This is a genomic window from Sphingobium ummariense RL-3, assembly GCF_000447205.1.
Lineage (GTDB): Bacteria > Pseudomonadota > Alphaproteobacteria > Sphingomonadales > Sphingomonadaceae > Sphingobium > Sphingobium ummariense.
The window spans coordinates 56,458-100,852 of the sequence record NZ_AUWY01000057.1 but is presented as its reverse complement, the minus strand read 5'-3'; the positions used below and the strand labels follow the sequence as shown (position 1 = coordinate 100,852).

Sequence of the window (44,395 nt, the reverse complement as noted above, 5' to 3'; positions counted from 1 at the left end):
CGCAAGCCGATGGAGGCCATGATGCCGCGGGAGGACGCGCATCGCATGGCCCGCACCCTGTCCTGGCCGCACCTGCTGGCGCTGGGCGTCGGCGCGATCGTGGGCACCGGCATCCTGACGCTGATCGGCGTGGGCGCCGACCGTGCGGGGCCGGCGGTGCTGCTCTCCTTCGCCATCGCCGGCGCGATCTGCGCCTGCGCGGCGCTCGCCTATGCGGAGCTGTCGACGATGATGCCGGCGGCGGGCAGCGCCTACAGCTATTCCTATGTCGTGCTGGGCGAAGGCATCGCCTGGGTCGTGGGCTGGAGCCTGATCCTGGAATACTCGCTGGTGGTGTCGACCGTGGCGGTCGGCTGGTCGGGCTATGCCGGGCCGCTGCTGACGCCGCTCGGCTTTCCCGAGGCGTTGACGCGGGGGCCGGAACTGGGTGGCCTGATCAACCTGCCCGCCATCTTCATCATCGCCGTGGTCGCCGGGCTGCTGATGTTCGGGACGCATGAGAGCGCACGGCTCAACACCATCCTCGTCCTCATCAAGATCGTGACGCTCAGCCTGTTCGTCGCCTATGCCCTGCCCGCCTTCGACGCGCAGCATCTGGAACCCTTCATGCCCTTTGGCTTCGCCAAGCATATGGGGCCGGACGGGGTGGAGCGCGGGGTGATGGCGGCGGCGGCGATCATCTTCTTCGCTTTCTACGGCTTCGACGCGATCTCCACCGCGGCGGAGGAGGCGAAGAACCCGGACCGCGACCTCGCCATCGGCATCGTCGGGTCGCTGGTCGTCTGCACGCTCATCTACGTCCTCGTCGCGGCGGCAGCTGTGGGCGCCATGCCCTTCACCCGCTTCGCCGACAGCCCGGAGCCGCTGGCCCTGATCCTGCGGGAAATGAACGAGGGCGGCGTCGCGCGGATCGTGGCCATCGCCGCCGTGATTGCGCTGCCGACCGTGCTGCTGGGCTTCCTCTACGGCCAGAGCCGCATCTTCCTGGTGATGGCGCGAGACGGATTCCTGCCGCAATCGCTGGCGCGGATCTCCCGGCGCGGCACGCCCGCGCGGATCACGGCGGTGACGGCGGTGCTGGTGGCGATCATCGCGGGCGTCCTGCCGATCGACGAGATCGCCGCGCTGGCCAATGCCGGCACGCTGATCGCCTTCACCGCGGTGGGCGTCTGCCTGCTGGTGCTGCGCCGCCGCGCGCCCGACATGAAGCGCCCGTTCCGCACGCCCGCCGCCTGGGCGGTGGGGATCGGCGCGGTGGCGGGATGCGCCTATCTGTTCGTCAGCCTGCCGATGAAAACGATCCTCGCCTGCCTGGTCTGGAACGCGATCGGGCTGGCGGTCTATGCCTTCTATGGCCGGCATCGCGCCACGGTCGCCGCATAGGCGCCCCGCCACTGGTCTTTTGCCGGCCCATCCCCTAAATGCGCGCCCATCATGGGACGCTTTTCGAAGATGCATGGCCTGGGCAACGACTTCGTCGTGATCGACGCGCGCGCGGACGCGGTCGGGATGACGGAGGCGCGGGCGCAGGCGATCGCGGACCGGCATGCCGGGATCGGCTGCGACCAGCTGATCCTGATCGGCGAGTCCGACAAGGCCGATGTGTCGATGCGCATCTTCAACGCCGACGGCAGCGAGGTGGAGGCGTGCGGCAACGCGACGCGCTGCGTGCCGCTGTTCGTCGGGCGCGACGTGACGATCGAGACGAAGGCGGGGCTGCTCGACGCGAAGGCGGTCGACGGCGGCGCCAGCGTCGATATGGGCGCGCCCCGCTTCGAATGGGACGCGATCCCGCTCGCCTATGCCATGGACACGCCGGCCATGCCGGTGAGCTGGGAAGACCTGCCCGCGCCCGCCGCCGTCAATGTCGGCAACCCGCATGTCATCTTCTTCCTGGACGATCTGGACGGCGTGGACTTCGAGCGCCTCGGCCCCCTGATCGAGCATGATCCGCTCTTCCCCCGGCGCGTGAACGTCAATTTCGCGCAGGTCGTGGGCGATAATCATATCCGCCTGGTCGTGTGGGAGCGCGGCGCCGGGCTGACCCGTGCCTGCGGCACCGGGGCCTGCGCCACCGCCGTCGCCGCGATCCGCCGCCGGATGATGGCGGGGCCGGTGACGGTCAGCCTGCCGGGCGGCGACCTGCTGATCGACTGGGCGCCGGGCGGGACGATCCGCATGACCGGGCCCGCCACCCATGTCTTCGACGGCGAGGCCGACTGGTCGCGCTTCTAGGATGAGCGGACCCGACATCATTACCATGGGCTGCCGCCTCAACATCGCGGAAAGCGAGGCGATCCGCGGCATGGCGGCGGGGCAGGACGACCTCATCGTCATCAACAGCTGCGCCGTCACTTCCGAAGCCGTGCGTCAGACCCGTCAGGCGATCCGCCGGGCGCGGCGCGAGCGACCCGACGCGCGGATCATCGTCACGGGATGCGCGGCGCAGACCGAGCCGGAAACCTTCACCGGGATGGCGGAGGTCGACGGCGTGATCGGCAACCGGGAGAAGATGGAGGCGGAGTCCTATGCCTCGTTGTTGCGGCAACGGCCGGACTCGGATGTCTCCGCGTCCTCCGCGGCTCCGCGCGAACTGAACGGTCTGCACGCGGAGGCGCAAAGGACGCGGAGAGAAAGAAGCGGGATCCCGGCTTTCGCCGGGATGACGGGCGAGAGAGTCCGCGTTTCCGACATCATGGCGGTGCGCGAAACCGCGCCGCACATGGCGTCCGCCTTCGCCGAACATGCGCGCGCATTCCTGGAGGTGCAGAATGGCTGCGACCATCGCTGCACCTTCTGCATCATCCCCTATGGGCGGGGGAACAGCCGGTCGGTGCCCGCGGGCGCGGTGATCGACAAGGCGCGGGAGCTGGTCGCGGCGGGCTACCAAGAGATCGTGCTGACGGGCGTCGACGTCACCAGCTACGGCCCCGACCTGCCGGGCAGCCCGTCGCTCGGCCTGCTGGTGGAGCGCATCCTGAAGGCCGTGCCGGCGCTGCCGCGCCTGCGCCTGTCGTCGATCGACAGCGTGGAGATCGACGCGCGGCTGTTCGACCTGATCGTGCACGAGCCGCGCGTCATGCCGCACCTGCACCTGTCGCTGCAGGCGGGCGACGACCTGATCCTGAAACGCATGAAGCGGCGCCATGCCCGCGCCGACGCGATCCGCATCGTCGAGCGGCTGAAGGCGGCCCGGCCGGACATCAGCATCGGCGCCGACATCATCGCCGGCTTCCCGACCGAGGACGAGGCGATGTTCGGCAACAGCCTGAGGCTGGTCGAGGAATGCGCGATCGTGCACGGCCATGTCTTCCCCTATTCGCCGCGCGCGGGAACGCCGGCGGCGCGGATGCCGCAGGTCGACCGGGCGACGGTCAAGGCGCGCGCGGCACGGCTGCGCGCGGCGTGCGCGGCGCAGCGGCAGGCGTGGCTCGAAGGGCTGGTCGGCACCGAGCAGTCCGTGCTGGTCGAGCGCAGCGGCACCGCCGGCCATGCGGAGAATTTCGCCCCGGTGCGCTTCCCGACGCCCCGGCCGCCCTCCTCCATCGTCCGCGCGACCATCACGGCGCTTGAGAATGGCGTCCTGATCGCGCAAGAGGCGGCATGATGACGGTTTCGAACAATGGCTGAAACATCCTGGCGCGATCGGCTGTTCGGCGGGCTCAAGCGCACGTCCGACCGGCTGGGCGAGAATCTCACCGGCCTCTTCACCAAGGCGGCGCTCGACGAGCAGACGCTCGACGAGATCGAGGAAGCGCTGATCGTCAGCGACCTCGGCCCCGCCATGGCCGGGCGCGTGCGCGAGCGGCTCGCGCAGGGACGCTATAATCGCGAGCTGACCGAGGAGTATCTGCGCGAGATCATCGCCGAGGAGATCGAGAAGGTGCTGGCGCCGGTCGCCCGGCCGCTGGAGATCGAGGCCTTTCCGCGGCCGCAGGTGATCCTGGTGATCGGCGTCAACGGATCCGGCAAGACCACCACCATCGCCAAGCTCGCCAACCTGTTCCTGGAGCAGGACTATGGCGTGATGCTGGCGGCGGGCGACACGTTCCGCGCGGCGGCGATCGGGCAGCTCAGGGTCTGGGCCGAACGGCTGGGCATTCCCATCGTCGCGGGCCGGGAAGGCGGCGACGCGGCGGGCATCGTGTTCGACGCGGTGAAGCAGGCAACCGAGACCGGCATCGACGTGCTGATCGTCGATACCGCCGGCCGCCTGCAGAACAAGACCGAGCTGATGGACGAGCTCGCCAAGATCCGCCGCGTGCTGGGCCGATTGAACCCGGCCGCGCCGCACGACGTTGTGCTGGTGCTGGATGCCACCACGGGACAGAATGCGTTGAGCCAGATCGAGGTTTTCAAGGACGTCGCGCAGGTGACGGGGCTGGTGATGACCAAGCTGGACGGCACGGCGCGCGGCGGCGTGCTGGTCGCGGCGGCGGAGAAATTTCGCCTGCCGATCCATGCCATCGGCGTGGGCGAGAAGATCGAGGACCTGCGTCCCTTCGACGCGGGCGATATGGCGCGGGCGATTGCCGGCACGGCCTATGCGCGTTAGGTCCCTGCTGGTCGTCCCGGCGAAGGCTGGGATCTTCCTTCTTTCCCCCTTCCGCGGCCTCAAGGCCAATGGGATGCCAGCTTTTGCTGGCATGACGAGGTAAAATCCAATGGCTGATACCAAGGTGGCGCCCAAGCCCGCCCACAACGGCACGCTCAGCCTGGCGCTGGACTTCGGGCCGCTGCTCGTCTTTTTCCTGACCTACAAGGGCGCGGGATGGGTCTGGGGGCCGGGCAATCCGATCACCGCCATGGTGCTGAGCACCGCCGCCTTCATGGCCGCGATCGTGGTCGCCGTGATCGTGTCGAAGGTGAAGCTGGGCCGCGTGTCGCCCATGCTGTGGCTCTCGGCCATGCTGATCCTGTTCTTCGGCGGGCTGACCATCTATTTCCGTGATCAGAGCTTCATCCAGCTGAAGCCCACCATCATCTACGCCTTTTTCGCCCTGATGCTGTTCGCCGGGCTGCTGCGCAGGAAGCCGCTGCTCAAATATCTGCTCCAGGCCGCCTATGACGGGCTGACCGAGGAAGGCTGGATGAAGCTGTCGCGCAACTGGGCGCTGTTCTTCGTCGCCATGGCGGTGGCGAACGAGGTGATGCGCCGGACAATGAGCTTCGATGCCTGGCTGGCGGTCAAGGTGTGGGGCGTGACGATCGTGTCGGTGGTCTTTGCCGCCGCCAACGTGCCGATGCTGATGCGCCACGGCCTGTCGCTGGGCGAGAAGCTGGACAGCGACGAGATCGGCGAGACCACCCCGCCGCAGGGCTGAGGCCCCGGCCTCAAAGCGGCCGGGATTCGCCGCCCTGGTAGATCCAGAGGTCACGCTCGCCGATCCCGAGCGCCACGCCGGCATCGCGCCATGCCGCCATATGGTCGGTCGCGAAATGCGCGTCGAGCGCCGCCTGGCTCTCCCAGCGCTCCGCGACATGGATGAGGCCGGGGTCAAGCACATCCTCCGCGAAGGCATAGGCGTGGCAGCCTTCCTCCGCGCGGCTCGCCTCTATCATCACCCGCATGGGCGCGCGGGCGGCAGGCATGTTTTCGGGCGGGAGGCGGAAGGTTCCGGCGATCAGCAGCATGGGCGGTGAGATAGCCGCATCCCGCAAGGAAGGGAAGCGGGCGCGAGCCTGGGGATGGGGCGGTTCGCCCGTCCGTTTCGGGTGGTAGCTGCCATTCCCCCGTCATCCCGGGCTTGACCCGGAATCCCGCTTTCCTCTTCTGCCGACCTGCAAACAAGAAGCGGGACCCCGGCTCAGGGCCGGGGTGAGGGTAAATCCGATGTCCGCTCCCGGCCGAAGCCGGCCCCTTCAGCTGCAGCTGCCGGCAAACTGTCTTCGAGGAAATCAATCCGCCCAAAGGCCAGCCATTCTAGAAGCTCCATCCGCCGCTGTCCCACGGATATTTCCGTGGCCCTGACAGCAAAAATCGTCTGTCCCCGATCCCTTTCCCTGCTAGGGAGCGCGATGGAGCCATCGGCCGCGCCATCCGTTGGGCGGCCGTCCACTTGAGAAACCGAGGAGTTTTGCCATGGCCTTTGTTCTTCCCGACCTACCCTATGCCAAGGACGCCTTTGGCGACATCCTGTCGGCCGAAACCTTCGACTTCCACCATGGCAAGCACCACAATGCCTATGTCGTGAAGGCGAACGAGCTGGTCGCCGCCGATCCCGCGCTGCAGGGCAAGTCGCTGGTCGAGCTGATCAAGAGCAGCAAGGGCGGGCTGTTCAACCAGGTCGGCCAGATCTGGAACCACACCTTCTACTGGAACTCGCTCTCGCCCACGAAGACCGAGCCGACTGGGCAGCTGCTCGACCTGATCACCGAAGCCTTCGGGTCGGTCGACGCCTTGGTCGACAAGCTGAAGGCGGAGGCCGTCGGCCATTTCGCCAGCGGCTGGGCCGCGCTGATCCTGAAGGACGGCAAGCTGGAAGTCACCAGCTACCATGACGCCGACACGCCGGTCGCGCATGAAGGCCATGTCCCGCTGCTGATCGTCGATGTGTGGGAGCATGCCTATTATATCGACTATCGCAACGCGCGACCCAACTATGCCGACCGCGTGCTCAAGGAAGCGATCAACTGGGACTTCGCCGCCCTGAACCTGGACGGCGAAGGCGTCAGCCGCGCCGACCAGCCGGGCTGATTCCCTGTACCGCCCGTCGCAATGCGGCGGGCGGAATTTCCGATCCGGCGCCGTCGCAGCATTCCGTTAACCGCCCCTGAGCTATCGTTCCCCCTGGACCCAAAAGGGACAGGGGATAGCCATGAATGTGGATGCGCTGCGACGGCAGCATCAGGATATTCGCGTGATCGCCCGGTCGCTGGGTGAAGCGGTTTCGGACAACAGCCAGCCGCGAGGCGTCGGGGCGCTGCGGTGGCGGTTGGCCCGCGCGCTGATGGAGCATCTGGCGCTGGAGGACGGCATCCTCTACCCCACGATGCAGCGCCTGCCCGAGGAACGGCATCGCGCCACCGCACTGCGGCTGCAGGCGGAAATCGGATCGACGGCCCAGACCTTCACCACCTATATGACGCAATGGACCGACGATCGCATCGCGCGGGAATGGCCGGTCTTCTGCACAGAGACCCGCGCCCTGCTCGATGCGCTCGCCCGGCGGATCGAGCAGGAGGAGCGCATCCTCTATCCGATCGCGGACACGGCCGCGCGCGGAACGCCCGCCGCCCGCGCCGGCTGAGAGCGGTCAGGGCGTTAGACCCAGGTTTTCCGCAAGGCCGTCAAGAGCAGCGCCGGGCCGCACGAGCAGCCAGTCGCGGCTCTGCGCGCCGTTGACCACGGTCACGGCGCCCCTGGGGCAGATACCCAGGCAGCCGACCTCGACGATCCCCGCCGCGGCCTTGCGGCCCTTCTTCAGCGCCAGATGCTTGCGCAGCGCCTTGGCCAGGCGCTGGTCGCCCTTCGGGCCGAAGCCGCCGTCGACCTTCTTCGAGCATTTGCGGCAGACGAGGACGGCATTCTGCCAGTTGGACCGGACATGATCCTTCACTCGGCCATGCTCCGGGGCTTCCAGGTCCGCCGTTCCTCGGCCGCGCGCAGCACTTCATAGGCCGCCTGGATCGCCTGGAAGCGGACCGCGGCCTCGCTGTCGCCGGGCTTTACGTCCGGATGGTTCTCCTTGGCGAGACGGCGCCAGCTGCGCTTCACCGCCTCGAAATCGGCATCGTCCTCAAGCTCCAGCGCCTTGAGCGCATGCAGCTCGTCGCGCGAGCGGCTGCCGTCGCCGGGGCCACCCCAGCCATGATAGGCACTCGACTGATAGCCGTTCGCCTCGCGGCGTTCGGCGCGTTCGCGCTGCTCCCGCTCTTCCTGGTCGAGGCCCTGGAAATAGTCCCAGTTGCGGTTGTATTCGCCGGCATGCTCGGCGCAGAAATACCAGCGTTCGCGGCTGTTGGGGGACTTGGGCGCGGGGCAGTCGCCCGGCCGGTCGCAGCCATGCCGGTCGCACAGCCGCACCGCCTGCGCCTCGCGTCCCGAGCCATAGCCGCGCCAGCGCGGAAAGCCCCAGTCATTGGATCGACCCGTTCGTGCCATCGGACAAAGGTAGGGAAGCGGTGGAAGGAACGCCAGTTTCGTTTTGCCGAAAAATGACCAGCCTGCCGGCCGATCACTGTCAATCGGGCATTTTGAACCTGATCATCTCGGCGCTGCCGCCACAGCCCAGCCCGCCATCCGGCCGATAGCTCTGCGCATATTTTGCGCGAGCGACGATCTTCTGGCCATTGGCACCGAAGATCATCGGCGGATAAGTGATGATCGCACGCTGATTGAGCGTGTGCCCATCGGCGGCGATATCGAACTGCACCCGGGTCCAGCCTTCAACGCCCACATTGACCATGTCGGTGGGATAGTCGTTGCCGAAGGTCCGCGCGGACTCCAGGCTGGGCTTCGCGTCGACGATCGAACATTGTTGGTCGGTCAGGCCGGTCGCCAGGAAATCGGCGCGCGCACCGGTCAAATCCTGCGCCGCTGCCTTGGCCGAGGCGCGGCGGGTGAGCGCCGCGACGCGAAGAGGATGATCCTTGCCCAGCGCCGGGTCGGCGATGACGCGGTCTAGCACGGCCTGGGATTGCGGCTTCTGCTTCGCGGGCAGGCGGTCATAGTTCATCAGCAACACTGTCGCACGGGCAACGGGATCGCTGGCATAAGGGCCTTCTTCAACCAAATAGTCCCATTGCGTCCTGTGAATAAGCCAGTCCACCCAGAGCCGGGCGAGCGGCGGAGCCGACTGCGAGGCGAGGATGGATAGCAGCGGCGGGCCGTACTTCTCTGCCTGTTCCTTGGTCGAAAGCGGGCTTTCCAGAATATCGGCCAGCACTTCTGCTTCGGCTACCGGTTGTCCGTTCGGCATGGCCCGCAGCCGCGCCAACTCCCCCTCCAGCGCCACGCGCCGTCGCGCTTCACTCTCGCCCTGCGGCTCGAAATGCGGTGCACCCTGCTGATCGAGCCACTGCCGGAAGGCCCTTTGTGGACCGAAGACGGGAGACGGGCCGCCTTCGCCGGTCGAGCAGCGTAATTCCAGCCGCGTGACGAAGCGGAAAAGCGCCGGGATCTTCGCCAGATCCTCCGGCCGCCAGGACCAGCGCATCACGGCGCGGGCAAAAACGAGGGCCATGCCGCCCGGACGGGAGCCGTAGACCGGCCGCGCATAGCTGACCGCGCCATTGTCGGCGATGCCGAATTCGACCACGGCGACGTCTTCGGGGCGAATACCATCTTCGCCACAGATCGGCAGGCCCATATCCGCACCCGCCGTGAAGTCCTGGGTCGGCATACGGCCGGCGCCGGTGTAGACCAGGTAATTGCGCGCCCTGTCCCGGTTTCCAGCCAGCATCGCCGCGATTGCGGCATCGGACCGTGCCACCAGATCGTCGTAATTGACTGTCATCGTCAATCCGCCTTCCGCCGACACAGTGCGGGCAAAAGCGGCCTGTGCCTCGGCAAAGCGCCCGAGGTTGAGCAGCGCGCGGCCACGCACGGCGGTTGCCTGTGCCTTGACCGCCTTGCTCTTATCCGGTTGCGCCAGGATCATCCTGTCGGCCTCTTCCAGCTTGGTCAGCGCCTGGGCGGGATCGACGAACACGCCCGCCTGGGCCTCCCGCAAGAGGCTGCCGACCTTCGCCGCTGGATCGGTGGTCAGAACGGCGGCGCGCGCGAAATAGAGCCGCGCCGCGTCGTAATCGAGGTCGGCCTGCGCAAGACGCCCCAGGGCGTCCAGCGCGTCGGCGCGATCCGCGTCGAGGCTGCTGTCCCCCTCGGGCAGGGCCACGACCGCTTGCGCCAGGAGAGGACGCGCCTCTTCCCAACGGGACATCAGCGTCAGCATGATCGCGCGACGCAGCCGGACGATCGCTAGGCTGCGCGGATTCTTCACCCGCTGCTCAAGTGTCGTCAGCAGCGCCAGCGCCCGGGCGTGATCGCCCTTGACCGCTGCCTCCGAGGCAGAATCGAACATCTGCTGGACGGTCAGGGGCGCTGTTGCAGGAGCCGCCGCGTCCTGCGCCATGGCGGCCATGGGCAACGACAGCAGGATCGCCATCGCACCCAGCCCGTGCATCGTCATTTCAATTACCCCCGACGCGACTCTTCCCTGCAGAGCCAGCCTTATCGCCCGCAGGGCGGCATTGCCAGAGGGCCTGTAAGCCGGGTTCTGTGCTCCCCCGAAGGAGAGCGACGGCCATTCCTCTAGGCCGTGCATTGCTGCGCGGCTCAAGCAACCAACCCGGGCGGTCTCGGCCGAAACATGCCTAGCGGACTTGCGTCCGCGCGCCGCCCCTATTCGGTCTTGCTCCCGGTGGGGTTTACCGTGCCGTCCGCCGTTGCCGGGGACGCGGTGCGCTCTTACCGCACCCTTTCAATTTCGCCTGGCCGAAACCGTGGCGACCTGCTTTCTGTTGCACTGTCCCTGGGGTCGCCCCCGCCGGCCGTTAGCCGGCACCGTCATTTCGTGGAGCCCGGACTTTCCTCGCCGTGGAAGTTACCCGCCACGCCGCGGCCGCCCGGCCCTCTGGCGGAGCGCTCTCTAGGGGAAACGGGCCGGATATGCCAGCCCCGAGAAAAGTCTAATCGTCCCCGCGCGGCTTGGGCAACAGCAGGGCGAGCAGGATGGCCCGGCATTCGCCGTCGATGACGCCGTCGATCAGTTCGGGACGGAAGCGGCGCTGGAAGGCGACCACCGCCGCCTGCGGGTCGGCGATGTCGTAGCCGAAGCGCTCCAGCGCCAGCATGAAGCCGCCGTCGGTCCAGTGCGGGTCCATGAGATTCCTGGTCGGGCGCGGCAGGGCAAGACGAAGGCGCGCCAGCTGGCCCCAGGGAAAGAGCTCGCCGGGATCCTGCTTGCGCGCGGGCGCGACGTCGCTATGCCCGACGATGTTGCCGCGGGTGATGCGATGGCGCTGGACGATGTCGTGCACCAGCGGGATGAGCGCGCCCATCTGCGTTTCCGGGAAAGGACGATAGCCCCATTCATGGCCGGGGTTGACGATCTCTATGCCGATGCTGGCGGAGTTCACGTCCTCGATTCCGCGCCAGTGCGAGCGGCCGGCATGCCAGGCGCGCTTGTCCTCCGCCACCATGCGGATGATCTGGCCGTCCTCGGTCACGACATAATGGGCGGAGACCTTCGATTCAGGGTTGGCGAGCCAGTTGATGGCGCTCGCCGCGTCCGGCATGCCGGTATAGTGCAGCACCAGCATGGAAACCGGCAGGCTGCGCTCGTCGAAATTGGGCGACGGCGTTTCGATCATGGGGAAGTCGGTCATCGAGGAAGGCCAGTCACCACAATGCCCTGATCATTACGCCTGACCGCAGGCAGGTCTGCTGCGGGAGAACGACAATGGCCGAGACGGGCGCGGCAATCAAGCGCCGCCGCGCAGGGTGATGGGTCGATCCGCGTATCGGATTTGGGTGGTTAGCGGACCGGCAGTTCATCTTCCCCTGACAGGGGAGGATATTATTTCGCCCATTCGCCGAAAATCGACGCCAGCTACCGCGCGCAGCGCATCGGGCCGCCCGCTCCGGCGGCGAGCGCCCGCTTGCGGCCATAGGCGCCGCGGAAATCCGGATGCGGCACGAAATGTTCGCTCTGGCCGATCACCGTCTCCCCGGCTCCCAGCAGCAGGACCGACTGGTCATGGCTGCGCCCGGCCAGCAGGTCGAGCACGGCATGGCGCCGTTCCTGCGTGAAATAGAGCAGGACGTTGCGGCAGAGGATGAGGTCGTAAGCGCCAGTGGCCGCCCGGGAATCGAACAGATTGTCCTGGCGGAAATCGATCATCCGACGCAGGTCCGGGCTGACGCGCCAGTCATCGCCCGCAGGTTCGAACCAGGTCAGCAGGTCGGCGACCGGCAGACCGCGTTGCACGTCGATCTGCGGGAAGACGCCGGAGCGGGCCTGGTTGATAGCCGCGCGGGAGATGTCGGTGGCAAGGATCTCGATCCGCCAGCCCTGCCACAGCTCCGCCTCGTTACGGAGCTGGATGGCGAGCGAGTAGGCTTCCTGTCCGGTCGAGCAGCCCGCGCTCCAGATGCGCAGCCTGCGTTCGCGCGCACGCTTTTCGCGCAGTTGCGGCAATATCTGCCGACGGATCATGTCGAATATCTGGAGGTCGCGGAAGAAGCTGCTTTCATTGTTGAGCAGCGCGTGGACGACATCCTCGTCCAGCCCGGGGTTGCGCGACCGCAGCAGGCGCGACGCCAGTTCGTCGATATCGCGCAGCCCATGGGTGCGAAGCACCGGTTTCAGGACCGTCTCGATGCGCCAGGCGCGGCTTTCGGAAAGGATCTGACCGGTACGCGCCTCCAGCAGGCCGGACAGGATGCGGGTCGCGCCCTCCGAGGAAACAGGTACCGCAGGCAATGCCATCAGCGGACCGCCTTTCCACGCCGCGCCACGAAGGGGAGGATTGCCGCCGGCTCCAGCAGCGCGCAGCTGAGCCCCGCATTGGCGACGGAGCCGGGCATGCCCCACACGACGCTGCTCGCCTCGTCCTGCGCGACGATCCAGCCGCCAGCGGCGACGATATCGCGGGCGCCGGCCGTGCCGTCGCGGCCCATGCCCGTCAGCACGATACCCGCCGCCCCAGCGCCGAAGACGCGCGCCATGGCGGAGAACATCGGGTCGACCCCAGGCAGGTTGCCGGACGGCGTGCGCTGCGGATCGAGCAGGATCATGACCCGCCCGTGCAGGCCGCGGCGCAGCTGTATGCTCGCGTCGCCAGGAGCGACATAGACGGTGTCGGGCTGGAGCACGTCCCCCGGTTCCGCCACGCAGATACGCAGGTCGGTCATGCGGGCCAGCTGTTGCGCGAAATAGTAGGTGAAGCTGGCCGGGAGATGCTGCGTCAGCAGGATCGGAACGCCAAGCGGCTGATCGAGGCCCTGGAACAGCCGGCTGAGTGCATGGATGCCCCCGGTCGAGGCGCCGACGCCCAGGCAGGCGAGCGGTTGGGCGGCGGGCGCTTGCGGAGTCTGGGGCCGCGGCGCCGCTTCGCCGCGAACGGCGCGGGGGCCGAAGAGACGCGCGAGCCGCTCGATCAGCGCTTGCGGAAACTGCTCGCCGAAGCTGCCGCTTCCCGGCTTGGCGAGGATGTCGCTGGCGCCGAGCGCCAGAGCCTCCACCGCGGCGGCGCTGCCTTCCTCCACATTGCCCGACAGGATGACGACCTTCGCTCGTGGCGCCGCGGCGAGGATGGCGGGCAGCGCGGCGAGGCCGCTCTGGCCGGGCAGCTCGATATCCAGCAAGATGAGGTCGACCTGCTCACCCCGCAGATAGGCGAGCGCATGCTCCGCGCTGTTCGTCTTGTGCAGCACCCGGAAACCGGGATCGCTGTTCAGGATACGCTCGATGACGGTGCGCACCACGACCGAATCGTCCACCACCAGCGTGCGCACCGCGACGGGTTCGCTTCCAGTGCTGGCCATGATCGGCGCGGCGGCGGTCATTGCGTTGCTTTCGGGCGGGAGAGGCGGACAAGGGCGATAGGCGGACGGGTCAGATGACTCCCACGATGGCCAGTTTGCTCTCCAGCGTCTCCCGGTCGAACGGCTTCATGACATATTCGTCCGCCCCCGCCTCGACCGCCGCCTTGATGTGGCTGATGCCGTTCTCGGTGGTGCAGAAGATGATCTTCGGCCGCGCGGTCAGTTTCGTATGGGTGAGCGCCTGCAGGAACTCCATGCCGCTCATCACCGGCATGTTCCAGTCGAGCAGAACCACATCGGGCGCCGCCGCCTCGCACTGGGTCAGGGCATCCTGCCCGTCGACAGCCTCCCTGACCGAAAGCTCGAGCGATTCCAGTATATGGCGCGCGACCTTCCGGATGACCTTGGAGTCGTCGACGACGAGGCAGTTCTTCATGGAAGCGTCCCTTTGTTATGCTTCGTTCGGCAAAGGCTTAACGGGCAATCCCAAGCATTTGGTAAACGCGAAAACTGCTATGCCGCCTGGGCAAGGGGGCCTTCGATGAAGCCGGCGAGCGAAACGAGCAGATAGGGCCGCCCTTCGCGCTCGACGATGCCGCGGGCATAGGGCGCCCAGGCTGGATCAAGCTGGCCGCGCAGCGGCAGGGCGCCGCCGTCCGCCCGGCAGATGTCCGATACGCCGTCCACCATCACCCCGTAGCTGTGCCCGGCGATCTCCGCGATCACGGCGAAGCAGGGCGCTGCGGTCGCCGTGGGGATGCCGCGGATCAGCGCCGCCGCATCGATGATCGTCAGGACGCGGCTGCGCAAGGCGGAAAGGCCGGCGACATGGGCGGCGGCACCGGGAACGGGCGAGATGTCGGCCAGCTTCACCACCGCCTCCACCTCCGCCGTCTCGATCGCGATGGACGTGCCCGCAAGGGTCGCCAGCAGATACAGATGGTCCATGGATTATCCCCTCCCCGCCCGCGAGCCGGAAAGCGCCTGCATCAGCGCATCCTGGTCGTAGCGATAGATGCTGGTGTCGGCCGGGCCGGCCGGCCGCTGCGACGCGCGCAGCTGGACGACGCGGCAGCCAAACATTTCGGCGGCCTGAGCCGTGTCGGCGGCGGAGCAGAGGACGACGTCCCGCGGATCAACTGCATCGGCGGGGAGGCCGAGAATGACGTCATGCCCCGCCTGGCGCAGCAGCGGCGCCAGGATCTCGCGCGTCCAGCCGTCATCGCTGTCGGCAAGCAGGCAACGGCCGCGCGAGCGCTCCGCCACGGGCTCGTCGGGCAGCGCGGCGAACAGGGCGAAGGGATTGATCACCTCCAGATGCTCGCCTTCGATCACGGACACGCCGCTGACCAGGCCCTGCATCGCCACCATGTCGGGGACGGCGGGCATCTGCACGATGTCGAGCACCGCCGCGACGGGGAAGCAGGCCTCCCGCGCGCCATCGCGCAGGCGCAGCGCCGCCACCTTGTCCGGCGTCTGGACGCCCGGATCGCCGACGACGGGCACAAGGCGGCCATCGAGGCGGACAAAAGAACGACCGCCCGAGCAGCCGAAAAGCCGGGCGTCGATATCCTCGACCCGTTCGATCAGGGAGAGCTGCAGCAGGCGCCGCTCGCCCGTCAGCGCCTGGAACCGAAGCGCGGCGACCATCTCCAGCCCTTCCCGCGTCTCGGCATCGCCATCGGCGGCGGCGACGGCATGGTCCTCGATATTGGGCAGCCGCGCCGCGTTGGCGAGACCGGCGGCGTCCAGCAGCAGCATCGGCTTGCCATTGTCGGGCAAGGTCATGCCGGCATAGACGCCGGTCGCCATGATCAGAGGCGAGGCGGGCCGGATCACCAGCTCCTCGTGATTCTCGACCGCCGCCACGCCCATGGCGAAGGGCACGCCGGAGGCCGAACGGACGATCATCACCGCGCGCGGACCGCTCTGCCCGGACTTTTCGATGCCCAGCACGTCCTCCAGGTCGATCATCGAATGGCGGACGGAGCGAATCGTCGCGATCTTGGCGCCACCGATCTCCGCCATGTGCAGCGTGTCGTTGGTATCGTGCAGGATCTCCACCACGGCGGCCCGCGGAATCGCGAAATGGAGGCCGCCGGCGCGGAGGATGAGGCCGGGGATGATGGTCAGCGTCAGCGGCACGCGCAGGGTGATGCGCAGGCCCTGCCCCGGCATGTTATCGAGCGCGATCAACCCGCCGATGCGCTCGATATTGGCGCGGACCACATCCATGCCGACGCCGCGGCCCGACACGGCCGTCACGGCCTTCGCCGTCGTCAGGCCGGGCAGGAAGATGAGCTCGGCGCGTTCCTGCGGATCGAGCCTTGCGGCAGCCTCGGGCGTCAGGCGCCCCGCCGCGATGGCCTTTTCGACCAGCCGGGCGGTGTCGATGCCGGCGCCGTCGTCGCTGATCTCGATGACGATCTGGTTGCCCGACTGGCGGGCCTGCAGCTGAAGTCGCCCCGCTTCCGGCTTGCCGAGCGCGCGGCGCCGGTCGGGCGGTTCGATACCGTGGTCGACCGCGTTGCGGACGATATGGGTGAGCGGGTCGACGACCATCTCCACCATCTCGCGGTCCATCTCCACATCGCCGCCCTCCAGGCTGAGGTCGATCCGCTTGCCGAGGTCTCGGCCAAGATCGCGCACCATGCGCGGGATCGCGGCGAAGAGACGATCGATCCGCTGCATGCGCGTCTTGGAGATGACATCGCGCATGTCGGCGACGCAGCTCGACAGCCGGTCGAAACTGGTGTCGAGTTCGGGATCGGCGGGGCGCTCGCGCAGCTTGCGGGCCAGTTCGTTGCGCGCGAGCACCATGTCCGACACGCCGTTCATCAGCTGGTCGATCAGCGACAGGGGCAGACGGATGGTGCGCGGGCCGGACTGTGGGCCGGCGGAACGGGAGACGGCGACGGCCGCGCTCTCTACCTCGGCTGATGGCTCCGCTTCGGCCACCGGCTCGATGCCGGTCAGCGCGGCGATGAGGAAATCATCATTCTCGCTGGGAAGCGCGGCACCGAGCGCAACGGCCTCCGCCAGCTCGCCGATGCGGTCCATGATGCCCAGCACCGCACTGACGGTCGCGGGATCCGGCTTGCGCTTGCCGGCGCGGATATCGGCCAGCACATCCTCGGCCGCGTGGCTGAGGCGCTCGAAACGCGGCAGGTTCAGGAACCCGCAGCTGCCCTTGACCGTGTGGAAGAAGCGGAAGATCGCGTCCAGCCGATCACTGTCGGCCGGATCAGCCTCCCAGGCGACCACCTCGCCCGCGAGCGCTTCCAGCGTCTCCTGCGTTTCGGATATGAATTCCTGAAGTAGCTCGTCCATTCCCACGGCCCTATGGATGCGCGCGGCACCATGGCGGAAGCGTGGTTAAGACGCCGTTAAAGGGGACGGCAGGCCCGCAACGGGCGCCGCGCGGCAAGAGCGCGGCGCCCGGAATCGGATTGACGGATTACTGGTTCTTTTCCACGGCGTCGCCGGCCTTCTCGCCCGCCTCGCGGGTGGCGTCGGCCTTGTTCTCCAGCGCGTCGGCGGCGTTCTCGGCCGCATTTTCGGCGTTGCCCGACAGGTTGTCGGCCATCGCTTCCATATTGTCCGCCTGGTTGTCGAGTGCGTCCGCCTGATTCTCGTAAGCGTTCTCGACCTTGTTCTCCTGCGCGGAATCGCACGCTGCAAGCGCGACCAGGCTGGCAAGGCCAAGGACTTTGACGAAGGTTTTCACGGCGTTTTCTCCTGTTGCGCCCCCGAGGGCTGACGTCAAACGGCACGGGGCGTGAAGGAGACCCTTGGCCCCATGGCCCCGACGCCGATCAACCGGCCGCCGTGCCGATGGTTCCTTTCGCCGGCTCGTTTCGTCGCATAAACGATTATTTTTTGAGCGAATCCCGGATTTCGCGCAACAGCACAATGTCCTCCGGCGTGGGCGCGGGCGCATCCTTGGCCGGCTCTTCCTTGTGCGTCAGCCTGTTCACGGCCTTGACCAGAAGGAAGATGATGAAGGCAAGGATCACGAAATTGACGAGCACCGTCAGGAACTGGCCCCAGCCGAACATCGCCACGCCGGCGGCCTTCAGGTCCACATAGCTTTCGGGGTTGCCCTTGAAGCCTGCGGGAATCGCCCCCAGCCGGACGAAATAGCGGGAGAAATCGACGCCGCCGAACAGGAAGCCGATGATCGGCATGATGAGGTCGTCGGTCAGCGACTTGGTGATGGTGGCGAAGGCGCCGCCGATGATCACACCAACGGCGAGGTCGATCACATTGCCCCGGTTGATAAACGTCTTGAATTCCGAGATGATTCCCATGGCTGGTCCTCTTCGTTCCCGTTGCGAGCCATTCGACCTGATGAGACGTTGCGCACGGTTCGGCAACCGCCTATTTCCCACGCACGAAACATTGCCGAGGATATCCCATGTCGATCCTGCGTCGTTTCCCTGCCTTCCTGCTGCCCCTGCTGGGCGCGCTGACGCTCAGCGCCTGCGGCATCAATTCCGTCCCCGCCGCCGAGGAGGAGGCCAAGGCCAAATGGGCCGATGTGCAGGCGCAATACCAGCGCCGCGCCAACCTGATCGACAATCTGGTCGCCACGGTGAAGGCCGCGGGCAAGCAGGAGCAGGACACGCTGACCAAGGTCACCGAGGCGCGCGCCAAGGCGACGTCGGTGCAGATCAACGCAGAGGATCTGTCCGATCCCGCCAAGGTCGCGCAATATCAGGCCGCCCAGGCGCAGCTGAGCCAGGGCCTCGGCCGCCTGCTCGCGTCGGTCGAGGCCTATCCCGACCTCAAGACCAACCAGAATTTCCTGGAGCTGCAGTCGCAGTTGGAAGGCACGGAGAATCGCATCGCCATTTCCATCCGCGACTATAACGAGGCGGTACGCGCCTATAACACGCGCATCCGGACCTTCCCCGACGCGATCGGCGCCAAGATCATCCACGGCGCCAAGCCGATGACTCCGTTCCAGGCGACCACGCCGGGCGCGGAGGAAGCGCCGAAGGTCGACTTCGGCAATTGAGCATCCGATCGTGCCCCCTTCCCCGTTCGGGCTGAGCCTGTCGAAGCCCTCCACTGAGCGGAGCGAAGTGGCTTCGCTGTCGCTCAGCCGAGCCCTTCGACTTCGCTCAGGGCGAACGGATCACTTGTTTCCACCCGTCTTTTTTTTCCTCCTTCTGCTCCTCGTCCTCTCCCCGCCGGCGCAGGCGCAGAACTTTCCCAAGTTCGACGACAGCGGCGTGATCGACGCGGCCAACCTGCTGGACCCGGCGCAGGAGCAGGCGCTGAGCCAGAAGCTGATCGCGCAGAAACAGGCGAGCGGGCGGGCGCTGGTGGTAGCGACGATCCCGGACCTGCAGGGCTATGACATTTCCGACTATGGCTATCGGTTGGGCCGGGCCTGGGGGATAGGCGACAAGGCGACCAATGCCGGCGCGCTGCTGATCGTCGCGCCCAACGAGCGGCGGGTGCGAATCGAGGTCGGCTATGGGTTGGAGGGCATATTGACCGACGCCCTCTCCTCCCGGATCATCCGCAACAGCATCACTCCGCGCTTCAAGGCGGGAGACATGGCGGGCGGCATCAACGCCGGCGTCGATGCGATCGACGCGCTGCTGGCGCTGCCTCCCGAGGAAGCCAAGGCTCAGGCGGCAAAAGTCGCGGCCGAGGAACGCAAGGGCGACGACGGGGGCGGCATCATCGCTTTCTGGATCGTGCTGTTCCTGGTCTTCTTCGTCCTCCTGCCGCTGCTGTCGCGTCTCCGCGGCGGCAAGCGCTATCGGCGCGGGCGCGGGCCGGTCGTCATCTGGGGGCCGGGCCTGGGCGGATCGGACTGGGGATCGGGCGGCGGCTCCGGCTGGGGTGGCGGCAGCTGGGGCGGCGGAGGCGGAGGCGGCGGCGGCTTTTCCGGCGGCGGCAGCTTCGGCGGCGGCGGGGCTTCGGGAGGATGGTGATGCGATTGCACCTGACCGAGGCGGACCATGACCGCGTATCCGCCGCCGTGGCCGAGGCGGAGGCGCATACGTCCGGCGAGATCGTCACCATCGTCGCGCGGCGGTCCGACAGCTATCATGACGTGGGGCTCAGTTGGGCCGTGGCGGCGGTGTTCGTGGCGCTGGCCTTCGCGGCGACCTTTCCGGCCCATGTCCGCGGCTTCCTGTCCCTGCTGCTGCGGGACTGGGAACATGAGCTGGCGGATTGGAAGCTGCTGACCGGGCTGCTCGGCATCCTGATCCTCAAATTCCTGGTGGTACGCTACCTGCTGGCGATCATGCCGCTGCGGATGCTGGTGACGCCGGCCGCAACCAAGGCGCGACGGGTACGGCGGCGCGCCATACTGCTGTTCCGGACGGCGGCAGAGGCGCGCACGCGCGGGCGCACGGGCGTGCTGATCTACCTTTCGCTCGACGAGCATCGCGCCGAGATCGTCGCGGACAGCGCGATCAACGCGAAGGTCGCGCCGGAGGTGTGGGGCGAAGCGATGGCCGCGCTGATCGACCGGGTACGCGCGGGGCAGGCCGGCGAGGGGCTGGCCGAGGCCGTGCGGCAGGTCGGCGTAGTGCTGGCGACGCACTTCCCGCGCGATGCGGACGACAGCAACGAACTGCCCGACAGGTTGATCGAATTATGAGCGAACAGGATATGGCCGCCCCCGAGGAGATCATGTGGGAAGGCCGCTTCATCACCGCCAAGCGGCGCGGGCGATGGGAATATGTGGGCCGTGCGCGCGGCATCCACGCCGCCGTCATCCTGGCGGTGGACGACGGGCATGTGCTGCTGGTCGACCAGTTTCGGGTGCCGCTGGGGCGGCGCTGCATCGAGTTGCCCGCGGGCCTCGTCGGCGACGAGACCGAGGGCGAGGATGCGATGATCGCCGCGAAGCGGGAGCTGGAGGAGGAGACCGGATACCTGCCCGGACGGCTGGAGGCGGTCGGCCAGTTCTACAGTTCGCCGGGGATGGTGTCGGAGAGCTTCACGCTGTTTCGCGCGCATGATCTGATGAAAACCGGCGATGGTGGCGGCGTCGGGAATGAGGATATCCGGGTCCATCGCGTGCCGCTGGCGGGGTTTGCGGCGCAAGTCGCCCGGTGGCGGGACGAAGGTTATGCGATGGACGTCAAGCTTCTGCTCCTGCTGGGATCGGGGTTGATCGGGTAGAGATACTCATGAACCGTTCGCCCTGAGCTTGAACGAACGGGGTGCTCGCCCCCTTCAGGGCACCTTGTACCAGGCCGCCACCCGGTCGAGGGCGAAGGTGAGGACGAGCTTTCCGGCGCGGCTCGGCCAGCCCAGCGCCCGCTCGGCTGCCGTCAGACCTTCCCCTGCGCAGGCGACGCGCCACAATATGTCGGCCAGCCCCGGACCCGCCGCGCGGATCGCGCCGTCGAAGCGCGCCCGCGCGGACAGCTGTGCCATCGTCGGATCGCCCCGTCCCGGCGCCGCGCGACGCCCACCCTGCAGCGGCGCGCCATCCCAGCGCATCGTCACGCGCTGGCCAAGGCCCGCCCGTTCCCAGTCCGCGCGCAGCAAGTCGCCGGCCGCATGATGGCGGTCACTCAGATGGCCGCGCGCATGCAGCCAGGCGATCGGCGATTCGCCGAGGTTGACCAGCACCTTCTGCGCCCGTCCCGCCGGATCCTCGATAATCTGTTCCACATGGGTGACGGCCATGCGCATCTCCTTCCTGCCGCGTTAGAGACGGACTTGCCATATCGAACAGATTGTAGGAAAGAAGAAAACCAAATAGGTTCAATGAGGCGGTTGCATGATCACGCGCATCAGGGAGGTTCGGCGGGCGAGGGGGCTGACGCTGGAACAGGTCGGGGCGCTGTGCGATCCGCCGACCACGGCGCAGACCATCGGCCGCTTGGAAACCGGGACGCGCACGGTGTCGATCAAGTGGCTGAACCGGATCGCGACCGCGCTGGGCGTGGCGGCGTCCGACCTGGTGGCACTGCCTGAGCAGAGGACGGTACCGGTCGCCGCGCTGCTGGGTCCGGAAGGGGCACGGGCGCCGACGCGGCCGCTCGACCTTCCCTCGCCCGCCGCCGCGGACGACATGATCGGCGTGCAGGTGACCGCCAGCATCGGCGACTATCGCAGCGGCGATGCGATCTGGTGCCGCCGCATCGCGCCGGCCGATTTCGCCGCCGCGATGAACCGCGACGTGCTGCTGCCGCGTCCCGCCGGGCGCTTCCTGTTCGGGCGGCTGATCGGGCGGGAGGGCGACCGGCTCCAGCTTCTGCCGCTGGGCGTGGGCGGACGGCAGCAGGTGCTGACCGACCCGCCATGGGGGGCGGTGGCCGAACAGCTTATCCGGCGGCTCTAGCCAAAAGGGTGCGGGCGGCTTAACCCATCTCCAACCAAGGCACGGCAGAAAGAGGTCATGGCGCTCAACGTCCTCATGCTCTCCACCCTCTTCCCCGACATCAGCCGGCCCAATTTCGGCGTGTTCGTGGAGCGGCAGGCGCGGGAGCTGGCAAGCCGGCCCGAGGCGGACGTGACGGTGATCGCGCCGCTGGGCGTGCCCCCCTGGCCGCTGTCGCGTGCCGGCCGCTATGCCCCGCTCCTGGCGCTGCCGCGCAAGGAGCGCTGGCAGAACCTGACCGTCTATCGCCCGCTGTTCCGCATCGTCCCGAAGTTCGGCGGCGCCACCAATGTCGGCGCGATGACCAGGGCCATCCTGCCGCTGGTGCGGCGTCTGCATGCCGAGCGGCCGTTCGACGTGATCGACGCCAGCTTCTTCTTTCCGGATGGGCCGGTGGCGCAACGGCTGTCGAAGGCGCTGGGCATTCCCTATTCGATCAAGGCCAGAGGCGCCGACATCCATCATTGGGGAACGCGCAAGGGCACGCGGAAGATGGTGCGCAAGGCGGCGGACGGCGCCGCCGCTCTGCTGGCGGTATCGGGCGCGATGCGGCGCTCCATGGCCGCCATGGGCATCGACGAGGACAAGATCCGCGTGCACTATACCGGGGTCGACCTGGACAGTTTCGAGATCATGGACCGGGCGGAAGCCAAGGCGGTGCTCGGGTTCAGCGGGCCGGTGGTACTGTCGGTCGGCGCGCTGATCCCACGCAAGGGGCAGGACCTGCTGGTGCGCGCGCTGCCGCAGCTGCCCGACGTGACATTGCTGCTGGCGGGACAGGGGCAGCATCGACGGACGCTGGAACGGCTGGCGCTGGAGCTGGGGGTGGAACGACGCATCGGCTTTCTGGGATCGGTGCCGCACCACAAGCTGCCGCGCATCTATGCCGCCGCAGACGTGATGGCGCTTCCGTCGGAATCGGAAGGACTGGCCAACGCCTGGGTGGAATCGCTTGCCTGCGGTACGCCGATCGTCATCAGCGACGTGGGCGGCGCGCGCGAACTGATGGACCGGCCCGAAGCGGGGCGAATCGTCGAGCGCGATCCGGACGCGATCGCCGCGGCGATCCGCGACCTGATCGACCATCCGCCCGATCGGGAAGCGGTGCGGGAAACCGCCCGGCGCTTCACCTGGGCGGCGAATGGCGATGCGCTGCTCGAACATCTGCAGGATATCGTGGCCCGCGGGATATAAGGCCCCGCCGCTCCGGCAGATCGTTTTGAAGCAACGATCCGGCCTTCATTCCCAGCTGGGCACCAGCCGGGCGCGCCCGTCCACAGTGGGGAAGCGACCGCCGTCGAACGGCAGCTCGCCCCAGCGCCACGGGGTAAGCTCCTCATAGGCGGGGTTGGAGATAGGCGCGTGGCGGCGCAGGTCCAGCAGGCGGCCACCCTCATTGTGATAGGCGGTCAGCCGGACATGCTCGCGGTAGATGTCCGCCGGGCGCTCATAGTGAAAGGCATCGCGCCAGCCCATCGCCTGGGCGAGGCGGGTGACGATCCACCAGTGCGGCTTCGCTTCCCCGGCGAGCGGAAAGATACGGCGCTGGCGGCCGATCAGCCGGTCGGCGCTGGTCAGCGTGCCGTCCCGCTCCGCCCAGTCAGCGGACGGAAAGGCGATATCGACGCCATCGAGCGCGGCCATGGCCTGCTGTCCCGTGGACAGCAGGACCAGCGGGGCATGGTGGGCCGCCTCGCGCAGCCAGTGCGTGTCAGCGCCGCCAAGTGACCAGAGCGCCCGGACCTCTCCATCGCGGATCGCCTGAAGCAGCGCCTCCCCCTCCAGCCCCGGCCCCGTCGACATCGCCGGCGCGGCCCAGAAGCGGGCGACCCGCGCCACGACGTCGGGCGAAAAGGGCTGGTGCGCCGCCAGGATGGAGGCCATGCAACCGACCTCCCGCCCGCCCATGGCATTGGCGCTCGTCGCCAGGGCGAAGGGAACGCAGCCGGGCCGGCCGATCCGGCCGGTCGCGACATGAAGGTTGAGGATCGCGGCCGCAAGCGCGTCCGGCTCGTCCAGCGGGTTGAACAGCGTCACGGTCGCGCGGGATGCCGCGAACAGATCGTAGAAAGCACGCAGTTCGGCAGGGGAGAGGCCGCAGGCCCGCGCCACCGACCAGAGGTCGTGCCCCGCCTGCAGCCCGGCCCAAAAACCATCGGGCACGGCGACATGGCGGGCCAGCCAGTCCAGGTCCAGCAGCCCGGCATCCCAGCAATGCCGGAGCAGGCCGGCCAGCAGCCGCGCCTCGCTCCCCCGCGGGGCCGGCAGGCGGATCGCGCCATCGGGAAGGGAACCGCCCGTCCCTATCAGGACCAGGTGCGCCTTCTCGTCCCCCGCCGCCCGGACGCGATCCTCCAGGACCGGATGATCGTCCAGGCCCCGGGCACCGACAACCAGGATCAGGTCGGCGCGATCCACATCCTCCAGCGCGGCCGGGACGACGTCTTCGCCGAAGATGCGGCGGTGCGCCACCATGGCGCCGTCGGTGGACCAGGGCGCGTCGATATGAGCCGAACCGATGAATCCCTTCATCAGCTTGTTGGCGGCATAATAGTCTTCGGTGGTCAAGTCGCCGCCGACATGCAGCGCCACGCTGCCAGGGCCATGACGCCCGATGACATCGCGCAGCCGACGCGCTGCCTGGGCGATCGCACGATCCCAGCCGACAGCCCGGCCATCCACCAGCGGACCGAGCAGGCGCCCCTCCATCCTCCGGGGCCCGGCCAGCGCTTCGCCGACCGGACACAGCAGGCCGCCATTGGCGGGATGCATCCGGTCCCCCTCCACCATGAGCCCGTCCTCGAAAGGCGTCGCCCGAAGGCCGCAACCGACGCTGCACTGTCCGCACAGGGTGCGTATCACTGCCATGTCAGTCGCCAGGCTCCCGTGCCTTGCCGGTGGGAAGGGCGTGACTAGCCGATGCGGCCGGAGGAGGGAAGATGCACCCGCTACGGCCGGAGGCGGGTCATTTCTGGCAGGCGACGATCGCCTCGATCACGGCCAGCGTTTCCTGCGGATCGCGCACGCGAACCGTATCGAGCCCCAGTTCCTTGGCCGGATAGTCGTTGCCGCCGGGAAAGATCGCGTCGCCGATGAACATCATCGCATCGAGCGCGATGCCGCTCGCGTCGCGCAGCTTCTTGAGGCCATAGGCCTTGTCCACGCCCTCCCGCGTGATGTCGATCGAGGTCGCGCCGCCCATGTTGATCGACAGGCCCGGCAGGCGCCGGCGCAGGTCCGCCTGGATGATCTTGCGCTTGGCGAAGTCCGGGTCCCACACCTCCTTGGCGTGGATCGGCGCCTGCTGGCCGAGCGCGGAGAAGGTGATCTGGCTGCCGCGATCCTCGATCCGCTCGCCCCAGGTCTGCTCCGGCACGAAGCCGGTCGCTTCCAGCGCGGCATCGAAGGCGGCGAGGATCGCCTGCTTCTGCGCATCGTCGAACAGTTCGGCATAGACGGGCGCCCAAGCGCCGCCCTGATGCGTGTAGAGCTTGGTACCCGTGGTCGGCATCAGCCAGAGACGCGACCGATCGGCCTGCGCGGGCAGACGGCTCGCCACCTGCTTGTCGAACTGCGGCCAGTCGCCGCCGGAGATCACCGCGACATGCGCGACGCCCAGCAACCGGGTGAGGGCACCCCCCATGGCCTCGCCCAGCGGCTGCTTGCTTTCGGCCAGCGTCCCGTCGAGATCGAACGCGATCAGTTGCTTCATTCCTTGCCCCGGTCCTGTCCTTGATATGCCTCAGCGGCGGAGCGCTAGCCGGTTCGGGTGCGAGGGGCAATGATCTGCTGACCGGCTCATCTCATTCCGGTGCAGCGGCCTGCCGTTCCCGGCATTTGCGCCACCGCCGGTCGCGTCCCGGCACTTTCCAGTCGACAGCGCGAGGATGGCTTGCCATTTAGAGACCCGCAAGGACTGCAGGGGACGCGTTCTGAACGAGGATGAAGAGACAGGGGGCAGTTCCCTGCCGGTGGCGGAGCCGACCGCCAAAGCGCTCCACCAGCGGATCGACCTGCTCGAAGCCAAGCTCGACTTCTGCCTAAGCCTGCTGGACCGTCTGAACCATTTTTCAGAGCTCGTGCTGGCGGAGGTCCATGCCCAGCGGCGCGACGCCGCCCCGGCGAGCGAAAGCGGCCAGCGCTGGTCCCCCGCCGGTTATCCAATCGTGCGCCGCAACGAGCCCGTCCGCTTCACCAACGCCTTCGACAACTCGGCCTTCCTCGCCTCAGGGTGGTTCGAGCCGGAGCCGTGGGGGACATGGGGGCACGATGCGCTTCAGGTTCTTCGCTTCGCCCTGGAAGACTATAAGGGTGGCTATGTCGACGTCCACCTGACGCTGCAATGCTTCATCGCGCCGGGCGCCGACCGGCCAACGATCGACGTCGCCGCCAACGGCTATTTCCTGGGATCCTTCGCGCTCCGAAGCATGCCCCAGGTGGTCCGGCTCCGTCTGCCTCCTTCCTGCATCGGCGAAGGTGACATTTCCCTGCATATGACATTCAGCACGCCCGTGTCGCCCCTAGCGGTCGGCGTGAGCCAGGATCCGCGCATATTCGGTATCGGCCTGTTGATGCTGGACGTGAGCTGACGGATTCACCAAGGGGCTTTTCGATCTACATCACCGAAACGGGGCGACCTTCATCACCCCCTATTACATGTCCATTGCGCCGCAGAGCGTCACGGACGACAGCGGACTCTTCAAATATCTCATTACATTCAATAATGAACTATGTGGTTCGGATAGCTATTGGCATGCTATCGTTCATGCGATGAGTCGATAAGGAAGCCGGTTTCCAGACATTTCCCAAAAGGAGAAGCCGTTTTCCCGTGTCAACGACCACCTTGAACGCCACCATGTATCGATTATGCCCGTCAGCATATTTGCTGATGGCACCATAGCGAAGGAACGCGGACGATCATTCGCCAGACACTCAAAACAGGGGCAAGAGTTGAAATGCGGTCATATCGAACGACGCCGAAGGCGCTGAGCGAAGGGGTCACGCCATGAGCGATGCCCCCTTTCATTCCCGATTCGGTGGCTTGTGGATCGACCGCGCGGACTGGCGGCAGCAGATCACCGCGCGTAACCTGACCGAGGAACAGGCCGCACAGGTCGAATTCTTCGTCGAGAACGGCTTCATCATCCTGGAAGGCGCAGCATCCCGGGATCGGGTCGATGCGTTTCGCAGGCGGATCGCATCCTCCTTCCGCGAAGGCAATGCCGACGTCCTCTATCAGCGGCACGGCTATGGCGACGTTCAGCCGCTGTCGGAACCCGCCGATCCGCTCGGGGTGCGCGTCGTCGACTCCTTCGTGCCGTTCAAGGAGGCGCTGGACCTGTTCTCCGTGCCCAGGCTGCTGCGGTTCTTTCAGCTGATCTTCGATGCCGATCCGCTGCTGTTCCAAAGCCTCAGCTTCGACCAGGGCTCACAACAGGGTCTGCACCAGGACACGGCCTATGTCGTGGTCGACCAGCCGATCGAGCTGGCGGCCTGCTGGATCGCGCTGGAAGATGTCCAGCCCGGGTCCGGCGAGTTGATGTACGTCCCGGGCAGCCACCGATTGCCGGACTGGATCTTCGGCGGCGACCGGAAGCATTGGAACCAGGCCACCGACGGCGACGCGCCGCATGAGGCATGGGCCGCCCACCTGCGGGATTACGCCGCAAAGAGCGAAAAGGGCGTGCAATATTTCCTGCCCAAGAAGGGCGACATTCTGATCTGGCATGCGGATCTGGCTCATGGCGGCGCGCCGGTGCGCGACACCAGCCTGACCAGGCAAAGCCTGGTGGGGCATTTCTGCCCGCAGACCCGCCGCCCCTATTTCTTCTCGACCCATCCCCATCTGGCGACCGTGCGGCATCACGGGCAACTCGCCTATTGCAGCCAGCATTATAATCTGAAGCTGCGGCCCGAGGAAAAGAGCGAAGACGAGAGCGAGGAAGATCGCGGCGCCTTCCTGTCCAGCCTTTCGGCCTTCCGCAAAGCCATGAACAAGTTTGCGTCCTGATTGCAAAAGGGTGGAAAGACAGGGTAGGTCTTAGCCCGGGGCGAGGGAATCAAAACAAACGGTTTGTGGCGGATGGGAGTCGCGCACGATCTTTCCTGCGCGATTATTGAGGGAGCGAAACAAAAACGCATGGCTAATCTGATCATCACTGGGGGCGCGGGCTTCATCGGCGCGAATTTCGTGCGGCACTGGCGGAAGATTTCGCCCGGCGATGGCATCGTGGTGCTTGATGCGCTGACCTATGCCGGCAATCCCGCCAATATCGAGGGCGTCGCCGACGTCACCCTGGTCGAAGGCGACATCTGTGATACGGCGCTCGTTTCCCGCCTGATCGCCGACCACGACATCGATACCATCGTCCACTTCGCGGCGGAAAGCCATGTCGACCGGTCGATCACCGGCCCCGATGCCTTCGTGACCACCAATGTCGTGGGCACCCACAGCCTGCTGAAAGCTGCCAAACATGCCTGGTTGGACAAGGGCAGCGGCCGGCCGCACCGTTTCCACCATGTATCGACGGACGAGGTCTACGGCACGCTAGAGCTGGACGATCCGGCCTTCAGCGAAACCACCCCTTATGCGCCCAATTCTCCCTACTCGGCGTCGAAGGCCGGGTCCGACCATCTGGTGCGCGCCTATCACCACACCTATCAGCGCGGTGACGAAGTCGGTTTTCAGCCGGGTCTGTCAGCGCCTTCAGGGGTAAAAACGATGAGGAGCATGGCCCTTTCTCCGTCGAACTCGGCGACGAGGGCGATGACGAGCGCAACATCGGTCTGAACTACGAACAAGAATGCCTTGGATGCGCCCCTGGCGCCCCTCGGAGTGCCGCAACCGAACAGGGCGCGCATGAGAATGCCAAGATTGAACCCGGCGACGTGGATCAAATAACGCTTGTGAACATTCTCGCGCCCGCGCAGCCACGCGCGGCGCATGCCGCCGCGATCCAGGACGTGGGCAAAGCTACGCTCGACCATCTCACCACGCTTGCGCATCGCCTTGCGTCCGACGGCGGATTTCAGGCGAGACCGATTGGCGTAGACGGCCTTCTGGGCAGCCTCGTCGCCGTGCCAGCGCAGATATCCATTCGGCGGTGCCGGCTCGGCGATGCGCGTCTTCCAGATGTCGCCGTCGAGACCCTTGAGGAGCTCGCGCGAATGATAGCCTTTATCGGTCACAAGATCGCAGGGATCCCCGGACGTCGGCGCCAGGCCAATGTCGGCGAGGTTGCGTGCTGCCGTCTCCAGCGTGGCGTCGAGCGTTGTCGTGTCGCCCTTGTCGGCCGGGTGGATCGGCGCTGCCACGATAACACCCGTGTCGAGATCGACCGCGTGTTCGGGCTTGTAGGCCAGACGCGTCGAGCCGTTCTTCATCCGCGCGACCTTCGCGTCGGGATCGGTCTTGCTCGCCCAGTCCGCATTCGACAGCTTCTTGCCCTTGCGTTTGCGATCGAGCCGGACAAGGTCGTCGATCGTCGGCGTGTCGATGCCGCTCTCTTGCGCCATGCGCACCAGCATCTCGCGGTAGGTCTCGCCATTGTCACGCCGCACGATGGTACGCAGCGCGGCGTTCGCCTCCATGGTCGAGCCATCGACGCCGATCCGCTCGCCTTTCACCAGATCGTGCCCGGCGACGAGGGCCAGTACCCAGCCGAAGATCTGGTCATGTACCTCGTGCGGCAGGCGGCTCCGCGTCTTCGACAACCAGCTATGATCAGGGACCTTGTCGCGGCTCGACAGTCGCAGGAACTCCCGCAGCGACAGCGAATCCGAACAGCGCCAGACAATCCCGCGTTCGCTGTCGATGCCCTCGAAATAGCCGATCAGCAGCATGCGGAAATAGCGGCCCGGCGGCAGCGACGGGGCTCCCATCCGCGGCGCATAATAGGGCTTGCACGTCTTCTCGACAAAGCCATCGAAGCCCGCCTCGGCCAGCAGCTTCTGGAGCTTGTCGTAGAAAACATGCCCCGGTGAACGCGGTATCTCCGCCCACGTCACGATCAAATCGGACTGGACCTCGCTATCACGCCCCATCGCCATCGCCGCTAACCCGCCAGACAATCCCACTGCCGCACTGAATCAGCCACCGCCGACTTCGTCAACGGCCTGCTATGGCCTGGAGACCACCACCAGCAACTGTTCGAACAATTACGGGCCCTACCAGTTTCCGGAGAAGCTGATCCCGCTGTTCACCATCAACGCGCTGTCGGGCAAGAAGCTGCCGATCTATGGCGACGGCATGAACATCCGCGACTGGCTGCATGTCGAGGATCATTGCGTGGGCATCGAGTTGATCCTGCGCCAGGGCCGGATCGGCGAGACCTATAATGTCGGCGGCGGCCAGGAACTGCCGAACCTCAAGGTCATCGAGGAGATCTGCCGCGGCGTCGACGCCGCCTTTGCCGCCAATCCCGATCTGGCGCGCCAGTTCCCGATGGCGCCCGCCGCCCAGGGCCGGCCGACCGCGGAACTGATGACCTATGTCGAGGATCGCAAGGGCCACGACCGCCGCTATGCGATCGACGAGACGAAGATCCGTTCGGAACTCGGCTATGCGCCGGCGCGCGATTTCCCCCAGGGCTTCGCCGAGACGCTGGGCTGGTTCCTGGACAACCAGGACTGGTGGCGTCCGCTGCTCGGGCGCGCAGCCCTGGCGGGTTAAGCCTTAAAGGAAGCCCTTTCACCCGAAAATCGACGGCCTGCCAAGTCTTTGAGGATTCTTGATGAAGCTCTATCTCATCGTCCCGGTTTACCGCAATCTTGAGCTGGTCAAGATCTGCCTCGAATCGCTCTCCGCCCGCCTGTCGGAGATTCGGGACTGCGATCCAAAGGTCATCGTCGTCAATGATTCGCCCGATGACGAGGCGGTGAGCGATTATCTGGCCGACCGCGCCCGGAAAGGACTGATCGACATCTATATCGTCAACGACGAAAATCTCGGTTTCGTGAAGAGCGTCAACAAGGGGCTGGCGATCTGCAAGCGCGATGGCGCCGGCGCGGTCCTGGTCAACAGCGACACCATCACCTACCGCAACACGCTCTCGGAAATGGTCGCCGTGCTGAAGACCGACCCGCAGATCGGCTTCGTCTGCCCGCGATCGAACAACGCCGCCATCGCCACCTTTCCGCAGGCGCCCAACAACCTGTCCGGCATCGCGACCACGCCAGAGGTCTGCTATATCTCCTGGGAGTCGGTCTATCGCTACCTGCCGCGCTATACCTTCGCTCCCACGGCGGTCGGCTTCTACATGCTGATATCGCCACAGGTGGTTGCCAATTTCGGAGCGCTGGATGAGGAATTCGGCGTCGGCTACGAGGAAGAGAACGACCTGGTGATGCGCGCCGGCAAAGTCGGCTTTCGCGCCGCGCTCGCCAACCACGCCTATGCCTATCATGCCGGGTCAGCCTCCTTCATGCTCCACGAGATCGACTTCAAGGGACAGCAATCGGGCAATCTGCAGAAGATGGTGGGGCGCCATCCGGAATTCCTGCCACTGGTCAAGGAATTCGAGCGGTCGCCCGAATACCGGGCCATGACCCAACTCAAAAATCTCGTGCCGACTGCGGACGGCAAGCTGAAGGTCGCGCTCGACCTGCTGACCATGGGACGCCATCACAACGGCACGAACGAGTTGATCATGAACTTCGTGCGCTGGTGCGACAGCCAGCCGCATGACGATTTCGAAATCTCCGTCATCTGTGACAAGTCGGTTGCCGAGTTCCACGGGCTGGACAGGCTCAAGACGATCAGGGCGCGCACCGAAATTGCGCCCGTCTATGCAATCTCGATCTTCTTCGGCCAGCCGTTCGACCTGCATCAGATCAACGTGATGGAACATCTGGCGCCGATCAACATCTACGGCATGCTGGACGTCATCGCGCTGGACTGCAGCCATCTACGCGGCAGCAACAACGTCCATGCCCTCTGGTCCCACGTCGCCCGCAACGCGAACGGACTGTTCTTCATCAGCCAGTTCTCGCACGACACCTTCGCCAACCGCTTCCCCCGCAAATATCGTGCGGAAGCCTATACCCGCCTTCTCCCGACCAAGCCCTCTGCCTACGAGGCGCGCTATGAGGGCATGGACATGGGGCGCGAGCATGTGCTGGTGATGGGTAATCATTTCGCCCACAAGGCCGCAGGCATCACCGGACGGACCATCGCGGAAGCCATTTCGAGCCTGTCCGTGGTGGTCATGGGCGAAGGGGCCGGGGGGGGCCTGCGCAACATCCGCGAGCTGCATTCGGGCGTGGTGCCGGACGAGGAGATGAACGAGATCTTCGCCCGCAGCAGCGCGATCATCCTGCCTTCCTATTATGAAGGCTTCGGCCTGTCGCTGATGCATGCGCTGGCCCTGGGCAAGCCGGTCGTCGCGCGCGACATTCCGGCGACGCGGGAGATCCTTTCGACCTTCAGTTCGGTTGAAGGCGTCTTCCTGTACAGTTCCGACGGGGAGCTTGCGGAAAAGGTACGCGAGGCCGTCGCGTTCGGCCGGTCACACGTCACGGAAGGCGAAACGCAGGATTGGGCTCAGTGGTCGAAGGGGCTGTTCGACTTCGCGACGGACTTCCTCAACCGGCCCGACATCTATGATCTCCTGATGGATCGGATCGAAGACGGCGACGTGCTGCGCAAGCTGCACAATCTGGAAGCCGTACCGGCTGCCCCCACACCGCAGGCGCCGCCTGCGGCCCCCGTATCCCTGGTGCCCGATGTCACGATCAATGTCGCGGAGATACTGGACCTGGATGGCGAGCAGTTTGTCGAAACCTTCTATCAGCAAGTGCTGGGCCGCCGCGCCGATCCGGCCGGGCTGACCCACCATGTGGCGTTGCTGAGCAGCGGCGTTTCCAAGCAGGACATGCTGCGGTCCATCCTCAGTTCGCCCGAGTTCAAGGATCGGCGTATCCGCGCGACACTGCTGGGGGAGGAGTTGCTGTCGCGCAGGAAGAAGACCCTGCTGGGCAAGGGGAAGGCGAAGATCGCCGGCTGACGGCGGCGTCCCCCTTCCCCTCCGGCGCACTCAGCTCCGGCGAATGGTACGAAGCCGAGATGGGAGGCACCGCTGTCTTCCTCCTGCGCGTGGCGCGCGGCCGGACGATAACGGGCACAATAATTGGGGGCGCAGAGGAAGGAGCCGCCCTTGATAACGCGGACGCGGGCGCCCGGTTGTTCGGGATCGAAGCTGGAGTTGCCCGGCGCACGCTCTCCCACCAGGACCGGCGCATGGCTTGGCAGGTGAATGGAGCCCGGCGTCGATCCGCAGGCGGATCGCGAGTGGCTTATTCTGTCGCTATGGTGTCGCGCATCGCTTCAAATCCTAGTTGGAGTGGGGGAACACGATCCTGGCGTCGTCGCCCTGGCTCGTGCGCTTTAGCCGTTGGTAACGCGCAGCAAGCTGCATCCCAATCCAAAGCCGCAGGTCATGCCGACGTCGTCATCCGGCGCAGCGACCAACCGCACCATCGAGGCAATCTCCACGTAAAGATAGAGAAACGCGCGCAAATCGACTTTTCCTTCGGACGCGGCAAGCTCAGCTGTGCCGGCTGATCACCGACGCATCGACACGCGTCACGTCGGTCTGGCCGGTCAGCGCCATGGCGACGGCGATCTCGTGCCGCAGCATCTCCAGCAGCGCGGCAACGCCTGCGCCGCCTCGGGCCGCCATAGCGAAGGCCCAGGGCCGGCCCAGCAGGACGCCGCGCGCGCCCAGACCCAGCGCACGGACAACGTCCGTGCCCGATCGCACGCCGCCGTCCATCAGCACCTCGGCGCGGCCCGCCACTGCCTGCACGACATGCGGCAGGGCTGCGATGGCCGAGGGCGCGCCGTCGAGTTGGCGGCCGCCATGGTTGGATACGATGATCGCATCGGGGGCGATGTCGCAGGCGGCCACCGCGTCCTCCGCCTCCATGATCCCCTTGATGACCAGCCGGCCGCGCCAATGGGCGCGGAGCCAGTCGATGTCCTGCCAGGTGATGGACGGGTCGAAATTGCGCGCCACCCAGGCGGTGAAGTGGGACAGGCCGGCGCCATCCGGCATGGCCGGCGCGAAATTGCCCAGGGTATGCGGTCGGCCGCGCATTCCCACGTCCCAGGCCCAACCCGGATGGCGGATGATTTCCCAGAATCGGTTCACCCTCGCCCGCATGTCCTGCGGCCCGGTAAGACCGGTGCGGACGTCGCGGCGGCGCGGGCTGTGGATGATGAGGTCGACCGTCAGCATCAGCGTGTCGACGCCTAGCGCCGCCGCCCGGTCCAGCAGGTCGACCATGAAGCCGCGGTCGCGGATCATGTAGAGCTGGAGGCAGACCGGCCGGCGGACGTTGCGCGCCACCTCCTCGATGCCGCAGCAGGCCGAGGAGGAAAGGACGAAGGGAACGCCCGCCGCTTCGGCCGCGCGCGCCGCCTGCACCTCGCCACGTCGGGCATAGAGCCCCGCCAGCCCCACCGGAGCCAATGCGACGGGCATGGAGGCCTCCATGCCGAACAGGCTGGTCGCCAGCGTCACCTGAGACACGTCGCACATCACGCGCTGGCGCAGGCGCACCGCCTGGAAACCCGCGACATTGGCGCGCATGGTTTCCTCATCATAGGCGCCCCCGTCGATATACTCGAACAGGAAGCGCGGCAGACGCGCCTTCGCCAGCAGCCGGTAGTCGTCGGCGCAGGCCGGCGCGACCATCATGGCGGTGGCCCGACCCCTCTACCGCGTCAGCGCCGTGCCGAGCGCGCCGGGGCGGCCGTCGATGCGGATTGTCGCCGCCTCGTCCCGCTTCAGGCTCTTGCCGTCGAAGCGATAGACCTCGATCTGCCTGGCCACGGCGCATTGCAGCAGCAATGTGCGCGCGTCCGTGCTGAACAGCGCACCCTGGCACCAGGCACCGCTGGGGGCATCGGCGACCTTGGTGAGCTTCGTGCCCGCGACCCGATAGACCTGGAGCGACCCGTTGGGGTTGTAGCCGGGGCTGCCCGGCGCGCCGCCCGATCCGTTGTGGACCACGGCCGCCAGATAGCGGCCGTCGGCCGATATGGTGACATGCTCCGGCGTATAGCCGACCTCGACCGGCGTCACCGCGCCGGAGGCGAGATTGACGGCCGTGATCGTACCCATGCGTGGGCCCCTGGCCGGCGTGGCGCCTGCCGGATCGGGATTGCCGCCCAGATTGGTGTTGTAGGCGAAGCGGCCGTCGGCGCTGAACGACACGCCATAAGGCTGCACGCCCGGCGCGAAGCCTTCGCCCGTCACCTTCACGTCCGTTCCGGAAATCGTGAAGGGGATCAGCCTGCCCGCGCCCTGCGCGACGATCAGGCCGGTGGCGCCATCCGGCGCAAAGGCGACGTCTGTCGGACGCGCCTTGGCGGCAAGCTGCACCTTGCCGACGGAGGTCAGCCGCTTGCCCTGCACGGCAAAGACGGTGACGCTGTCGTCGCCGGTGCTGGCGACCATCGCCAGCGTGCCCGCGCGGTTGATGGCAACGCCGCTGGCGCCCGGCCCCGCCTGCGCGGTCTGAACAACCGTGGGATGCGCGGGGTCGGCAAGGTCAATCACGGAAACCGTCATCGCCGGCTCCACCTTGCCGTCGGCACTCAGCGACTGCGCCGCGGTCACCAGGGCGAAGCCGCTATCCCGCGCGACCGCCACCGATGCCGGCGGGCCGATCATGCTGGCGGGCGCGGCCACCTGCCCCAGCACGCGCGGCGGATAGCTGCGCAGGTCGATGACCGAAACCGAATCCGCGGTCCGCGTCGACGGATCCTCGCCGGGCCGCACCTGCTTGCCGTCATTGGCGGACAGGACGATCTGGGCGGAAAGCGAAGCAGGCAGTGCCAGCAAAGCCAGCGCCGTCAGGGCAACCGATCTTCTCATGGTGCTATCCTCCCCGTCCGGTCAGACCGGATCCGTCCGCTTGCTGTAGGCGCGGCCCTTGTCGGCAGCGGGCGTGTCGCCGCCGGTACAGATCATGACGCCGTCCTTGATCTGGTCAATCACGTCATCCTCGTTGCAGGCGTTGAGGAAGCGGACGCCGGCCGCCTTGGTCGCCTCCAGCACGCGGGCGCGCGCCGCGACCATGATCGGCTGCTGCTCCATGCGCGGCGCTCCCGGGGCGCGCGGCGACGGCGCGCCCAACAGGTAGAAGGCATGGTCGCCAGGCCCCCATTCGGCAAAGGCAATGCCGGGGACGCGGATCGTCGAATCGACATTGGCGTCCGCGCGCGGATTTTCGATCTTCACGCCGAAGATCAGTTCACCATCGGGATTGAGCGGCCAAGGTTCAGCGATGCGCATATATTCGGCGGCGGGAACACCCCAGATCTGCGCGGCGTAGAACTGGCTGCCATTGCCGCGGGTGCCCTGGGATAGGCCCGGCACCGTCGGCGCGAACGGATAGCGCGCCGCTTCCATCATCAGTCGGGCGGCTTCGGGCGATTCGGCGTTGCAGAGCAGGATGCCATGCACGCCGGCGGCGAGCGCCTGCTGGATCATCCAGCCATTGGCGCGCACCGCATCCGTCGTGCCGGCAATCGGCAGCGTCACGATGACGGCGGGCGTGCGATGGCCGGTACGGGTCGGACCTGCTTCCGCCAGGCCGCGCATGAATTCGCGCAGCTGATGGAAGTCGAGCGCCCCATGCTCCATCTCATAGGTGATGTAGTCGGCCTTCGTGGCGGCGAGCTTCTTGCCCTCCTCATAACCGCCGGCGGGAATCTGCGTGTAATAGACCGGCTGGCCCTTGAGCCACATGTCGATGATGCGGTTGACATGCTTGCCGGTGCGGGTCGCCTTCGCCGGCATGGGGGGCGGCGTCGCGCCCTGCGTAACCGGCGCCGGCGCCTGCGCCAGCAGCGGGACCGAAAGAGAACATAGTGCCATCGTCAGCAGAAACGCTTTCCGCATCACCCTCTCCTGATCATATCCTATAGTATTTGCGCAGGAAGAGTGTCACGCTTTGCCGGTCGCTGCAAGCGCCTTTAGGTCGTAGGCGCCATGATGCGCATCGCGGCTGGTGCGCAAATGTGGCCCGCGAACAACCGGTTAGGGCGAGCGGATCATACGCTGGACGATGGCATCCGCGATGGGCGCATCGAACTGGATACCGAAGCGCTTGGCCCGGACCCAGACGACGCGGGCGCCGCTCACAAACTCCGTCGTCTCGATCATCAGCCAGGCCCCTGCGAGTGGCGGGGCCTCGCAATGGACGAGGGCGCCGCCGACCGACAGGTCCAGGAGATGCGCGCGTTGCGGCGTTCCCCGCATGCGCATGACGATGGGTTCGAACAATTTATGCCGCGTGGCAGCACGGGGCTGCAGCAGGCGGCCGGTCAAAGGCCGTTGCTGTTCGATCACATTTCCCCTCTCTCTCACCGCTATAATGACAAGGGGGTAAGGGGATTTCCCCAAAAATGAAGGTTAGACCGGCCTTAACCCCGATTTTCGGGACGAAAGGCGCAGGGGACGATGCTCGCTGGATCGGGCCGTGCCGCGATGCGGCGAAACCGCGCAAGATAGCCGCCGGCGCTGGGCTTGGGGATCAGTTCTTCCAGGCGGAAGCCGAGGGCCGCGAGTTCGCAGGCGAGCAGGCGCGGCGGCGTGCCGTGCTGCCGGGTCGGTCGATCGGCGTCGACGACGATCAACTCGCCGTCGGGCTTGAGCGCGGGGCTGAGATGCCAGAGGAAGGCATAGGGTTCGGCGATTTCATGATACATGTGGATCATGAGGATACGATCGAAGCTGTTCTCGGGAAGCTTCGGATCCTCCGCCGTGCCCAGCTTCACGCTGACATTGCGCCAGTCCTCCCGCGTGATGCGACGGGACAGCGCCTCGATCACCTCGGGCAGGATGTCCTCGGCCAGGACGCGCCCCTTCTCGCCGACACGGCGAGCCAGGCGGACGGTATAATAGCCCTCGCCCGCGCCGATGTCCGCCACCGTCATGCCGGGGCGGATGCCGGCGCGGTCCATGATATCCTCCGCCTCGTTGACCTGGTCGCGCGATTCCTCGCTGGACCAGCGGGTCGACACGATCGGCGCCACGGGGCGATCGGCGCGGGGAAAGGGCTGCGCCGCTTCCGCGCGGTTGTCGCCGTCATCGGGCATCAACGCGCTGCATGCGCTGAGCAGAGCCAGCGCTCCGGCGAGCGCCGCCCGGATCATCAGTCGACGTCCTCCACGTCGACCTTCTCGCCGGTGACCTTCTGCGAGAGCGCGGCGGCCATGAACGGGTCGAGCGCACCGTCGAGCACGTCGTCGGGCGAGGTGGAGGTGACGCCGGTGCGCAGGTCCTTCACCAGCTGATAGGGCTGAAGGACGTAGGAGCGGATCTGGTGGCCCCAGCCGATTTCCGTCTTCGCCTGATATTCGCCCGACGCCGCCTCCTCGCGCTTGCGCAGCTCCGCCTCGTAGAGACGGGCCTTCAGCATGTTCATCGCCGTCGCGCGGTTCTTGTGCTGCGACCGGTCGTTCTGCGACGCGACGATGATACCGCTGGGTACGTGGGTGATACGGACGGCCGAGTCGGTCGTGTTGACGTGCTGGCCGCCGGCGCCCGAAGCGCGGTATGTGTCGATCTTGAGGTCGCTTTCCTTGACTTCGATGTCGATGTCGTCGTCGATCACCGGATAGACCCAGACCGACGAGAAGCTGGTGTGCCGCCGCGCCGAGCTGTCATAGGGGCTGATGCGGACCAGCCGGTGGACGCCGCTCTCGGTCTTGGCATAGCCATAGGCGTTCTCGCCCTTGAACAGGAAGGTCGCCGACTTGATGCCGGCCTGGTCGCCGGCCTGATAGTCGACCAGTTCCACCTTGTAGCCGCGCCGCTCCGCCCAGCGGCGGTACATGCGGCTCAGCATCTCCGCCCAGTCCTGGCTTTCGGTGCCGCCCGCACCCGCATGGATTTCCAGATAGGTGTCGCTGGCGTCGGCCTCACCCGCCAGCAGAGCCTTGATCTTGTCCTCGTCGGCGCGGTCGGCCAGCGCCTTCAGGGACGCGACCGCCTCGTTCACCATCTCCTCGTCGCCTTCGGCCTCGGCCATCTCGATAAGGTCGGCGGTCTCGGTCTTCTCCCGTTCGATCGCGCGGGTGGCGCCGATCGCATTGTCGAGCCGGGTGCGCTCGCGCATCACCTCCTGCGCCTGCTTGGCATTGTCCCACAGCGTCGGATCTTCGACGCGGGCGTTCAGTTCGTCCAGCCGGCGCAGCGCGCGGTCCCAGTCGAGCGATTGCCGCAGCAGGGCCAGCGCGGCGTCGATGCGGTCGATATATTGCAGCGCTTCGGCGCGCATGGGGAGTCTCCAGAACTGTCTCGTGCGTCTCAACGCATCAAGCGATCGCCCCTATCCGAGGGCAAGGGATTTGGGAAGGATCATTGCGCTCATGCCGGCCGCGCGACATTGCCCCGGGCGGCCCTTTTCCGTTATGGCCGAGCGGGCTTGCGAGGAACACAGGCATGGCAGGAAATCCCGTGGGCAGGACCGTCTCCATCGCACTGGCGCTGTTATGCGTCGGAGCCGCGCCCCGTACGGGGCCGTCCTTCGGCATCTGGTCCAACCCCAAGGGCAGCGTCCACGTCCGCGCGGAGCCGTGCGGCCGGAACATGTGCGGCGTGGTCGTGTGGGCCAGCGACAAGGCGAAGGCGGATGCCGCCCGCGGCGGCACCGACCCGCTGGTGGGCACGACCCTGTTCCGGGATTTCACCCCCGCCGGCCGCAACCGCTGGCGCGGCAAGGTGTTCGTGCCGGACATCGGCAAGACCTTTTCCGGCACCGTGACCCTGCTCGATCCGGACCGGCTGGAGGGCGAGGGATGTCTGCTGGGCGGTATCGGCTGCAAATCGCAGATATGGACGCGGGTGACGCCGTAGACACAAGAGCATCGCGGCCTGCTTGAAGGAGTGCGACCCGTCTGGAAGCGGCAAGGATCGAGTGAAAGAATTTGCCGTCAACTCGGACTCTTCGACAGGCTCGGGAAAGGCCTATCCGGGTCCCACTGCCCTTGACGGTGCGCGGGAGAAGAAAGCAGGATCCCGGACCAAGCCCGGGATGACGGCAGGCAGCTTCTCAGCCAAAATCACCCTTCAATAAATCCCCCCCTGGCCCTCCAGGAAGTCCGCGTCCGTGCGCTGGCGTACCGCGCGGGCGGCGCGCTGGTCGGCGACCTTGGCCTGGGCCTCGGCTTCCTCCTTGCGAATGGTGCGGCGCGGTTCGGTCTCGGGCTTGAAGGCTTCCCAGATCACCGCAGCCTTGGGCTCGTCGGTCGGCCAGGCACCATAGACCCGCTTGCCCGATCGGCGGTCGATCGTGACCATGCGGATGCCGGCCGGTGCGACGAAAGGCGTCTTGGGCATGGTTTCCAAGATCGGCGCCATCGCCGCTTTCCAGATGGGCGCGGCGATACGGCCGCCCTGCGCCCAGCCGCCAAGGCTGCGCGGCTGGTCGTAGCCGATATAGACGCCCGCGACGAGATCGGGCGAGCCGCCCACGAACCAGACGTTGGTCGGCCCGTTGGTCGTGCCGGTCTTGCCGAAGAGGGGGCGCTTGAGGTCCGCGAGCACCGTGGCCGTGCCGCGCTGGATCACGCCCTCGGTGATGTGCACCACCTGATAGGCGGTCATCGGGTTCATGACCTGCTTCCCCTCGAAGCCGAAACGGGGCATGGGCTTGCCGTCCCAGTTCGCCATGTTGCAGCCCTCGCACGGGCGCCAGCGTTCCGGCCAGATCACCTTGCCGCGCCGGTCCTGCACATAGTCCATGACCTTCGAAGGCATCTGCCGACCCTGATTGGCGAGCGTCGCATAGGCGTTCACCATACGCTCCACCGTGGTTTCGCCCGCGCCCAGCGCAAAGGCGAGATAGGGTTGGTAGTCGCCGATCCCCATCGCCTTGATCGTGCGCACGACGCGTTCCATGCCGGTCTGACTGGCGGTACGCACCGTCATCAGGTTGCGCGACTGCTCGACGCCCCAGCGCATCGTCTGCGGCCCCGCGCTGCCGCCCGAGAAGTTGCGGAAGCATTTCTGGCCGAGGCTGGCGGTCTGGTAGACGCACAGCGGCCCGTCGACGATGATCGAGGCGGGCGTCATGCCGTTGTCGAGCGCAGCGGCATAGACGAAGGGCTTGATCGTGGAACCGGGCTGGCGCAGCGCCTGGGTCGCGCGGTTGTAGGAGGACAGGCGGGAATCGAAGCCGCCCTGCATCGCGCGGATGCGGCCCGAATGGGTTTCCTCGACCACCATGCCGCCCGACACCTCGGGAATGTTGCGCAGCGCCCAGCTGGAACCGTTGCGCGCGACGACGATCAGGTCTCCGGGTTTCAGCGCGGCAAAGGCCGGCCCGCCGGTGCGGCGATAGGGCAGCTGCGCTGCAGCGGCGGGCAGGACGCCGGTGGTGCCGTCGGAGAAGCCGATCTGCGCTTCCGAAGAGGTGCGGCCGATGACGGCCGCGACGCGCCATTGCGCATAATCGACGGCGATATAGCTCGCCGCCAGTTCGCGCAGCCAGCCGCGATCGACCTCGATATGGCCGACCGGACCGGACCAGCCCCGCCCGGCGTCGAAGCGCAGCAGTCCGTTGCGCAGCGCGGTCGCCGTGCTGTCCTGGATCACCGGATCATAGGGGCTGCGGACCCAGAGGCCGCCGGCATAGACGCTGTTGGGGCCGTCCTCCGCCTTCTCGCCGAAGAGTTGGATCAGGCGGCGGCGGACCTCCTCCATATAATAGCCGCCTGCCCGCGCGTCGAAGCTGGAGCCGTGCGCGGCGACCGTACCCAACGGCTGCGCCCGCGCCTCGTCGCGCTGGGCGGCGGTGATCCAGCCATTCGCATACATCTCCCCCAGCGCCCAGTTGCGGCGCTCCAGCGCACGGGCATGGCCGGCGGTGCTTTCCGGGCGATAATTGGCCGGCCCCTTGGGCAGGATGGCGAGATAGGCCATCTCGTGCAGCTTCAGGTCCGCGACGTCCTTGTCGAAATAGGCGCGCGCGGCCGCCTGCACGCCATAAGCGTTACGGCCGAGGAATATCTGGTTGAGGTAGAGTTCCAGGATCTGCTGCTTCGAGAGCACATTTTCCATGCGATAGGCGAGGATCATCTCCTTCACCTTGCGCGTGGGGGAATATTCGTCGCCGATCAGCAGGTTCTTGGCGACCTGCTGGGTGATGGTCGAGCCGCCGCGCGCGCGCTGGCCGGAGCCGAGCTTGCTCGCATAGTCGACGACCGCGCCCGCAAAGCCGGGAATGTCGACACCGTGATGCTCGAAGAAGGTCTTGTCCTCCGCCGCGAGATAGGCGCGGATCAGCAGCGGCGGATAGTCGCTGTACTGGAGCTGGACGCGGCGTTCCCGCGCATAGCTGTGCACCGGCTGGCCGTTGACGTCGCGCACGATGGTGGGCAGCGGCGGCTCATATTCCAGCAGCGTTCGCGCATCCGGCAGGCCGCGCGCAAAAATGAACCAGAAGAGCGCGATGGCGACGAGGAACAGGCCGCCCAGCCAGGCGGTCCAGCGGAACCAGCGGCGCTGCCAGAGCTGGCGCCAGTGCCGACGCACATCGCCCAGCGCGCCGCCGGCATCGCGGCGCAGGCGGTAGGCGAAGGACGACGGGGCGGGTTCGGGACGGGCCTCTTCCATGAAGAGCAGGCTCTAGGCAGAAAAAGCCGCGCGCGCCAGTATGGATCGACGGGATGCTGGCGGAGGGTTTGGCGGACATACCCCATCTCCGTTCGCCCTGAGCCTGTCGAAGGGCTCTTCTTTTTTCTGAAGGAAGAGGAAAGGATGGGGCTTCGACAAGCTCAGCCCGAACGGAGGTGCTTAAAAACCCTCCGCCCGCGCGCGGACGGTCAACCTCCGACCGTCCCGTCCCGCATGGCGAGGCGGCGGGCGAAGTGGATCTCGATCGCGCGGGCCACGCCGCGGGCGATCTTCTGCTGGCCTTCGCGCGAGGACAGGAAGGCTGCATCCTCGCCATTGGAGATATAGCCGGTTTCGAACAGGACCGAGGGCGTGTCCGGCGCCTTCAGCACCATCAGCGAGGCGAAGCGATGATAGGCGCTGCGGAAGGGCACATAAGGCGATGCCTCGCGCTGGAGAAGGCGCGCGAAATTGGCCGAGATGTTCATCGATTCGCGCTGCGTCAGGTCGATCAGGATGGAGGAGACGTCGCCCGACTGGCCGCCCAGGTTCACGCCGTTCAGAATGTCGGCCTTGTTCTCGCGCGCAGCGAGGCGTGCGGCCTCCCGGTCGGAGGCGGTTTCCGACAGGGTGTAGACGGTCGCGCCATGCGCTTCGGCATTCTCCGCCGAATCGGCGTGGACCGAGATGAAGAGATCGGCATTCAGCCGCCGCGCGATGCCATAGCGTTCCTGAAGGACGAGGAAGCGGTCGTCGTCGCGGGTGAGCGCCACCCGAACACGGCCCGACCTGACCAACTGGTCGCGGATCGCCTGGGTGATGGCGAGCGTCACGTCCTTCTCCCGCCGCCCGCTTTCCTTGTTGATCGCGCCGGGATCATGGCCGCCATGGCCTGCATCGATGACGACCAGCGGCCTAGCGCCGTCGCGCGCGCCCTCGATCGCGGGAAGGCCGATGCTGCTGGAAGCCGCCGGAATCGGTACGGTGATCGAATGGATGCGCTTTTGCGGACGTTGGGCCATGTCGGCGGGCGCGTCGAAGCGCAGCCGCCCCTTGCCGATCGCGTTGCGGAACGCGCCGTCGGACACGCCCTGCACCGTGAAGCTGAGCGACCGGCCATCGGGCGCGATGCGGGCGTCGCCCAAAGTCGCGGGCGCGGAAAGATCGAGCACCACGCGCGCCGTGCCTTCGCTCAGCTGCCCCTGCCGCACGGCGGCGATGGCCGTGCCGGTGCCGGCATAGCGCGCCTGCCCCACCTGCGCGCCGCTGATGTCGAGCGCGATGCGGCGCGGCCCGTCCAGCAGGAAGGCCGATGCCCCCTCCACCCTGTCGTCGAAGCGCACGACCACGCGATCATCCCGCACGTCGACGGCCGATATGCCGCCGGCCTGCCCCGGGCTTCCGGCGAAGAGCATGCCTGCCAGGGCAAGACTTTGCAGCATGCGCCGCTTGTGCAACGCAGCCTCGTGGCCCGTCCAGCCAAATTTCATGACGTTCATCCGTCCAGCGCGTCCCCACGCTGAATCGGGTCTTAAGCATGACCCCTTCCGCCCGCGTAAAATGAGAGGGTTAATCCACCCTTCAGCACGATTGCGCGACATGCACAGGGGCGAAACATTATTTCGGGCGGTTGTTGCTCCTTGCCTGTTTGGCTGCTACCCATTCACATTCCTGGGAGACATGCCATATTGCGCGGCATGGCCCCAAGGGCTTGGAAAGTTAGCACCGGCGGGCGCATGAAGCGCCGGGAACCGGTGACGTGAACAGGTTGACGCTGCATGAGGCATGTTTCCCATTCCCCGCTTGAGCCCCTTTCGGGCCATGCGGCGTGGATGGACCGGACCGGCGGGTTGCCCGGTCCTGCCGTTGCAGCAGACGCGCAGTTTTTCCTTCAGAACCGGACGATGC

The 44,395-nt window shown here is 66.7% G+C and carries 42 protein-coding genes, 1 other RNA gene and 3 pseudogenes; 19 read left to right on the top strand and 27 right to left on the bottom strand.

Annotated features, from left to right (window positions below; all coding sequences use genetic code 11):
* The 5 genes from M529_RS32375 to ispZ all read left to right on the top strand — a co-directional run.
* Nucleotides 1-1,383: amino acid permease (locus tag M529_RS32375; protein ID WP_021317415.1), on the top strand; the 1,383-nt coding region annotated here is incomplete at its 5' end.
* 48 nt (nucleotides 1,384-1,431) lie between these two features.
* Nucleotides 1,432-2,235: a diaminopimelate epimerase gene (gene dapF, locus M529_RS32370; protein WP_174391616.1), complete on the top strand. Its 804-nt coding sequence runs from the start codon at nucleotides 1,432-1,434 to the stop codon at nucleotides 2,233-2,235.
* A gap of 1 nt (nucleotide 2,236) precedes the next feature.
* The gene (gene mtaB, locus M529_RS32365) at nucleotides 2,237-3,607 is read left to right on the top strand and encodes a tRNA (N(6)-L-threonylcarbamoyladenosine(37)-C(2))-methylthiotransferase MtaB (protein WP_021317413.1); all 1,371 of its coding nucleotides are present in this window, start codon (nucleotides 2,237-2,239) and stop codon (nucleotides 3,605-3,607) included.
* 15 nt (nucleotides 3,608-3,622) lie between these two features.
* A complete protein-coding gene (gene ftsY, locus M529_RS32360) occupies nucleotides 3,623-4,555 on the top strand; it encodes a signal recognition particle-docking protein FtsY (RefSeq protein WP_021317412.1) in 933 nt (310 codons plus the stop codon).
* A gap of 109 nt (nucleotides 4,556-4,664) precedes the next feature.
* Nucleotides 4,665-5,324: a septation protein IspZ gene (ispZ, locus tag M529_RS32355; protein WP_021317411.1), complete on the top strand. Its 660-nt coding sequence runs from the start codon at nucleotides 4,665-4,667 to the stop codon at nucleotides 5,322-5,324.
* Between the two features lie 10 nt (nucleotides 5,325-5,334).
* On the opposite strand, the gene M529_RS32350 is transcribed toward ispZ, so the two are convergent.
* Nucleotides 5,335-5,634, bottom strand: coding sequence for a putative quinol monooxygenase (locus M529_RS32350; RefSeq protein WP_021317410.1), 300 nt, complete (start codon nucleotides 5,632-5,634; stop codon nucleotides 5,335-5,337).
* A gap of 448 nt (nucleotides 5,635-6,082) precedes the next feature.
* Here M529_RS32350 and M529_RS32345 point away from each other — a divergent pair, with 448 nt between their 5' ends.
* Nucleotides 6,083-6,697 (top strand): superoxide dismutase, encoded by a 615-nt coding sequence (locus M529_RS32345; protein WP_021317409.1) that lies wholly within the window; start codon nucleotides 6,083-6,085, stop codon nucleotides 6,695-6,697.
* Nucleotides 6,698-6,818: 121 nt separating this feature from the next.
* Nucleotides 6,819-7,250 carry a hemerythrin domain-containing protein gene (locus M529_RS32340; protein ID WP_021317408.1) on the top strand — a complete coding sequence of 144 codons (432 nt, stop codon included), beginning with the start codon at nucleotides 6,819-6,821 and terminating at the stop codon, nucleotides 7,248-7,250.
* 6 nt (nucleotides 7,251-7,256) lie between these two features.
* On the opposite strand, the gene M529_RS32335 is transcribed toward M529_RS32340, so the two are convergent.
* The 12 genes from M529_RS32335 to mscL all read right to left on the bottom strand — a co-directional run bounded on the left by M529_RS32335 (nucleotide 7,257) and on the right by mscL (nucleotide 17,802).
* A complete protein-coding gene (locus tag M529_RS32335; RefSeq protein WP_021317407.1) occupies nucleotides 7,257-7,559 on the bottom strand; it encodes a thioredoxin domain-containing protein in 303 nt (100 codons plus the stop codon).
* Complete coding sequence (locus M529_RS32330) at nucleotides 7,556-8,104, bottom strand: J domain-containing protein (protein WP_021317406.1); 549 nt, start codon at nucleotides 8,102-8,104, stop codon at nucleotides 7,556-7,558. The genes M529_RS32335 and M529_RS32330 overlap by 4 nt, the downstream gene beginning before the upstream one ends.
* A 79-nt stretch (nucleotides 8,105-8,183) precedes the next feature.
* The gene (locus M529_RS32325; RefSeq protein ID WP_021317405.1) at nucleotides 8,184-10,133 is read right to left on the bottom strand and encodes a hypothetical protein; all 1,950 of its coding nucleotides are present in this window, start codon (nucleotides 10,131-10,133) and stop codon (nucleotides 8,184-8,186) included.
* A gap of 60 nt (nucleotides 10,134-10,193) precedes the next feature.
* Nucleotides 10,194-10,581, bottom strand: an RNA gene (gene rnpB, locus M529_RS47690) — RNase P RNA component class A.
* A gap of 51 nt (nucleotides 10,582-10,632) precedes the next feature.
* A complete protein-coding gene (locus M529_RS32320; protein WP_021317404.1) occupies nucleotides 10,633-11,331 on the bottom strand; it encodes an N-acetylmuramoyl-L-alanine amidase in 699 nt (232 codons plus the stop codon).
* Nucleotides 11,332-11,555: 224 nt separating this feature from the next.
* Nucleotides 11,556-12,434 (bottom strand): CheR family methyltransferase, encoded by an 879-nt coding sequence (locus M529_RS32315; protein ID WP_021317403.1) that lies wholly within the window; start codon nucleotides 12,432-12,434, stop codon nucleotides 11,556-11,558.
* Nucleotides 12,434-13,513 carry a chemotaxis protein CheB gene (locus M529_RS32310; protein WP_021317402.1) on the bottom strand — a complete coding sequence of 360 codons (1,080 nt, stop codon included), beginning with the start codon at nucleotides 13,511-13,513 and terminating at the stop codon, nucleotides 12,434-12,436. Before M529_RS32310 ends, M529_RS32315 begins: the two co-directional genes overlap by 1 nt.
* Nucleotides 13,514-13,562: 49 nt before the next feature.
* Nucleotides 13,563-13,928, bottom strand: coding sequence for a response regulator (locus M529_RS32305; protein WP_021317401.1), 366 nt, complete (start codon nucleotides 13,926-13,928; stop codon nucleotides 13,563-13,565).
* A 77-nt stretch (nucleotides 13,929-14,005) separates the two neighbouring features.
* Entirely contained in the window at nucleotides 14,006-14,440 is a 435-nt protein-coding gene (locus tag M529_RS32300) for a chemotaxis protein CheW (RefSeq protein WP_021317400.1), read from the bottom strand.
* 3 nt (nucleotides 14,441-14,443) lie between these two features.
* On the bottom strand, nucleotides 14,444-16,822 hold the full coding sequence (locus M529_RS32295; protein ID WP_021317399.1) for a chemotaxis protein CheW: 2,379 nt from the start codon (nucleotides 16,820-16,822) through the stop codon (nucleotides 14,444-14,446).
* 127 nt (nucleotides 16,823-16,949) lie between these two features.
* Complete coding sequence (locus tag M529_RS32290; protein ID WP_021317398.1) at nucleotides 16,950-17,219, bottom strand: hypothetical protein; 270 nt, start codon at nucleotides 17,217-17,219, stop codon at nucleotides 16,950-16,952.
* 145 nt (nucleotides 17,220-17,364) lie between these two features.
* On the bottom strand, nucleotides 17,365-17,802 hold the full coding sequence (gene mscL, locus M529_RS32285; protein WP_021317397.1) for a large conductance mechanosensitive channel protein MscL: 438 nt from the start codon (nucleotides 17,800-17,802) through the stop codon (nucleotides 17,365-17,367).
* A 107-nt stretch (nucleotides 17,803-17,909) separates the two neighbouring features.
* On the opposite strand from mscL, the gene M529_RS32280 reads away from it, so the two are divergent.
* The 4 genes from M529_RS32280 to M529_RS32265 all read left to right on the top strand — a co-directional run bounded on the left by M529_RS32280 (nucleotide 17,910) and on the right by M529_RS32265 (nucleotide 20,647).
* Nucleotides 17,910-18,512: a LemA family protein gene (locus tag M529_RS32280; protein WP_021317396.1), complete on the top strand. Its 603-nt coding sequence runs from the start codon at nucleotides 17,910-17,912 to the stop codon at nucleotides 18,510-18,512.
* A gap of 124 nt (nucleotides 18,513-18,636) precedes the next feature.
* Nucleotides 18,637-19,443, top strand: a complete 807-nt coding sequence (locus tag M529_RS32275; RefSeq protein ID WP_021317395.1) for a TPM domain-containing protein — start codon at nucleotides 18,637-18,639, stop codon at nucleotides 19,441-19,443.
* Nucleotides 19,443-20,120, top strand: a complete 678-nt coding sequence (locus M529_RS32270; protein ID WP_021317394.1) for a TPM domain-containing protein — start codon at nucleotides 19,443-19,445, stop codon at nucleotides 20,118-20,120. The genes M529_RS32275 and M529_RS32270 overlap by 1 nt, the downstream gene beginning before the upstream one ends.
* Complete coding sequence (locus M529_RS32265; protein ID WP_031294762.1) at nucleotides 20,117-20,647, top strand: NUDIX hydrolase; 531 nt, start codon at nucleotides 20,117-20,119, stop codon at nucleotides 20,645-20,647. The genes M529_RS32270 and M529_RS32265 overlap by 4 nt, the downstream gene beginning before the upstream one ends.
* Before the next feature lie 54 nt (nucleotides 20,648-20,701).
* Here M529_RS32265 and M529_RS32260 read toward each other — a convergent pair whose 3' ends face one another.
* Nucleotides 20,702-21,160 carry a DUF6456 domain-containing protein gene (locus M529_RS32260; RefSeq protein ID WP_021317392.1) on the bottom strand — a complete coding sequence of 153 codons (459 nt, stop codon included), beginning with the start codon at nucleotides 21,158-21,160 and terminating at the stop codon, nucleotides 20,702-20,704.
* Between the two features lie 94 nt (nucleotides 21,161-21,254).
* On the opposite strand from M529_RS32260, the gene M529_RS32255 reads away from it, so the two are divergent.
* Together M529_RS32255 and M529_RS32250 are read left to right on the top strand one after the other, a co-directional pair.
* Nucleotides 21,255-21,818: a helix-turn-helix domain-containing protein gene (locus tag M529_RS32255; RefSeq protein WP_021317391.1), complete on the top strand. Its 564-nt coding sequence runs from the start codon at nucleotides 21,255-21,257 to the stop codon at nucleotides 21,816-21,818.
* Between the two features lie 57 nt (nucleotides 21,819-21,875).
* Nucleotides 21,876-23,051, top strand: coding sequence for a glycosyltransferase (locus tag M529_RS32250; protein WP_021317390.1), 1,176 nt, complete (start codon nucleotides 21,876-21,878; stop codon nucleotides 23,049-23,051).
* Nucleotides 23,052-23,096: 45 nt separating this feature from the next.
* Here M529_RS32250 and M529_RS32245 read toward each other — a convergent pair whose 3' ends face one another.
* Both M529_RS32245 and M529_RS32240 read right to left on the bottom strand, forming a co-directional pair.
* Entirely contained in the window at nucleotides 23,097-24,725 is a 1,629-nt protein-coding gene (locus M529_RS32245) for a molybdopterin oxidoreductase family protein (protein WP_031294760.1), read from the bottom strand.
* Nucleotides 24,726-24,822: 97 nt separating this feature from the next.
* A complete protein-coding gene (locus M529_RS32240) occupies nucleotides 24,823-25,569 on the bottom strand; it encodes an HAD-IIB family hydrolase (RefSeq protein ID WP_021317388.1) in 747 nt (248 codons plus the stop codon).
* 175 nt (nucleotides 25,570-25,744) lie between these two features.
* Here M529_RS32240 and M529_RS32235 point away from each other — a divergent pair, with 175 nt between their 5' ends.
* The 3 genes and pseudogenes from M529_RS32235 to M529_RS32230 all read left to right on the top strand — a co-directional run.
* Nucleotides 25,745-26,446, top strand: coding sequence for a hypothetical protein (locus tag M529_RS32235; RefSeq protein WP_236617666.1), 702 nt, complete (start codon nucleotides 25,745-25,747; stop codon nucleotides 26,444-26,446).
* Between the two features lie 416 nt (nucleotides 26,447-26,862).
* Nucleotides 26,863-27,867, top strand: coding sequence for a phytanoyl-CoA dioxygenase family protein (locus M529_RS47685; RefSeq protein WP_021317386.1), 1,005 nt, complete (start codon nucleotides 26,863-26,865; stop codon nucleotides 27,865-27,867).
* A gap of 129 nt (nucleotides 27,868-27,996) precedes the next feature.
* Nucleotides 27,997-28,518 (top strand): annotated as a pseudogene (locus M529_RS32230) (dTDP-glucose 4,6-dehydratase); the annotation flags it as partial.
* 23 nt (nucleotides 28,519-28,541) lie between these two features.
* Here M529_RS32230 and M529_RS32225 read toward each other — a convergent pair.
* A complete protein-coding gene (locus M529_RS32225; RefSeq protein ID WP_013039168.1) occupies nucleotides 28,542-29,906 on the bottom strand; it encodes a transposase in 1,365 nt (454 codons plus the stop codon).
* Between the two features lie 70 nt (nucleotides 29,907-29,976).
* Here M529_RS32225 and M529_RS0124420 point away from each other — a divergent pair.
* Nucleotides 29,977-30,528 (top strand): annotated as a pseudogene (locus M529_RS0124420) (dTDP-glucose 4,6-dehydratase); the annotation flags it as partial.
* A 61-nt stretch (nucleotides 30,529-30,589) separates the two neighbouring features.
* Nucleotides 30,590-32,860, top strand: a complete 2,271-nt coding sequence (locus M529_RS32220; protein WP_021317383.1) for a glycosyltransferase — start codon at nucleotides 30,590-30,592, stop codon at nucleotides 32,858-32,860.
* Between the two features lie 62 nt (nucleotides 32,861-32,922).
* Here M529_RS32220 and M529_RS49125 read toward each other — a convergent pair.
* The 8 genes and pseudogenes from M529_RS49125 to prfB all read right to left on the bottom strand — a co-directional run.
* Nucleotides 32,923-33,081: pseudogene (locus M529_RS49125) on the bottom strand (SUMF1/EgtB/PvdO family nonheme iron enzyme); the annotation flags it as partial.
* Nucleotides 33,082-33,240: 159 nt separating this feature from the next.
* The gene (locus tag M529_RS50545; RefSeq protein WP_021317382.1) at nucleotides 33,241-33,372 is read right to left on the bottom strand and encodes a hypothetical protein; all 132 of its coding nucleotides are present in this window, start codon (nucleotides 33,370-33,372) and stop codon (nucleotides 33,241-33,243) included.
* 28 nt (nucleotides 33,373-33,400) lie between these two features.
* The gene (locus tag M529_RS32215) at nucleotides 33,401-34,555 is read right to left on the bottom strand and encodes an L-lactate dehydrogenase (protein ID WP_021317381.1); all 1,155 of its coding nucleotides are present in this window, start codon (nucleotides 34,553-34,555) and stop codon (nucleotides 33,401-33,403) included.
* Between the two features lie 18 nt (nucleotides 34,556-34,573).
* The gene (locus M529_RS32210; protein WP_021317380.1) at nucleotides 34,574-35,737 is read right to left on the bottom strand and encodes a beta-propeller fold lactonase family protein; all 1,164 of its coding nucleotides are present in this window, start codon (nucleotides 35,735-35,737) and stop codon (nucleotides 34,574-34,576) included.
* Nucleotides 35,738-35,758: 21 nt separating this feature from the next.
* On the bottom strand, nucleotides 35,759-36,766 hold the full coding sequence (locus M529_RS32205; RefSeq protein WP_021317379.1) for a hypothetical protein: 1,008 nt from the start codon (nucleotides 36,764-36,766) through the stop codon (nucleotides 35,759-35,761).
* Between the two features lie 138 nt (nucleotides 36,767-36,904).
* Complete coding sequence (locus M529_RS32200) at nucleotides 36,905-37,216, bottom strand: PilZ domain-containing protein (protein WP_236617665.1); 312 nt, start codon at nucleotides 37,214-37,216, stop codon at nucleotides 36,905-36,907.
* Nucleotides 37,217-37,290: 74 nt separating this feature from the next.
* Nucleotides 37,291-38,022, bottom strand: a complete 732-nt coding sequence (locus tag M529_RS32195) for a class I SAM-dependent methyltransferase (protein WP_021317377.1) — start codon at nucleotides 38,020-38,022, stop codon at nucleotides 37,291-37,293.
* Nucleotides 38,022-39,149 (bottom strand): peptide chain release factor 2, encoded by a 1,128-nt coding sequence (prfB, locus tag M529_RS32190; RefSeq protein WP_021317376.1) that lies wholly within the window; start codon nucleotides 39,147-39,149, stop codon nucleotides 38,022-38,024. The genes M529_RS32195 and prfB overlap by 1 nt, the downstream gene beginning before the upstream one ends.
* A gap of 164 nt (nucleotides 39,150-39,313) precedes the next feature.
* Between prfB and M529_RS32185 the strand changes: the two genes are divergently transcribed.
* Nucleotides 39,314-39,727, top strand: a complete 414-nt coding sequence (locus M529_RS32185) for a DUF2147 domain-containing protein (protein ID WP_021317375.1) — start codon at nucleotides 39,314-39,316, stop codon at nucleotides 39,725-39,727.
* A gap of 213 nt (nucleotides 39,728-39,940) precedes the next feature.
* Here the strand turns inward: M529_RS32185 and M529_RS32180 are convergent, their stop codons facing one another.
* Nucleotides 39,941-42,487: a penicillin-binding protein 1A gene (locus M529_RS32180; protein ID WP_021317374.1), complete on the bottom strand. Its 2,547-nt coding sequence runs from the start codon at nucleotides 42,485-42,487 to the stop codon at nucleotides 39,941-39,943.
* Between the two features lie 209 nt (nucleotides 42,488-42,696).
* A complete protein-coding gene (locus M529_RS32175) occupies nucleotides 42,697-43,977 on the bottom strand; it encodes an N-acetylmuramoyl-L-alanine amidase (RefSeq protein WP_021317373.1) in 1,281 nt (426 codons plus the stop codon).
* Nucleotides 43,978-44,395 lie beyond the last annotated feature (418 nt).

Excerpts from the sequence above, each read along its gene's own strand:
- mtaB (WP_021317413.1), top strand. The coding sequence starts at position 2,237 with ATGAGCGGACCCGACATCATTACCATGGGCTGCCGCCTCAACATCGCG.
- ftsY (WP_021317412.1), top strand. The coding sequence starts at position 3,623 with ATGGCTGAAACATCCTGGCGCGATCGGCTGTTCGGCGGGCTCAAGCGC.
- ispZ (WP_021317411.1), top strand. The coding sequence starts at position 4,665 with ATGGCTGATACCAAGGTGGCGCCCAAGCCCGCCCACAACGGCACGCTC.
- M529_RS32350 (WP_021317410.1), bottom strand. The coding sequence starts at position 5,634 with ATGCTGCTGATCGCCGGAACCTTCCGCCTCCCGCCCGAAAACATGCCT.
- M529_RS32345 (WP_021317409.1), top strand. The coding sequence starts at position 6,083 with ATGGCCTTTGTTCTTCCCGACCTACCCTATGCCAAGGACGCCTTTGGC.
- M529_RS32340 (WP_021317408.1), top strand. The coding sequence starts at position 6,819 with ATGAATGTGGATGCGCTGCGACGGCAGCATCAGGATATTCGCGTGATC.
- M529_RS32330 (WP_021317406.1), bottom strand. The coding sequence starts at position 8,104 with ATGGCACGAACGGGTCGATCCAATGACTGGGGCTTTCCGCGCTGGCGC.
- M529_RS32325 (WP_021317405.1), bottom strand. The coding sequence starts at position 10,133 with ATGACGATGCACGGGCTGGGTGCGATGGCGATCCTGCTGTCGTTGCCC.
- M529_RS32320 (WP_021317404.1), bottom strand. The coding sequence starts at position 11,331 with ATGACCGACTTCCCCATGATCGAAACGCCGTCGCCCAATTTCGACGAG.
- M529_RS32315 (WP_021317403.1), bottom strand. The coding sequence starts at position 12,434 with ATGGCATTGCCTGCGGTACCTGTTTCCTCGGAGGGCGCGACCCGCATC.
- M529_RS32310 (WP_021317402.1), bottom strand. The coding sequence starts at position 13,513 with ATGACCGCCGCCGCGCCGATCATGGCCAGCACTGGAAGCGAACCCGTC.
- M529_RS32305 (WP_021317401.1), bottom strand. The coding sequence starts at position 13,928 with ATGAAGAACTGCCTCGTCGTCGACGACTCCAAGGTCATCCGGAAGGTC.
- M529_RS32300 (WP_021317400.1), bottom strand. The coding sequence starts at position 14,440 with ATGGACCATCTGTATCTGCTGGCGACCCTTGCGGGCACGTCCATCGCG.
- M529_RS32295 (WP_021317399.1), bottom strand. The coding sequence starts at position 16,822 with ATGGACGAGCTACTTCAGGAATTCATATCCGAAACGCAGGAGACGCTG.
- mscL (WP_021317397.1), bottom strand. The coding sequence starts at position 17,802 with ATGGGAATCATCTCGGAATTCAAGACGTTTATCAACCGGGGCAATGTG.
- M529_RS32280 (WP_021317396.1), top strand. The coding sequence starts at position 17,910 with ATGTCGATCCTGCGTCGTTTCCCTGCCTTCCTGCTGCCCCTGCTGGGC.
- M529_RS32270 (WP_021317394.1), top strand. The coding sequence starts at position 19,443 with ATGCGATTGCACCTGACCGAGGCGGACCATGACCGCGTATCCGCCGCC.
- M529_RS32265 (WP_031294762.1), top strand. The coding sequence starts at position 20,117 with ATGAGCGAACAGGATATGGCCGCCCCCGAGGAGATCATGTGGGAAGGC.
- M529_RS32260 (WP_021317392.1), bottom strand. The coding sequence starts at position 21,160 with ATGGCCGTCACCCATGTGGAACAGATTATCGAGGATCCGGCGGGACGG.
- M529_RS32255 (WP_021317391.1), top strand. The coding sequence starts at position 21,255 with ATGATCACGCGCATCAGGGAGGTTCGGCGGGCGAGGGGGCTGACGCTG.
- M529_RS32250 (WP_021317390.1), top strand. The coding sequence starts at position 21,876 with ATGGCGCTCAACGTCCTCATGCTCTCCACCCTCTTCCCCGACATCAGC.
- M529_RS32245 (WP_031294760.1), bottom strand. The coding sequence starts at position 24,725 with ATGGCAGTGATACGCACCCTGTGCGGACAGTGCAGCGTCGGTTGCGGC.
- M529_RS32240 (WP_021317388.1), bottom strand. The coding sequence starts at position 25,569 with ATGAAGCAACTGATCGCGTTCGATCTCGACGGGACGCTGGCCGAAAGC.
- M529_RS32235 (WP_236617666.1), top strand. The coding sequence starts at position 25,745 with ATGGCTTGCCATTTAGAGACCCGCAAGGACTGCAGGGGACGCGTTCTG.
- M529_RS47685 (WP_021317386.1), top strand. The coding sequence starts at position 26,863 with ATGAGCGATGCCCCCTTTCATTCCCGATTCGGTGGCTTGTGGATCGAC.
- M529_RS32225 (WP_013039168.1), bottom strand. The coding sequence starts at position 29,906 with ATGGCGATGGGGCGTGATAGCGAGGTCCAGTCCGATTTGATCGTGACG.
- M529_RS32220 (WP_021317383.1), top strand. The coding sequence starts at position 30,590 with ATGAAGCTCTATCTCATCGTCCCGGTTTACCGCAATCTTGAGCTGGTC.
- M529_RS32215 (WP_021317381.1), bottom strand. The coding sequence starts at position 34,555 with ATGATGGTCGCGCCGGCCTGCGCCGACGACTACCGGCTGCTGGCGAAG.
- M529_RS32210 (WP_021317380.1), bottom strand. The coding sequence starts at position 35,737 with ATGAGAAGATCGGTTGCCCTGACGGCGCTGGCTTTGCTGGCACTGCCT.
- M529_RS32205 (WP_021317379.1), bottom strand. The coding sequence starts at position 36,766 with ATGCGGAAAGCGTTTCTGCTGACGATGGCACTATGTTCTCTTTCGGTC.
- M529_RS32195 (WP_021317377.1), bottom strand. The coding sequence starts at position 38,022 with ATGATCCGGGCGGCGCTCGCCGGAGCGCTGGCTCTGCTCAGCGCATGC.
- prfB (WP_021317376.1), bottom strand. The coding sequence starts at position 39,149 with ATGCGCGCCGAAGCGCTGCAATATATCGACCGCATCGACGCCGCGCTG.
- M529_RS32185 (WP_021317375.1), top strand. The coding sequence starts at position 39,314 with ATGGCAGGAAATCCCGTGGGCAGGACCGTCTCCATCGCACTGGCGCTG.
- M529_RS32180 (WP_021317374.1), bottom strand. The coding sequence starts at position 42,487 with ATGGAAGAGGCCCGTCCCGAACCCGCCCCGTCGTCCTTCGCCTACCGC.
- M529_RS32175 (WP_021317373.1), bottom strand. The coding sequence starts at position 43,977 with ATGAAATTTGGCTGGACGGGCCACGAGGCTGCGTTGCACAAGCGGCGC.